This is a genomic window from Paenibacillus sp. HJGM_3, from assembly GCF_045062745.1.
Taxonomy (GTDB): domain Bacteria; phylum Bacillota; class Bacilli; order Paenibacillales; family NBRC-103111; genus Paenibacillus_AA.
The window spans coordinates 57,672-115,161 of the sequence record NZ_JBJGED010000025.1 but is presented as its reverse complement, the minus strand read 5'-3'; the positions used below and the strand labels follow the sequence as shown (position 1 = coordinate 115,161).

52 protein-coding genes and 1 pseudogene (2 of these 53 only partly in view) are annotated in these 57,490 nt (G+C 58.3%); 35 read left to right on the top strand and 18 right to left on the bottom strand.

All coding sequences use genetic code 11. The annotated features are described in order from the left end of the window. On the top strand, positions 1-1,055 hold the 3' portion of the coding sequence (locus tag ACI5FR_RS24645; RefSeq protein ID WP_405459320.1) for an ABC transporter substrate-binding protein. Its footprint begins 259 nt before the window's first position; 1,055 of the gene's 1,314 nt are visible here — the last part of the coding sequence; its start codon lies beyond the left edge, outside the window; it ends in the stop codon at positions 1,053-1,055. 13 nt (positions 1,056-1,068) lie between these two features. Beyond that, entirely contained in the window at positions 1,069-2,976 is a 1,908-nt protein-coding gene (locus ACI5FR_RS24640) for a right-handed parallel beta-helix repeat-containing protein (RefSeq protein ID WP_405459318.1), read from the top strand. Positions 2,977-2,994: 18 nt separating this feature from the next. On the opposite strand, the gene ACI5FR_RS24635 is transcribed toward ACI5FR_RS24640, so the two are convergent. After that, positions 2,995-3,918, bottom strand: a complete 924-nt coding sequence (locus ACI5FR_RS24635) for a helix-turn-helix domain-containing protein (RefSeq protein ID WP_405459315.1) — start codon at positions 3,916-3,918, stop codon at positions 2,995-2,997. Between the two features lie 82 nt (positions 3,919-4,000). Here ACI5FR_RS24635 and ACI5FR_RS24630 point away from each other — a divergent pair, with 82 nt between their 5' ends. Beyond that, the gene (locus ACI5FR_RS24630) at positions 4,001-6,091 is read left to right on the top strand and encodes a right-handed parallel beta-helix repeat-containing protein (protein WP_405459313.1); all 2,091 of its coding nucleotides are present in this window, start codon (positions 4,001-4,003) and stop codon (positions 6,089-6,091) included. Positions 6,092-6,158: 67 nt separating this feature from the next. Here the strand turns inward: ACI5FR_RS24630 and ACI5FR_RS24625 are convergent, their stop codons facing one another. The 5 genes from ACI5FR_RS24625 to ACI5FR_RS24605 form a co-directional block, all read right to left on the bottom strand. Further along, positions 6,159-7,931 (bottom strand): hypothetical protein, encoded by a 1,773-nt coding sequence (locus ACI5FR_RS24625; protein WP_405459311.1) that lies wholly within the window; start codon positions 7,929-7,931, stop codon positions 6,159-6,161. 4 nt (positions 7,932-7,935) lie between these two features. After that, entirely contained in the window at positions 7,936-9,534 is a 1,599-nt protein-coding gene (locus tag ACI5FR_RS24620) for an extracellular solute-binding protein (RefSeq protein ID WP_405459310.1), read from the bottom strand. Positions 9,535-9,638: 104 nt separating this feature from the next. Further along, on the bottom strand, positions 9,639-10,511 hold the full coding sequence (locus ACI5FR_RS24615; RefSeq protein WP_405459309.1) for a carbohydrate ABC transporter permease: 873 nt from the start codon (positions 10,509-10,511) through the stop codon (positions 9,639-9,641). Positions 10,512-10,542: 31 nt separating this feature from the next. Beyond that, a complete protein-coding gene (locus tag ACI5FR_RS24610; protein WP_405459341.1) occupies positions 10,543-11,409 on the bottom strand; it encodes an ABC transporter permease in 867 nt (288 codons plus the stop codon). A 917-nt stretch (positions 11,410-12,326) separates the two neighbouring features. Beyond that, on the bottom strand, positions 12,327-14,645 hold the full coding sequence (locus ACI5FR_RS24605) for a helix-turn-helix domain-containing protein (protein WP_405459308.1): 2,319 nt from the start codon (positions 14,643-14,645) through the stop codon (positions 12,327-12,329). A 266-nt stretch (positions 14,646-14,911) separates the two neighbouring features. Between ACI5FR_RS24605 and ACI5FR_RS24600 the strand changes: the two genes are divergently transcribed. The 7 genes and pseudogenes from ACI5FR_RS24600 to ACI5FR_RS24570 all read left to right on the top strand — a co-directional run. Then, positions 14,912-15,046 (top strand): cytochrome c oxidase subunit 2A, encoded by a 135-nt coding sequence (locus ACI5FR_RS24600; protein ID WP_405459305.1) that lies wholly within the window; start codon positions 14,912-14,914, stop codon positions 15,044-15,046. A 31-nt stretch (positions 15,047-15,077) separates the two neighbouring features. After that, positions 15,078-15,548 carry a cytochrome c oxidase subunit II gene (locus tag ACI5FR_RS24595; protein ID WP_405459303.1) on the top strand — a complete coding sequence of 157 codons (471 nt, stop codon included), beginning with the start codon at positions 15,078-15,080 and terminating at the stop codon, positions 15,546-15,548. 26 nt (positions 15,549-15,574) lie between these two features. Next, positions 15,575-17,230 carry a b(o/a)3-type cytochrome-c oxidase subunit 1 gene (locus tag ACI5FR_RS24590; RefSeq protein ID WP_405459302.1) on the top strand — a complete coding sequence of 552 codons (1,656 nt, stop codon included), beginning with the start codon at positions 15,575-15,577 and terminating at the stop codon, positions 17,228-17,230. Positions 17,231-17,386: 156 nt separating this feature from the next. Beyond that, on the top strand, positions 17,387-18,940 hold the full coding sequence (locus ACI5FR_RS24585; protein WP_405459300.1) for a spore germination protein: 1,554 nt from the start codon (positions 17,387-17,389) through the stop codon (positions 18,938-18,940). Positions 18,941-18,970: 30 nt separating this feature from the next. Further along, on the top strand, positions 18,971-20,158 hold the full coding sequence (locus ACI5FR_RS24580; RefSeq protein WP_405459298.1) for a Ger(x)C family spore germination protein: 1,188 nt from the start codon (positions 18,971-18,973) through the stop codon (positions 20,156-20,158). After that, the gene (locus ACI5FR_RS24575; RefSeq protein ID WP_405459295.1) at positions 20,155-20,379 is read left to right on the top strand and encodes a hypothetical protein; all 225 of its coding nucleotides are present in this window, start codon (positions 20,155-20,157) and stop codon (positions 20,377-20,379) included. The genes ACI5FR_RS24580 and ACI5FR_RS24575 overlap by 4 nt, the downstream gene beginning before the upstream one ends. A 31-nt stretch (positions 20,380-20,410) precedes the next feature. Then, positions 20,411-21,433, top strand: a pseudogene (locus tag ACI5FR_RS24570) (GerAB/ArcD/ProY family transporter); the annotation flags it as partial. 39 nt (positions 21,434-21,472) lie between these two features. Here the strand turns inward: ACI5FR_RS24570 and ACI5FR_RS24565 are convergent. Then, a complete protein-coding gene (locus ACI5FR_RS24565) occupies positions 21,473-22,660 on the bottom strand; it encodes an MFS transporter (protein ID WP_405459294.1) in 1,188 nt (395 codons plus the stop codon). Positions 22,661-22,883: 223 nt separating this feature from the next. Here ACI5FR_RS24565 and ACI5FR_RS24560 point away from each other — a divergent pair, with 223 nt between their 5' ends. From ACI5FR_RS24560 to ACI5FR_RS24485, 16 genes are all read left to right on the top strand, one after another. Further along, on the top strand, positions 22,884-24,302 hold the full coding sequence (locus ACI5FR_RS24560) for an NAD-dependent malic enzyme (RefSeq protein ID WP_405459291.1): 1,419 nt from the start codon (positions 22,884-22,886) through the stop codon (positions 24,300-24,302). A gap of 202 nt (positions 24,303-24,504) precedes the next feature. Further along, positions 24,505-25,575, top strand: a complete 1,071-nt coding sequence (locus tag ACI5FR_RS24555; RefSeq protein ID WP_405459290.1) for a Bug family tripartite tricarboxylate transporter substrate binding protein — start codon at positions 24,505-24,507, stop codon at positions 25,573-25,575. A gap of 66 nt (positions 25,576-25,641) precedes the next feature. Beyond that, positions 25,642-26,109: a tripartite tricarboxylate transporter TctB family protein gene (locus ACI5FR_RS24550; RefSeq protein WP_405459288.1), complete on the top strand. Its 468-nt coding sequence runs from the start codon at positions 25,642-25,644 to the stop codon at positions 26,107-26,109. A gap of 12 nt (positions 26,110-26,121) precedes the next feature. After that, entirely contained in the window at positions 26,122-27,648 is a 1,527-nt protein-coding gene (locus ACI5FR_RS24545; RefSeq protein ID WP_405459286.1) for a tripartite tricarboxylate transporter permease, read from the top strand. A 92-nt stretch (positions 27,649-27,740) separates the two neighbouring features. Further along, entirely contained in the window at positions 27,741-29,348 is a 1,608-nt protein-coding gene (locus tag ACI5FR_RS24540) for an ATP-binding protein (RefSeq protein ID WP_405459284.1), read from the top strand. Continuing rightward, entirely contained in the window at positions 29,326-30,015 is a 690-nt protein-coding gene (locus ACI5FR_RS24535) for a DUF977 family protein (protein WP_405459282.1), read from the top strand. Before ACI5FR_RS24540 ends, ACI5FR_RS24535 begins: the two co-directional genes overlap by 23 nt. A gap of 320 nt (positions 30,016-30,335) precedes the next feature. Next, positions 30,336-31,259: an NAD(P)/FAD-dependent oxidoreductase gene (locus ACI5FR_RS24530; RefSeq protein ID WP_405459280.1), complete on the top strand. Its 924-nt coding sequence runs from the start codon at positions 30,336-30,338 to the stop codon at positions 31,257-31,259. A gap of 20 nt (positions 31,260-31,279) precedes the next feature. Continuing rightward, the gene (locus ACI5FR_RS24525; protein ID WP_405459279.1) at positions 31,280-31,525 is read left to right on the top strand and encodes a glutaredoxin family protein; all 246 of its coding nucleotides are present in this window, start codon (positions 31,280-31,282) and stop codon (positions 31,523-31,525) included. 42 nt (positions 31,526-31,567) lie between these two features. Then, the gene (locus ACI5FR_RS24520) at positions 31,568-32,140 is read left to right on the top strand and encodes a peroxiredoxin (protein WP_405459277.1); all 573 of its coding nucleotides are present in this window, start codon (positions 31,568-31,570) and stop codon (positions 32,138-32,140) included. Positions 32,141-32,587: 447 nt separating this feature from the next. Beyond that, positions 32,588-33,112, top strand: coding sequence for a sigma-70 family RNA polymerase sigma factor (locus ACI5FR_RS24515; protein WP_405459275.1), 525 nt, complete (start codon positions 32,588-32,590; stop codon positions 33,110-33,112). Further along, positions 33,109-34,308, top strand: a complete 1,200-nt coding sequence (locus ACI5FR_RS24510) for a hypothetical protein (RefSeq protein ID WP_405459273.1) — start codon at positions 33,109-33,111, stop codon at positions 34,306-34,308. Before ACI5FR_RS24515 ends, ACI5FR_RS24510 begins: the two co-directional genes overlap by 4 nt. Next, positions 34,305-35,264 (top strand): ABC transporter ATP-binding protein, encoded by a 960-nt coding sequence (locus ACI5FR_RS24505; RefSeq protein ID WP_405459272.1) that lies wholly within the window; start codon positions 34,305-34,307, stop codon positions 35,262-35,264. Before ACI5FR_RS24510 ends, ACI5FR_RS24505 begins: the two co-directional genes overlap by 4 nt. Continuing rightward, positions 35,261-36,112 carry an ABC transporter permease subunit gene (locus tag ACI5FR_RS24500; RefSeq protein ID WP_405459271.1) on the top strand — a complete coding sequence of 284 codons (852 nt, stop codon included), beginning with the start codon at positions 35,261-35,263 and terminating at the stop codon, positions 36,110-36,112. Before ACI5FR_RS24505 ends, ACI5FR_RS24500 begins: the two co-directional genes overlap by 4 nt. 36 nt (positions 36,113-36,148) lie before the next feature. Beyond that, positions 36,149-37,069 (top strand): ABC transporter ATP-binding protein, encoded by a 921-nt coding sequence (locus ACI5FR_RS24495; protein ID WP_405459269.1) that lies wholly within the window; start codon positions 36,149-36,151, stop codon positions 37,067-37,069. Then, the gene (locus ACI5FR_RS24490) at positions 37,062-37,799 is read left to right on the top strand and encodes an ABC transporter permease (protein WP_405459268.1); all 738 of its coding nucleotides are present in this window, start codon (positions 37,062-37,064) and stop codon (positions 37,797-37,799) included. Before ACI5FR_RS24495 ends, ACI5FR_RS24490 begins: the two co-directional genes overlap by 8 nt. A 116-nt stretch (positions 37,800-37,915) precedes the next feature. Then, positions 37,916-38,296, top strand: coding sequence for a DUF423 domain-containing protein (locus ACI5FR_RS24485; RefSeq protein ID WP_405459267.1), 381 nt, complete (start codon positions 37,916-37,918; stop codon positions 38,294-38,296). 76 nt (positions 38,297-38,372) lie between these two features. On the opposite strand, the gene ACI5FR_RS24480 is transcribed toward ACI5FR_RS24485, so the two are convergent. Together ACI5FR_RS24480 and ACI5FR_RS24475 are read right to left on the bottom strand one after the other, a co-directional pair. After that, a complete protein-coding gene (locus ACI5FR_RS24480) occupies positions 38,373-38,729 on the bottom strand; it encodes a hypothetical protein (protein WP_405459265.1) in 357 nt (118 codons plus the stop codon). Positions 38,730-38,850: 121 nt separating this feature from the next. Then, positions 38,851-39,369 (bottom strand): hypothetical protein, encoded by a 519-nt coding sequence (locus ACI5FR_RS24475; protein ID WP_405459264.1) that lies wholly within the window; start codon positions 39,367-39,369, stop codon positions 38,851-38,853. A gap of 195 nt (positions 39,370-39,564) precedes the next feature. On the opposite strand from ACI5FR_RS24475, the gene ACI5FR_RS24470 reads away from it, so the two are divergent. Then, positions 39,565-39,867: a YunC family protein gene (locus ACI5FR_RS24470; RefSeq protein WP_405459263.1), complete on the top strand. Its 303-nt coding sequence runs from the start codon at positions 39,565-39,567 to the stop codon at positions 39,865-39,867. A gap of 95 nt (positions 39,868-39,962) precedes the next feature. Then, on the top strand, positions 39,963-40,805 hold the full coding sequence (locus tag ACI5FR_RS24465) for a glycosyltransferase family 2 protein (protein ID WP_405459261.1): 843 nt from the start codon (positions 39,963-39,965) through the stop codon (positions 40,803-40,805). Between the two features lie 10 nt (positions 40,806-40,815). On the opposite strand, the gene ACI5FR_RS24460 is transcribed toward ACI5FR_RS24465, so the two are convergent. From ACI5FR_RS24460 to mtnK, 3 genes are all read right to left on the bottom strand, one after another. Further along, positions 40,816-41,184 carry a helix-turn-helix domain-containing protein gene (locus ACI5FR_RS24460; protein ID WP_405459259.1) on the bottom strand — a complete coding sequence of 123 codons (369 nt, stop codon included), beginning with the start codon at positions 41,182-41,184 and terminating at the stop codon, positions 40,816-40,818. Between the two features lie 148 nt (positions 41,185-41,332). After that, the gene (mtnA, locus tag ACI5FR_RS24455) at positions 41,333-42,400 is read right to left on the bottom strand and encodes an S-methyl-5-thioribose-1-phosphate isomerase (RefSeq protein ID WP_405459339.1); all 1,068 of its coding nucleotides are present in this window, start codon (positions 42,398-42,400) and stop codon (positions 41,333-41,335) included. A gap of 92 nt (positions 42,401-42,492) precedes the next feature. Next, positions 42,493-43,698, bottom strand: a complete 1,206-nt coding sequence (gene mtnK / locus ACI5FR_RS24450; protein ID WP_405459258.1) for an S-methyl-5-thioribose kinase — start codon at positions 43,696-43,698, stop codon at positions 42,493-42,495. Positions 43,699-43,908: 210 nt separating this feature from the next. Here mtnK and ACI5FR_RS24445 point away from each other — a divergent pair, with 210 nt between their 5' ends. From ACI5FR_RS24445 to ACI5FR_RS24415, 7 genes are all read left to right on the top strand, one after another. Beyond that, a complete protein-coding gene (locus ACI5FR_RS24445) occupies positions 43,909-44,361 on the top strand; it encodes a Dps family protein (protein WP_405459256.1) in 453 nt (150 codons plus the stop codon). Between the two features lie 132 nt (positions 44,362-44,493). Further along, positions 44,494-45,084 (top strand): DUF1802 family protein, encoded by a 591-nt coding sequence (locus tag ACI5FR_RS24440; RefSeq protein WP_405459254.1) that lies wholly within the window; start codon positions 44,494-44,496, stop codon positions 45,082-45,084. Between the two features lie 136 nt (positions 45,085-45,220). Next, a complete protein-coding gene (gene sufC / locus ACI5FR_RS24435) occupies positions 45,221-46,009 on the top strand; it encodes a Fe-S cluster assembly ATPase SufC (protein WP_405459251.1) in 789 nt (262 codons plus the stop codon). Positions 46,010-46,069: 60 nt separating this feature from the next. Continuing rightward, positions 46,070-47,371 carry a Fe-S cluster assembly protein SufD gene (gene sufD, locus ACI5FR_RS24430; RefSeq protein WP_405459249.1) on the top strand — a complete coding sequence of 434 codons (1,302 nt, stop codon included), beginning with the start codon at positions 46,070-46,072 and terminating at the stop codon, positions 47,369-47,371. Continuing rightward, a complete protein-coding gene (locus ACI5FR_RS24425; protein ID WP_405459247.1) occupies positions 47,371-48,600 on the top strand; it encodes a cysteine desulfurase in 1,230 nt (409 codons plus the stop codon). Before sufD ends, ACI5FR_RS24425 begins: the two co-directional genes overlap by 1 nt. 36 nt (positions 48,601-48,636) lie before the next feature. Beyond that, positions 48,637-50,034 (top strand): Fe-S cluster assembly protein SufB, encoded by a 1,398-nt coding sequence (gene sufB / locus ACI5FR_RS24420; protein ID WP_405459246.1) that lies wholly within the window; start codon positions 48,637-48,639, stop codon positions 50,032-50,034. A 260-nt stretch (positions 50,035-50,294) separates the two neighbouring features. Next, entirely contained in the window at positions 50,295-50,891 is a 597-nt protein-coding gene (locus ACI5FR_RS24415; protein WP_405459244.1) for a DUF6241 domain-containing protein, read from the top strand. Positions 50,892-51,045: 154 nt separating this feature from the next. On the opposite strand, the gene ACI5FR_RS24410 is transcribed toward ACI5FR_RS24415, so the two are convergent. The 6 genes from ACI5FR_RS24410 to proS all read right to left on the bottom strand — a co-directional run. Further along, positions 51,046-51,819, bottom strand: coding sequence for a YheC/YheD family protein (locus tag ACI5FR_RS24410; RefSeq protein WP_405459241.1), 774 nt, complete (start codon positions 51,817-51,819; stop codon positions 51,046-51,048). Between the two features lie 14 nt (positions 51,820-51,833). After that, a complete protein-coding gene (locus ACI5FR_RS24405) occupies positions 51,834-52,562 on the bottom strand; it encodes a hypothetical protein (RefSeq protein WP_405459239.1) in 729 nt (242 codons plus the stop codon). 113 nt (positions 52,563-52,675) lie between these two features. Then, positions 52,676-53,824, bottom strand: coding sequence for a Ger(x)C family spore germination protein (locus ACI5FR_RS24400; RefSeq protein ID WP_405459237.1), 1,149 nt, complete (start codon positions 53,822-53,824; stop codon positions 52,676-52,678). Beyond that, positions 53,821-54,906, bottom strand: a complete 1,086-nt coding sequence (locus tag ACI5FR_RS24395; RefSeq protein WP_405459235.1) for a GerAB/ArcD/ProY family transporter — start codon at positions 54,904-54,906, stop codon at positions 53,821-53,823. The genes ACI5FR_RS24400 and ACI5FR_RS24395 overlap by 4 nt, the downstream gene beginning before the upstream one ends. Continuing rightward, positions 54,903-56,381, bottom strand: a complete 1,479-nt coding sequence (locus ACI5FR_RS24390) for a spore germination protein (protein ID WP_405459234.1) — start codon at positions 56,379-56,381, stop codon at positions 54,903-54,905. The genes ACI5FR_RS24395 and ACI5FR_RS24390 overlap by 4 nt, the downstream gene beginning before the upstream one ends. Positions 56,382-56,426: 45 nt before the next feature. After that, positions 56,427-57,490: the 3' portion of a proline--tRNA ligase gene (gene proS / locus ACI5FR_RS24385; RefSeq protein WP_405459233.1), read on the bottom strand. 211 nt of this gene lie beyond the right edge of the window; 1,064 of the gene's 1,275 nt are visible here — the last part of the coding sequence; the start codon falls outside the window, past its right edge; its stop codon occupies positions 56,427-56,429.

The following is a 57,490-nucleotide window of genomic DNA, read 5'->3' as shown; positions in this document are numbered from 1 at the left end:
TGCTCGCGCAAAATCAGCGCATCGACATCCTGTTCGCCTCCATGCCCAACTTCTTCGAGCTGGCGATGAATGCCGGGCTGCAGTTCGATATGACGGAGCTGGCCAAGAAACAGAAGGTCGATCTGGGCAAATTCGAGCCGACGCTGATCGACGGAGTGAAGCTGTCGAGCGATGGCAAGCTGTATGGACTGCCGGTTACCAACATGACCCAGGTTTTGTTCTACAATAAAACGCTCTTCGACAAGTTCGGCGTCCCTTACCCGAAGGACGGCATGACTTGGGACGATACGATAGAAATGGCCAAAAAGCTGAATCGGACGGAAGGCGGGAAGCGGTATTTGGGCTTTGCCGCGTCCCCGGCGCACATTCTGCGGTCCAACTCTCTATCCCAGCCCTATCTCGATCCGGACACGGATAAGCCGACCTTCGAACGGGACGAGTGGAAGAAGCTGATCCAGACGTTTTTCGTCGCACCGGCCGACGAGCAGGGCTACAAAACCCGCGTCTCCGAGCTCAAACGCATTCCTTACCGGACCGAATTTACGGATTCGCAGGAGCTCGCCATGTTCGTGTTCAATTCTCAATTCCCGTTCACGGTGCCGAAAGAAATCGAGAAGGTGAATTGGGATCTCGTGGCTCTGCCGACCTTCAAGGAGAAGCCGAAAGTGGGCTCGCAAGCCACCCCGTATTTGATGGGCATTACGTCCATGGCCCAAAACAAAGAGGCGGCCATGCTCGCCATCGATTATTTGACCTCGAAGGAAGTGCAGGAGGGCTACTCACGGGACGGGATCATGCCGGTGATCAACGATGCCGATGTGAAAAAAGCGTACGGGCAAAACTCGGCATTCAAGGATAAAAACTGGCAGGCGATCTTCTACAATACATTTGCTCCGATGACGAAAATATCCCCTTACCAGCTGACTGTGGAGAATGTGTTCAAGAACGTTCCATACGACGTGATCATGGGAACGGCGGATATAAACACGTCGCTGCGCACGGCGGCAGAAAAGGCGGACAAAGCGGTGGCCGACGCGAAGCGCGCAAGCAAATAAGAGGAGGCGGGTAATGATGGCGAACGAAGATCCGCATGAAGGCGAAGCGCGAGACAGATCCGGACAGACAGGAGCCATAAGCCGCAGAAAGCTGCTTCTCTCGCTTGGCATGGCCGGGGCCGCAACGGCCTTGTACAACTTGCCTCTGCTTCAAGCCAGCAGCGGGGGGCATGATTCGGTGTCGAAGGCGGTATATGGACCCGGGGGACAAGGCCCGTTTACGTTAGGGTCGTGCTGTGTCACGGCTACCATAGCCGAATTGCGGGCGAATACGGCAACGGACCCGGAAACGGTCTATTTCATCACCGACCCCGGTCAGCAGGGATGGTTTTATCGGGACGCGGTCGATCCGTCATCGGCGGACAATACGGGAACGATCCTGGTTACCGCCTCCGGCGCCCGGTTCAAGCGCCATTACGGCGAAGCGATTCACGCCCGATGGTTCGGGGCCAAGGGGGACGGTGCCGCGGACGATACGACCGCGATCCAGCATGCCCTGGACGCCGTTCCGGCGGCCGGCGGGTCGGTATATATCGAGGACGGTACGTATCGGGTCGATGCGGTTCGCGAGCTCCGGCCGGCTAGCAACACGACAGTGCTGATGTCTCCTGGCGCCGTCCTGACGGCGATTCCGAACGACAAGGAACGATTCGCGGTCATCAATATTATCAATAAGGAGAACGTCACGATCCAGGGCGGAACCATCATCGGCGAGCGGTATGGTCATCTAGGGACGACCGGCGAGTGGGGAATGGGCATTTCGATCCGCAGCAGCCGTAACGTCACGGTGCGCGATACGATCGTCCGAGATTGCTGGGGAGACGGCATCTATATAGGGACGGATGACAGCCAAAACCCGCGTATCGAATGCGAGCATGTGAAGATCCTGCATGTGACATGCGAAAACAACCGCAGGCAGGGGATGTCGGTGACCGCATGTATTGGCGGCATCGCGTTCGCGAGCCGGTTCAACAAGACGAACGGAACCGAGCCGCAGAGCGGAATCGACCTCGAGCCGAACAGCACGGTGGTCGTCACCGATTTCGCCGTAATCGGCTGCGAGTGCAACGACAACGCGGGAAGCGGGATCGGCATTTACGGGACGACGGATACGAACGCACGCCAAATCACCCTCGAATCGAACACTTGCTTGCGGAATATACGGGGCATTCAGATTCGAAGCGGCTCCCACAACAAAGTGCTGTTCAACACTTGCAGCGACAACAAGGATATGGGCATTCGCATCGCGATCAACACCCGTTCCATCCTGACCGAGCATAACGATGTCGTCGGGAACACGGTCAACCGCAACGGGGGCAAAGGGATTTCCATTGAAGGCACCGCAACGTCCAAAATACGCTATAATGCTTTCCGCGACAATGTGTGCATGAACAACGCTCAGGAAGGGATCGGCGCTACATATATCCAATATGCCAGGATCGCGGATAACCGCACGAACGGGAATTTGTACGGGATTCGACTGGTCGGCACGACGAGTCAATTCAACGAACTCTCGGGCAACCTCTGTACGGACAACGAGTACGGCATCCAGCTGTGGCAGGCGTCTTACAATAAAATCGAGCGCAACACGTGCAGCGGCAACAAGCAGGCGGGACTATGGCTGAGAAAAGAATCCCACCACAACGAGGTGCTGTCCAACACCTGCATCGGCAATAGTCAGACCGCCCACAATGCATATGCCAATATGCTGTTCATGGAGAACAGCGGGTCCAACAACGTGCAGATGAATACGGTCCGTAAGGGACTTGGGACCATTCGGGCTCAGTACGGGATCCGGATTCAAACATCGGATTGCACAGCGAATCTGGTCACGAACAATGATATGCTGGATGGGGGCGAGACGGCTTCGTTCCTGGACGGAGGAACGGGCACGTTGACGGCTTCGGCGAATCGCCTGTGAGCCTAGCTAGCATTCGGGCTAGGTGGACCTGAGCGGCAGCTCCAAATTGCCCCGGCCGAACTGGGCGGGCACCGTCCTGGCATATTCCGTCGGCTTCATGCCGGTTAACTGCTTGAACTGCTTGGAAAAGTACTGCACATTGTTGAAGTCGAGGATGGCGGCAATTTCGGTAATCGTTCGATTTTCTTCCCGAATGAGCCGCTTCGCCTCTTCGATCTTCAGCAGCTTGAAATATTCCATGATGCCGTAGCCTGTTTGGGCTTTGAAAGCGGCGTACAGCTGAGCTTTCCCGATCCCGAACGTTCTCCCGATTTCTTCGGTTGTTACTTGGCCGGACAATCGTTTTTTCATAAATTGCATGATTTCGGCGATCGTTCCGTTGTCCTTGGTCGACTTGACTGCCGATGACGGAGCGGCGGCGCGGCTTTGGGGGGCTGTACGTCTGACCAGCTGCACCAGAAGAAGCTCCAGGACGTTTTTGATCATTTGCTCGCCGCCGAAGGGAGGATTCAGGCTTCTGACGATTTCGCCGTCTTGCGTTTTCAGCTCGAACGCACGGTTTGCCTCCTGCAAAATAATGGAGAGCAGCCGCTTCTCGGAATCCGTCAAGGCGAGCGATTGGTTCCCTAAGCAGGCGATACCCGGCGAGTGGCACTCGAAAGAGACGATCATCACATTCGGCGCACTATGGTTGGACGATTTCACTTGATGCGGGGTGCCGGGCTTGAAGAGGGTCAATTCGCCCTGTCGGAGCAGCCGCTCCTCGCCTTCCAGGCCAATCCGCATTTCGCCATTGTCCATATAGCTCATGACCCAGAATTCGTACTGCTCGATCTCGGACATATATTGTTTGGGCAGCTCGAAATAGTAAAAGGTGTACAGGTCCGTCACATCGATTTCCGTTTGCAGCCGTAAACGTTTTCTTTGTTTGCCGTTCTGCATGAGCGAACCCCCCTTGAAGGTAGTCGTTATGTACATTATAGATAAATCTCGCAAACTTTTGAATCCGCTGGGAGGGATACAATTGAAGAAGGATACAACGAGTTCCCTTAGCCGCTTGTCCGGTTCGTCCAAGTGGACGATGGGTACGATCGAATCGGGGACGAGCCGCCTCGTACTGGATGAACCGATCGATTTCGAAGCCGGCCAAGGCATTCTGATTGCAGGAGCTGGCGAACCGTGCAGGGAAGTGCTCTCGCTCGTGATCGAGGAGGAGCCCAAAGCCGGCGGTGTAATCGAACTGAACCTTCCCGGGGAACCGGTCCGGACTATGGACATTGCGGTAATGGGCGAAACCGTGACGCTGCGCCTTGCCCGGGGTTGCTCGACTTCCGGCTACATAGCGATCGTTCTCGATACCGTGGAGTTTTTGATCCCTGTCAAAGCGGGGGAGAGTGCGGTGGAGATCGCGGACCGGATCCGCGACTGGTTTTTTGAAGGCTGGACGAACGGCGGCGCGGTTGGAACCGATACGGTGCAGCTCACGTCGGTGGAGCCGGGGCCTAGACGCAACTCGTATGCGTACAGTCAACGCACTGGCGTCGAAATCGAGCTGTCGATGAAGAAGGGAACTCGGACGAGCGCCAGGAGCATCGCGGCGAATTGGCGAGATCAAGCTTACGAGCATTGGATACCTGGCGGATATGCGAATTCGAACGTAGTGTTTTTCGTCGCCAAGCGGGAAGGAGCCGGGAAGGGGGAAACCGCCCGTTACGAATCCGCCGCTACCGGAGCGACAGGCAGGCTGGAGGTCGTCCAGTTCGGCAGCTCCTTACTCGCTGAGATCGCGGACGTAAGCGGCCGCACGATTACACTGGACCGTCCCGCTCCCCAAATGGCAGCAGGCGTGTATGTCGGACACGACGATTCGGCGGCTCTGCAGGCGGCGTTCGACCGGGCGGCAGGCAACGAGATGCATCTTCCTCCGGGCACCTATATGTGCGCCCAACCCTTGAAACCGGGAGCGGCCACGGTCATTCGAGGGGCGGGCAAAACGTCCACGGTGATCCAGTTCCAGGCGCTTGGCCCCGGCATCCAACTCACCTCCCGGGCGAACGATGTTTATATCGGGCACTTGCAAGTCAAAAACGTTTGCAGCCCCGACGTCTACTACGGGGAAGACTCGGAGGTTCACGGCATTCGCATCATCGGAGCGAAGCGATCGGTCATCGAGCATTGCTGGTTGGACAATTGCGACGATGCCGGAATTCGCGCGGAAACCAACTCATTCGGTACCAAGCTCCTGTACAACATCATCGTCAACACGGCGGAAGGCTCGGGCATCGAAATTATTCGCGGCGAGGAATGTCTCATTCAGGGCAACTTCATCAAGATGAGCTCCCAGCACGCCGTCCGCCTATGCGGCGCCAGGAAGCCGATCGCAGTCAGCAACGTGCTGGAAAACAACTTCGACGGGTTCTCCATCCAGGGCTTCGGCATGGGACGCGACGTCAATCAGCGCACCCAGGATTTCCTGGTCGAGGGCAATACGATCAAGGATCAGGTCCGCGCCGCCATCGTCATCTCCAATCAGACGAACAGCGGCTTGATCCAAGGGAATTGGCTGGAGGGACGCCAGGGTCAGATCGGCATCGAGCTGCGTACGAGCGTGATTCGAGGACGGATCAGCACCAATTTTGATCTGACGATTCAAGGTAACTTGATCAAAGGCTTTCAGCAGGCGGTCGTCGTCCGAGGCGATCAGCATGGCATGATCATCAAAGGGAATACGATCAAAGACTTCTCAGCCAATGAACCGAATGCGGCTTACGGGATCTGTTTGGATTGCGAGGATATCGGGGATTTGCGGAATGTTGAAATCTCGGCCAATACGTTCGTGTGCAAGGTGCATGACCAGTGGGGCATCCGGTTATTCCGGGCGAGCTCGGGTACGAGCGTACATGTGCACAACAATACATTCACGATGAGGCGATCCGATTCGGACCCGATCCCGATGGCCGAAAGGTGCATCCTTAACGAGGCTGCGCCCGGATATAACGAGACCGCCCTCATTTCCGTCAAAACCGGATCAAGCACGTTGCAGCTGCCGGATCATGGGAAGGTCACGGCCGTCACCATTCAGGACACGAATGGTTACTGCGAATTGCCGGTGTGATGCCAAAAAGCCGGCTTGTCGAACAGAACCGCTCTGTCGACAAGCCGGCTTTTTGTGCGGGCGGGTATTAAGGTAGCCTGCGCAGCGTCGTGCGCCAGGCGATGACGGCGAGCGGCTCGTTGCCGCCGGACGAGCCGTCGCATACAGCCCCGGCCGCCTCCGACGGCACGGTGAGCTCGATGCGCAGCTGCGCGGCGACGCCGGAGGGCGACAGGAGCGAGCGCTCGAGCCGCATGCCCATGCGGACGGCGGCATCGCACTCGAGCGCGTAGCGGTCGCCCGCCCAGGCGAGCGTCAGCCGCTGCGGGCTGTCTTCGCGCACGTGCAGGGCGTGCCGGCCGTCGTGCACGACGAGCGGCAGCACGTGCTCGCACGAGACGATCGGCTGCAGCAGCTCCAGCCGATAGTCCCAGGCGAAGCCGTCCGCGAGCAGGCGGATCGCCTTCGTGCAGCGGACGTGCGCGTCCTCGAGGACGAGGGTGAACCCGTCCTCGTCCTCCGTCGCCGACACGGCCGCGTTCCGCGTCGTGTCGGGATACGCCGCTCCGCCGTCCGCCCGGCGGAGCAAGTACCCTTCCCAGACGCCCTCGTCGAGGCGTCTGGCACTATCCGCCGCGCCGCCCGGCAGGCGCGGCTCGGCCAGGGGCAGCGCGCGTCCGCCCAATCGGAACTGGAACCCCTGCAGGGCAGGGGTGTAGCGCCGATTGTGCATCCGCAGCGTGCAGGCGAAGAAGGCGTCGCCGCGCCGGTAGAAGGCGTACCCGCTGGCGGCGTCGACATAGCGGTTCGCGGCGGGCAGCTCATGCGCCGTGCGGAAGCGGAGCCCGCGCTCCAACAGCCGCGCCGCCACAGCCAGACCGGTGAGCCCGAGCAGGTTGTACATGTTCAGATGCGTGTAGCTCTCGTACCCGGTCCGCAGCGAATGGGGCAGCACGTTGGGCGTGCAGCCGTAAGTACCGTCGGCATGCCGGTAGGGCAGCCAAGCCGCGACTGCCCGGTCCAGCAGGCCTTCATCTTCCAGCCCGGAACCGGCATATAGCGCGACGAACGCCCCCCATGTGAACGTCTGATGGCTGCTGCGTTCGACCATCGCGAACGTGCCGTCGGCCGAGATCGCCTGCTCGAGCCAGTCGAGGCCGCGGGACATGAGCAGCTCGGCCGCGACGCGCTCTCGCTCGTGCCGGCTCTTCCAGTCCGGCAGCAAGGCGAACGGGCCGGCCAACAGGAACAGCGTGAACGCATGATACGGGATCGGCATGCCGTCCAGCACCTCCCGCTCGTTCACTTCGTCATTGATGAAGCCGGACTCGAGCTGAGCCTGTTCGATAAACGCCAGCCTGCGGCTGAGATGGGGGAGAGACGCCTCCCGAATCCCGAGCGTATCGAGGAACAGCTCCGTGCCCCACTGCAGGGCGGCGCAGTTCGTATTCACGATCGCACAGTCGTCTTCATAGCCGGCCAGGAACGGCCCGTACCGCCGTACGGCTTCTTCGCGCTCCTCGTCCTCGAGCAGCAGCATCGCCATCAGGCTGTAGTGGATCAAGAACACACGGCAGAACGGGGCGACGCCCGCTTTGTCCCCGAGCAGCTCCACCGAGCGCCGCACCGCCGTATGAAAAAGCCGGAGGACGCTAGCGTCCTCCGTAGTCCGATACACCGCGGCGAACAGCACGGCGGCATTGGCCGGCGCGTAGTTCTCGCTGTACTCCGTCTCGTAAGGGTCGCGGAACGAGCCGCCCTCCTCGGACAGCCATCCGGCCGCGACCGGGACGTAGTCGGCGAGAATGGAGCGGATTCGGTCCGTCGCCGTAACGGGCTGGGAATGATTGATCGCCGCCATCGTCTTATTTCACCGTACCGTTCGCCTTCAGGCCGTCGTTAATCTCCTTGATGATTTGCGCGCCGCCGCGATCCTTCCATTCCTGCACCATCTTATCCCAGTCCGAGATCGGCCGTTGGCCGGAGATCATTTTCGTCTGCTCGCCGATGAGGTATTTGTCCAGCTCCGCACCCTTCTGCGCCTGGGTCTCCGAGATGACCGTGAACGAAGGATCGTTGAACGGATCCTTGTTGTACTTCTTCTCCATGTCCTCGATCGTGGCGATGAACGCCTGCATCTCCGGCGACGTGTAGGAAGCCTTGGAGAACTCGTTCGCTTCGTTGCTCGGCGCCCATGGCTTCCAGAACTCATGCCGCTGCAGCATGTATTGGATCGGCGTGCTCGATTCCTGCCCGGCCTTAGGCACCGCGGAGCCGTTCACCATATCGTAGCCGACGCCGACGCCGCCCATAATCCAGTTGTATTGCTCGTTCTGCGGGTTGCGGTCCTTGAGCGGAATGAACTTCCGGCCGTAGTCCATGATGTCGAGGATGCGCTTCACCTTGTCCGGCTCGCTCTTCAGCTTCGCCGACAGCGTCGACAGGCCGAAGAAACCGCGGCCGTTCGGATTGCCCTGCTTGCCGTCCGGCTGGATGAAGAACGGGATCGGGGCGACCTTCGCCGTCGGATTGACCTTCAGCAGCCCGGTGTAATATTCCTCCACCATCCCGGTCGGCGTGCCGATGAAGATGCCGGACTTCCCGGAGTAGAACTCCTTGTTCGTCTGCGCCCAGTTCAGCACGGCGAAGTCCTTCGTCACCGCGCCTTCTTTGTACGCATTCGCCAGCGTCTCGATCACTTCCTTGCGGCCCGGGCCGATCAAGCCGGGGATGTAGTTGCCCGCCGAGTCCTTGTGGTACCAGTTCGTCGACCACCAGGCGCCCATGTTGTGCGAAGGGGAAATGTTCTCGCCAAGCGTGAAGCCGTACGTGTCGTTTTTGCCGTTGCCGTCCGGATCATTCTTCGTGAAAGCGATGGCGACCTCGAGCAGCTCCTTGTAGTTCGTCGGCATTTTGAGCCCAAGCTTGTCAAGCCAGTCTTGGCGGATCGTGCCCGAGAACGTGTAGGTCGGGGCGTACATCGGGATGCTGTAGATTTTGCCGTTCACGCGGAACTGGTCGTAAATCGCCTTCGGCACGAGCTTGAACGATTCGTATTGGTTCAGGTAATCGTCGAGCGGCAGGAACGCGCCTTGCTTCGCCCATTTGAAATAGTTCGAGTCCATATCCTTGATCGCCACGACGTCGGGCATATCGCCGGACGCCATGATGACGTTGAGCTTTTCGTTATAGTCGGACTGCAGGATGAATTGCGATTTGATGTTGGCGTTGAACTTTTGCTTGATCGCTTCGACGCCCTTGCCGTTCGGATCGGGAAAAATGGTGTAAGCGAAGTTCAGGAAGCTGATGTCGTACGCTTTGTTCTCGGTCTTGGTCCCGGGTTCGCTCGCTTTCGGTTTGCCGGTGTCGGTCGGGGTAGAGCCGTCCTTCGAGCAGGCCGCGATGATCGCGCCCGTGAGCGCTATTGCCAGAGCTACATGGATCGTCTTCAAGCTTTTCTTCATTCGTTTCGCACCTCCAATGGTTTTGGGCAGATCTAACAGTCCCCGTTTGCCGCGAAACGGGCCCCCTTGATGCCATTCGTTGTACCATAAACGTTCGGCGGCGGTCACCCTTTTACGGAACCGATCATCACCCCCTTGGCGAAATGTTTTTGCAGAAACGGATATACGATCAAGATCGGGACGGTCGCCAGCAGAATCGCGGCCATCTGGATCGTTTCGGCCGGGGGCGGGTCGGTCAGCACTTGCTCGGTCACGCTGAGGGAGCTCGTGTCATTCACGACGACAATTTGGCGCAGCAGCACTTGGATCGGCCACAGCTTCGGGTTGCTAAGGTACAGGATGCCGGAAAAGTAGGCGTTCCAGTGCGATACGGCGTAGAACAGGCCGAAGGTGGCGAGCGCCGGCTTGGAGAGCGGCAGGATGATGCGCCAGAACACCGTGAACGGATTCGCGCCGTCGATGAGGGCGGCTTCGTTCAGCTCCTCCGGAATGCTTTTGAAAAACTGCGAGAACACGATCAGGTTCCAAGGGCTGATGAGCACCGGAATGATGAGCGCCCATACGGTGTTGAGCAGGCCGGTCGCTTTCACGATCAGGTACGTCGGGATGATGCCCGCGCTGAACAGGAACGTGAAGAGTACCATGAACAAGAACAGCTTTTGTCCATAAAATCGTCGCGACAGCCCATACGCCATCGTAGATGTGAACGCCAGGTTCAGCAAGGTGCCGAGGACGGTGATGTAGGCGGTGACGCCGACGGATTTGACGAACTTGTTGTTCGCGAGAATGTAGGAGTAGGCGCTCGTGACCCACCGCTCCGGCCATAGGATGAACGTGCGGCGCAGGTATTCTTCCATCGATGTGAACGACACCGAGAAAATGTACAGGAACGGGATAAACATGGCGATGGCGAACAGGGCGAGCACCAGGATGATGATGCCGTCCGCCAGCCGGTCGAGCCAAGTTCTGTGCAGCATCGGGTTGGCCTCCATTCCGCGTGGGGTATTGTTAGTAGATGCCTTCTTCGCCGAAACGCTTGGCGAGCCGGTTCGCGGTGACGACGAGCACGAGCCCGACAACCGACTTGAACAGGCCGACCGCGGTGGCGAAGCTGAAGTCCGACTGCAGGATGCCCTTGTAGTACACGTACGTGTCCAGCACGTTGCCGACTTCTTCGACGTACGGGTTCAGCATAAGGAAGATTTGCTCGAAGCCGTTGTCGAGCACCGTTCCCAGGCGCAGGATGAGCAGGATAACGATCGTGCTGCGGATGGCCGGCAGCGTGATGTGCCAGACGCGGCGCCAGCGGCCCGCGCCGTCGACGATGGCGGCTTCATACAGCTCCGGGTTCACGCCCGCCAGCGCGGCGAGGAAGACGATCGTGCCCCAGCCGGACTCCTTCCAGATGATCTCCAGCACGAGCAGCGGCTTGAACAGCCAGGGCAGCTGGAGGAACTGGACCGACTCCCAGCCGAATACCTGGGCGGTGAAGGCGTTCACGACCCCGTCGCTGCGCAGGAAGATCGTCACGATCCCGATGACGACGACCCACGACAGGAAGTGCGGGAGGTAGATGAACGATTGCAGGACGCGTTTGAACCATTCGCTGCGCACCTCATTGAGCAGAAGCGCGAGGACGATCGGCACCGGGAAAGCGAACGCGATCTGCAGCAAGGAAAGCGTGAGCGTGTTGATCAGCACCTGCACGACTTCCGGGTTTTCGAAGATGCGGCGGAAATGCGCGAACCCGATCCAATCGCTGTGCAGGAAGCCCTGGAACGGGCTGTAGTCTTGGAACGCGATGACCGAGCCGAGCAGCGGGATATATTTGTACAGGATGAAGAAGATCGTGCCCGGCAGGACGAAGGCGTACATGTACCGGCTGTTCCACAGCTTGCGGCCGATTGACTGGCTGCGGGGCCGCAGCGGCTTGTGCGATTGCGGCTGCCCGAGCGTCTGCGCGGGGTGCGGGTGTTGCTCGGCCGGATGCTTCGCCGCAGACGAGCCGCTGGCGTTTGTATGCGCTGAATGTGTAAGCGGTGTCATTATAGGGGCCCCCTCTGTGGTTTGGTGTACCGTAATCATATAGGGAGCGGGTTTTCCGGGTAAACAATCCATTTTTCCGGGTGGGTCTGCAAACGATGATCTTCCTCGGCAAATACGGATACAAGGGGGAGAAACGTTGATTTTACGCGTATTTGCGCGAGTTGGGGGTGAGGCGGATGGCGGTGCTATAGAGTAAAAAAGTTCCTTTGGAGCGTGGAAGTTAGGCGGTGGCCGTGCTGCAGAGTAGAAAAATTACTTTGGAGCGTGGGAAGAGGCGGCTGGCGATGCTGTAAAGTAGAAAAATTACTTTGGAGCATGGAAGTTGGGCGGTGGAGGTGCTGTAGAGTAGAAAAATTACCTTGGAGCGCGGGGAAAGGCCGATGGCGGTGATGTAAAGTAGAAAAATCACTTTGGAGCGCAGAAACTGGGTGGCGGGAATAAGGCGAAAAAATCGTGTTACTGGCCGGGAAGAGAGGTGGTTGGCGAGAATAAGGCGGAAAAATCGTGTTACTGATCGGAAACGAGGCGGACGGCTGGAATAAGGCGGAAAAATCGTGTTACTGGCCGGGAAGCGGGACGGTTGCGGGAATAAGCCGGAAAACCGGGGTTACTGGTAGGGAAGCAAGACCGAAGGCGGGATTAAGCCGGAAAAGTCGTGCTACTGGTCGGAACCGAGGCAGATGGCGGGATTAAGCCCGACCCCAAGTCGGCCGGGCCTACGCACTCCCAGCAGCGCCGCGCCCCCGCTACTGCGCATCATGCATCGCCGGCTCGATGGCCCCGCGGGACCAATCGCGGTACTGGCCCGGCGATTTGCCGGTGCACTGCTTGAACGCACGCGAGAAGTTCTGCGTGTTCGTATACTGCAGCCGCTCGGCGATATCCTTGATCGGCATGTCGGAATGCGCGAGCCATTCCTTCGCGCGCGACATCCGGTGCTCGATCACGTAGTCGATGAAGTTCAAGCCCATCGCCTCCTTGAACATCCGGCTGAGCTGGGACGGCGAGAGGCGGAACATCCGGGCCGCCTCCTGCAGGCTCAGCTCCTGCTCGGCCGACTCGTGGATGTAATCGAGCACCTGCTGCACGGTCTTCGTCTGAGGCGAGACGTGCAGCGACTCGAACCGGTTGCGGAACGCGGGGAAGAACTCGTTCAGGAACCAGTCCCGCACTTCGTCGAGCGACTCCGCCTCGTTGATGCGGGTGTACGCCTTCAGGCTGAGCAGATCGGACAAGTCTAGCCCGAGCGGCTCGAGGCCATGGTCGATCTCGGCCAGCAGGTTCGTGAACAGGCCGAGGACGGATTTGGCTGCCGGGGCGATCTGCGGCAGCTCCTGCAGCAGGCCGTGGAACTCGGCGATCGCCGAGTCGGTGCTGCCTTCGGCGAGCAGTTTCACGATAGCCTTCTGACGCTTCACCAGCGTTCGCGTCGATTGATGGACGGCGATCAGCTGCTCGGACGCCGCTGACGTCACGGTAATGTCGCGGCCAAGCAGCAGCCGGTAAGGCAGCAGATCGAGCGCCTCCTGGTACGCCTCGCGGATGCCGCTCAGCTGGTAGCAGGGGCGGCTCACGACCGCGGTCACGGTGAACGGGAACAGCTCCTTGATCTGGTGCCGGATCAGACCGCACAGATGCTTCGCCGTCTGCATGCCGGACTCGTCGCGCTCGGCGGACGACAAGAGCAGGACGGTCTGCCCCGTCCGCGGATTCACGGTCACGCACGAACTCACCGCGGGCGACTGGCCGCCGAGCTCGGCGATGAGCAGCGACATCGACACCATCATGAGCGAACGGTCCTTGTCCTCGGAGCGCTTCATGTAATGGGCGAGATGATCGATCTCGAACACGCACACCGTATATGCGGGACCGGGCAGCGAGAGGCCGTACCGCTTGCTCTGGTTCCCGAATTCCGCCTCGGTCACATCGCCGCGGAGCAGCTGCAGCAGCAAATTCTCGCGGAGCGCCGGCATCTTCTGCCTCAGCTCGTCGGCGAGCCGGTCATTCGCCTCGAGCATGTGCTGCATGAACTGATCGAGCTCGGCGAGGCCGCCCGCCGTAGGCTTCTGAAGCATCGGCAGCCGCTTCAGCAGCGTCTGGATCGGCACGTACAGCCGGTGCGAGGCGAACAGGGCGATGATCGCCCAGAGCAGCGCGACGCAAGCGGCCAGCAGCCACGTCAAATTGCGGATTTGCTGCGATTTCACGGTCAAGTTGGCGCTAGGCGTCAAGATCAAATACGACCAGTCGTTGAATGCAGACCGGTGCGATGACAGGTGTACGGACTCTTCGTCCAGTGTCAGCGTCGTCGTGTAGGGCGAGCCGGCGGTCTGCAGCCGCTTGGACAGGGTGACCGGCAGCGGCGTCCCGATCTCGGCCTCGTTCTGACTCAGGACGATCCGGCCATCGCTGTTCACGACCTGCACCTTGCTGCCGTTGCCCAGATCCACGCCCCGCAGCATCGTATAGACGCTGGACATGTCGACTTCCATCACAAGCGTGCCGTCGGTGCCCGATTGGCCGATCGGTCGGACGATCAGCAGGTTGCGTTGATTCGGATACGTATTCGGAGGAAGGATACGCGCACCCGTCGATTGAATCTTCCCTCCTTGCATCAAGCCTCCATAGGGAAACTCATTCGGCTTCAACAGCCCGAGCCGGTTCGAATAGACCATATCGTAGCGGTTGTACACGAGGAACACATGGAACAGTACATCCGAGTAGCTCCGGTATTTGGCGATCGTCTCCAGCATCTCGAGAGTAGCTTCCAGCGCGTTCAGCTGATCCATCGTAATGCCCAGCCGAACCGACTTCTCGATCGTCACGTCATTCGCAATCTGGATCGACAAGTACTCCATCCGCTTCAGGACGGAATCCACCTGGTCCGAGATTTGGCGAAGGGCAAGCTCATGCTTGGCGTTCACTTCAGACTGAATGCTCGTCGAGGCTAGGAAGGAGGCCGCGGAGCCTAGCAGCAGCACAGGAATCAGACTGAACAACAGCGAGAAGAGCATCAGCTTTTTTTTGAAAGAGAGTCGTTCCCACAAGGTCGGTCGTCGCAGCATGAATGCGTGCTCCTTTCTTCAGAACGAAATTGAAAACGCTTTCTTCTCTGAGAAAGAAATGCCTTATTAGTTCCACTATAACAGAAAAGCAGCGCCCGGGATATGAGGAGAAGGCCGGAAAGCCGGGTTGAGGCAAATCTGTGAATCCTGACCCATAACGCTGCCCGGGATACCGCAAGTGTGATTAATATCACAGCCCCTCCCATATGGCCGATGCTACGATGAAGCCATCCAAACGATGCAAGTCTAGAAGGGGAGGCAACGGTATGACCCGACAACATGAATCCGAGCAAGCGCCCGATAGCCAGCTGAGAGGAACCTTGGCGTCCGTCCTGCTGCTCGGCGCGGTGATCATCGCCATCTGGGGCGGCGTGTTCGCCATCTATGCGCTCCGCAGTTAATACGTTTCATCATCATGGGGAGGAATGAACGATGCATTTCCACAAGTACGAGAAAATATGGCTAACGTTCGGGATGACCATGCTCGTCGTCTTTTTGCTGGTGCTGGGGGTTGGCGCCTTCGCGATGGGGGCGGAGCCGCCGGGACATCACAGCGTACAGGTAGACCCGGAGAAGGTCGAGAAGATCGCGCCGTTCAACGAACCGGGGATTCGCCAGATCGGCAACCTCGAGTACGAGGCGATTATGGTCGGGAAAATCTTTTCCTATTTGCCTAACGAGATGAAGGTCCCGGTCGGAGCGACGGTGCATTTCTCGATCACGAGCCCCGATGTGGTACATGGCTTCCAGATCGTAGGCACAAACGTCAACGCGATGGTCGTCCCGGGCGAAGTCAACCATATTACGCATAAGTTCACGAAGCCGGGAACGTATTTGATTCTGTGCAACGAATATTGCGGCAGCGGCCACGAATTCATGGCGACCACGATCACCGTGGTGTGACCCTTTTCTAGCGGAGGCGGTAATGGATGGATACTCAAGTTAAGCTCGATCGCCGGGATTCGCTCCTGGCGCTGACTCATATTTTGTTCGCGTTCGGCGCGCTGGCGCTGGGCGGCTTTGCCGGACTGCTGCAAGGCATGGTGAAGGGCGGCAACTTCAAGCTCCCATGGGGCGTCGGTTACTACCAGCTGCTAACCGCACATGGGGTACTAATGGCGCTCGTATTCACAACGTTCTTCATCGTCGGATTCCTGTATGCGGGAGCGGCGTATACAACGGGAGGCGCGATGCGTCACGGCGTGCGAAAAGCCGGGTGGTGGGGCTTCGGCCTCATGGCCGGCGGCACGATACTCACCGTCATCATGATCTTGCTCGGCCAAGCGTCGGTGCTGTACACCTTTTACGCGCCGCTCAAGGCATCTCCGTTATTCTACATCGGCTTGACGCTCGTGGTCGTCGGCAGCTGGATCAGCGGCTTCGCCTTGTTCGCCCAATACCGCAGCTGGCGGCGGGCCAATCCGGGCAAGCTGTCCCCGCTGTTCCTATTCATGGCGATCGTCACGATGACGTTGTGGCTCATCGCGACACTCGGCGTCGCAGCGGAAGTGCTCCTGCTCCTGCTCCCCTGGTCGATGGGCTGGGTGCCGACGGTCAACGTCATGCTGTCGCGCTCGCTGTTCTGGTACTTCGGCCATCCGCTCGTTTACTTTTGGCTGCTGCCGACTTACATTTGCTGGTATGTCGTCATTCCGAAGCTCATCGGGGGCAAAGTGTTCAGCGATGCCCTGGCGCGACTGTCGTTCATCCTGCTCTTGCTATTCTCGATCCCGGTCGGCTTCCACCATCAGCTGACGGAGCCGGGCATCTCGTCGGCCTGGAAGTTCGTCCAAGTCGTACTCACGTTCATGGTTATCGTACCCTCGCTCATGACGGCGTTCTCGCTGTTCGCGATGCTCGAGCTGAGCGGCCGGGCCAAAGGCGCGAAGGGCATGTTTGGCTGGTTCCGCAAGCTGCCGTGGAAGGACGTCCGCTTCTTCGCCCCGTTCATGGGCATGGTCATCTTCATCCCGGCCGGCGCCGGCGGGGTCGTCAATGCGAGCAACCAGATGGACCAGGTCGTGCACAACACGCTGTGGGTGACCGGCCACTTCCATCTGACGGTAGCGTCGAGCGTGGCGCTCACGTTCTTCGGGCTCATCTACTGGCTCGTGCCGCTGCTCAGCGGGCGCAAGCTGACGGCGACGATCAACAAGCTCGGCATGGCGCAGACGTGGATCTGGGTTGCCGGCATGTTCCTCATGTCGGGTTCGATGCACATCGAAGGGCTGCTCGGAGCCCCGCGACGGACCGCGTTCGCGACTTATAACGATCATGCGACGGCGTTGTCGTGGATTCCGTTCAACCGGCTGCTCGGTATCGGCGGGGGCGTGCTGTTCGTCGGCATCCTGCTCATCCTGTACATCATTCTGGAGCTGGCGTTTTTCGCCGAGAAGGATGCATCGGGCGAGGAGCAGTTCCAGCTGGCGGAGGTGGCCGAGGATGCGCAGAAGACACCGGCGATCCTGGAAAACTGGAAAGTGTGGGTCGGCCTCGTCGTCGTGCTCATCCTGTTCGCTTACACGGTGCCGATCATCGAGATGCTGCGGGAGGTCCCGGGCTCGAAGCCTTGGATCACGTGGTAGAAAAAATAGAAAAGAACGCCACGTTTATCGACCTCTGAAGCAGAAGCTTCAGAGGTTTTCTTTATGTGGCCGCAACTGAATGGACGGTCCAAGTGTTGGTTAATCTAACCATAACCATACAAGCGATACGGCATGGTCGAGAAGGAAGGAACCCGCATGTTTTCTCGCAAGAAGCGGACTTTAACCCCATTTAGAGGCAGCGAGCAAAAGGCGGAGTTGAGTCATGTTCCGCTTTCTTCGGATTTGAACGAGAATGTCGATGCGCTTCGGGCGATCTACGCCAATTGCTCCGACGTCGTCTTCCGTCCTTTCTTCATCGGCGAAGAAAAGAAAGCGTTTCTCCTTTATATCGAAGGGCTATGCAATAAGGAAGAAGTGGACGCTAGCATCCTGACTCCCCTGATGGACGAGAGAGCGGCGAAATTCCAGACCGTGCTCGAGTTGGTGGAGAAGACTATAGCGGTAACCAAAGCGGATAAGGTTCAAGCCTTAGCGGATTGCATCACGCAGCTCTCCATCGGCAACCCGGTCATTCTGATCGAGAACGAGCCCATCGGCTATGCCTTCGGACTTTCCAAATGGGACAAGCGAGCCGTACAAGAGCCGTCCTCCGAGAACGTCGTCCGGGGATCGCGCGAGGGGTTTACGGAATCGCTGGGTGTGAATACTTCGATGCTGCGGAGAAAAATTCGAAGTCCCCAGTTGAAACTGATCCACATGAGCGTCGGCCGCTATACCCAAACGGATATGACGGTGGCCTACATGGAAGGAATTGCGGATCCGGTCTTGATCGAAGAACTGAGCAAACGATTGAAACGGATCGATATAGACGGAGTCCTGGAGAGCGGATATATCGAAGGGATGATTGAAGACAGCCCCTATTCCCCGTTTCCGCAGATTATGGATACCGAACGTCCGGATATCGCCGTTTCGAGTCTGTTGGAAGGCAAAGTGATCGTACTGGTCGACGGGACCCCCTTCGTCTTGATCGCGCCGACCACGTTTTTCTCCTTGCTTCAATCGAGCGAAGATTATTTTCAGCGCTTCCTGATCGGCACCGCCATCCGGTGGCTCCGTTATTTATTCGTGATGATCTCGCTGTTGCTTCCTTCGCTCTATGTGGCCATCTCGACGTTTCATCATGAGATGCTGCCGACCACCCTGCTGCTCAGCGTCGCTTCCTCCCGGGAGCACGTACCATTCCCGGCGCTGGTAGAGGCGCTGATTATGGAAATTACGTTCGAAGCGCTTAGGGAGGCCGGGATTCGGCTGCCTAAGCAGATCGGGGCCGCTGTGAGCATAGTCGGGGCACTCGTCATCGGCCAGGCGGCCGTTCAAGCGGGCATAGTGTCCGCTCCGATGGTCATGGTGGTCGCGATCACAGGGATCGCTTCCTTCACCATCCCCCGATATTCCGCGGGAATCGCGCTGCGGATGCTGCGTTTTCCCATCATCATGCTGGCAGGCTCGCTCGGCTTGATGGGCGTCATCCTGGGTATGATTTTTATCCTGATTCACCTATGCTCCTTGCGTTCCTTCGGCGTGCCTTATATGTCCCCGATGGCGCCGATGAAATTCAGGGATATGAAAGACATCATGGTGCGGGCTCCCTTATGGATGATGGATACTCGACCGCATCTGACCGGAGCTTCCAACCCGCATCGGCAGGCACCGGGTCAGAAGCCGAATCCGGCGAAGGGAGACGACTAATTCCTAGTGACAAGGGGGTTTGGCTATAGGATGAAAAAGCTGCTGCTCACCCTGCTGTTCGCAATGCAGAGCTCGGTTCTTGCCGGCTGTTGGGACCGCATTGAAATCAATGACGTAGCCCTCGTGACCGGACTCGGGATCGATCAAATCAACGAGAAGAACATCGAACTGACCGCGGAGATGCATATTCCTAGAGCGATAGGCGGAGCGGGCAATCCAGGCGGCGGCAGCAGCAGCGGCAATGCTCAAACGTTCATAAGGAGCGGGGTCGGAAGAACGATTGCCGACGCCATCTCGGATTTGCAGCAAAAAATTCCGCGCCGGGTATTCTGGGGGCAAACGAAAGTCGTTGTATTCGGGGAAGCGATGGCTAAAAACGGCATTCGGGAACAGCTCGATTTCTTGACCCGGCATTCTCAGCCCCGGTTGCGGTCCTACATGTTCGTGGCCAACGGCACGGCCAAGGATATCCTCGTGCTGCTGCCTCCGCTCGAGCGTGCCTCGTCCGAAGTGCTCCGGGAGATGGCCGTCTCGGAAGTGCTGAAGAGCGTAACCTTGAAGGAGCTGCTGCAGATGGTGAGCGGGGACGGCCAAGGGGCATCGATGCCGATGGTTAAGAAGCTTACTCCCGAGCCGGGTAAGAAGTGGAAAGAAACGATTGCCTATATCCACCAGACCGCGATTTTCAAAAAAGATAAAATGATCGGATCGATCAACGATAACTTGACCCGTGGGCTGCTATGGATCCGGGACGAGATTAAGGAAGCGAATATCACGATCGAGCCGGAAAAGGGAGAAGGGTATATCTCCAGCAGAATTCTTCGGGCCGATACCGAGCTCATCCCCAGGGTGGAGGACGGGAAATGGAAGGTGACCGTGAAAGCGTCAACGACTGCCGATGTGATCGTAAACGGAAGCGATCTGAACCTGATGAATCCGGAAATCGTGCTCAAGCTCCAAAAGAAGCTGGAGGAGGACATTGAACATTTGATGGCCCGAACGGTGCAATTGGTGCAGAAAGAAATGCACGCCGATATTTTCGGGTTCGCCGAGCAATTTCACCGCAAATACCCTCAGCCGTGGAAGTCGGTCAAACCGAATTGGGAGGAACGGTTCCCTGCAGTCGAAGTGGCGTTCGAGGTCAAAGCCAACATCCGCCGGCCGGGCTTATCCGGACCGCCGCAAGGGCTGCCGGAGGAGGAGGTGAAGCAGCGTTGAAAACGTTCGCCGTGCTAGGGGTTACGGTCGTTGCGGTCTTTATGATTTTGTTCGAATGGCCCAAGCTGAAGCGGGATCAGAAAAAGGAAAAAGCGGCGATGATCTGCCTAGCGGCCATAGGCTGGCTGCTCGCGGTGCTGCTGGTGTTTTTTCCGGAAATGCCCGGTCCTACCCAGCTGTTCGATACGATCTTCAAGCCGTTGGGAAAGAAGCTGGAATAAGGAATGAAAACGAGAAGGAAGGAGTTCCCCGATGATTGAAAAAGGTAAAATTTCGGCCACCCAAATGTCCTTTCTCGTCTATGCGAATATTGTGGCTACCGCGATCCTGATCATACCCGGCATTACGTACAAGCATGCCAAGCAGGATATGTGGCTGTCGCCGATCATTGGTTCGCTTACAGGGTTCCTTGTTGTTGCCGTCGTATATCGATTGCATAAGCTTTATCCCGCGGAGACGCTGTTTGAGTACAGCCAGCACATTTTGGGCAAAATTCCGGGCAAAGTGCTTGGCTTCTTCTATGTGTTTTACTTCCTCTTTGCGGCCGGACATACTGTCAGGCAGTACGCCGACTTCATGGTCGGGACGTTTCTCGGCAAGACGCCCATCCTCATGGTCATGGCGTGTCTCGCTCTGGCCAGCGCTTTCGTCGTAAGGGCGGGCTTGGAAGTATTGGGGAGACTGGGGGAGATGTTCGTCCCGGTCCTGTTCTTGCTCTGGCTCATCCTCGTCCTGCTGCTCATCCCGGAACTGGATGCGGGGAATATGCTTCCCTTCATGGAGAATGGAATCGGGCCCGTGCTTCGCGGCGCGGTCGGTCCGCTGAGTTGGAATTTGATCTTCATCCTCATATTCGCTTTGTTCCCCTATTTGAAAGACCGGAGGAAGGGCTTGAAGGGGGGCATGTTCTCCGTCGTCGCCGTGATGGTGACCTTGTTCATCACCAATCTGGCTACGCTTATGCTGTTCGGCAACATAACGGGCCATTTCGTATATCCGGTCATGAGCGCTTCCCGCTACATTTCCTACGCGGAATTTTTTGAAAATCTCGAGGCGATCGTCATGGTCATCTGGATGGGAGGGACGTTCATCAAATTGGGGTTGTACCACTACGTGATCGCGCTGGGTACGGCCCAATTGTTGAATTTGTCGGAATACAAACCGCTAGCCTTGCCATTTGGCTTCCTGATCACCTTGTTCGGGTTGTGGGCCGCCCCCAACCTGCCGAGCCAGGCGCATCACTTCGTGATCGCCAGTCCCTTCGAGACGCTTACGTTTTATCTTATCATCCCGGTTATTCTGCTCTGTATCGGATTACTTCGCAAGCGAAACGGCATCGTCCCCGCGTCCGGGCCGGGTCAGAATCGCCCCGCCGATCAGGAAGGTGCCGCTAATGTAGAAGACGGACGCGAGGCCCGCCCACGAGCCGACGAGTCCGAAGAATAGCGGCGCAATCATCTGTGACAGCCGATTCGTCGCCATGCGCAGACCGAGCACCTCGCCGGTGCGCGTGGAGGGCGACGCGTTGTACGTCGTCGTCATCGACAGCGGCTGGCCGAAGCCGAGCCCGGCACCCATCAGCGCGCTCAGCAGCCCGAGCGCCAGCTCTTGGCCGGTGAGCGGCACGAACAGGAAGGCGAGGCCCGCGAGCAGGATCGACAGCAGCAGGATGCGGCTGCGGCCGACGAGCGCCGTCAGACGGGACAGGAAGAAGCGAACGGACACCATCGCGATTCCCTGGATCGTAATGATCCAGCCGATCGCGGAGGCGGACAAGCCCAGCTGCAGCGCGAGCAACGGGAAGTACGCGACGAAGATGTCGCGGGAGTACAACACGAGCGCACTCGAAGCGAGCGCCTTGCGCAGCATCGGGATGCGCAGCAGCTGCAGCGGCGATTCGCGGCCGGCTGACGCGGACGCGCCGGACGTGTCGGACGTGCCAGCGGCTCCCGCAGTTGCCTTGCGCATGACGATGTTCGGAATCCGGAAGGCCAGCGCGATCGGCAGCAGCCCCACCGCCGCGGCGGCCATGAACACGAACGAATAGGAGAAGTGGTCCGCAAGATAACCGCCCGCCACGGGCCCTATCACCCCGCCTATCGCGACCGACATGCTCAGCATGCTGAAGTAATGGTCGCGGTTGTGCGGGGCGGCGGCGTTGCCGAGCACGTTCTGCAGCGAGATGTTGATGAAGATGTGGGAGATGCCCACGACCGCTTGCGAGACGAACAGCGCCCACATCGAGGGCAGTGCGAACGGCAGCGCTACTCCGACGGTCATCCCTATCGTCCCCAGCACGACCGGCAGCCGGTCGCCCACCCTGTCCGCGATTTTGCCGACATGGATGGCGAACAGAAGCGGCAGCAGGGCGTACGCCGCAGTCAGCATTCCGATCTCCATCGTACCGGCCCCGAGACCGGCGCCGAAGAGCGGAATGATCGGGCGGGTTAGATTCAGCATGATTTGGAATCCGAGCACAATGGCAATGACAATGTTTAGCAACCGGATCATCCCCTTCTCTCGCAGTCTAGCACTGGATGAGGGACATTATAGCACACGGAAGCCCGCCGACACGGGGAACCGCAGGCCGGGCGCCCGTGAAATTTATGAACGAAACGTACGCTTATCGAACTTATGGAACAAATGAACACAATGTAGCCGGCTGAAAACGCTTCCGGCTATACTTCTGAGGCAAGCTAACTAGAGCGCAAGGGGTGTAGCCACAATGAAAAATAGCATCGGCGGCAAAAGCATGATCGTCCGGCTGGAGCTGCAGGCGGAGCGAGTTCACTTCGGCCAGCTCATCACCGTCATTACCGAGAACGGCGGCGACGTAATCGCCATCGACGTCATTCAGACCGGACCGGAAGGGTCTGTCCGCGATATTACGGTGACCGCAGCCGAGCAGGCCCACACCGACTCCATTCTCCGCGCGATCCGTGAGGTGCCCGGAGTGAAGCTGCTCCATGCGTCGGACCGTACGTTCCTGCTTCACTTGGGGGGCAAGATCGAGATGAAGCCGAAGGTGCCGATCCAGAACCGCGACGACTTGTCCCGCGTGTACACGCCGGACGTCGCGAGGGTGTGCATGGCGATCCATGAGCATCCGGAGAATGCGTTCAAGCTGACGATCAAGCGCAATACGGTAGCGGTCGTCTCGGATGGCAGCGCGGTGCTGGGGCTCGGCAACATCGGGCCGGAAGCGGCCATGCCTGTTATGGAAGGCAAGGCGATGCTGTTCAAGCAGTTCGCCGAGGTGGACGCGTTCCCGATCTGCCTGAATACGCAGGACACGGACGCGATCGTGGAGACGATCAAGCATATGGCTCCCGCGTTCGGCGGCATCAACCTGGAGGACATTTCCTCGCCGCGCTGCTTCGAGATCGAGGACCGGCTGCGCCGGGAGCTCGACATCCCCGTCTTTCACGACGACCAGCACGGAACGGCGGTCGTGCTGTACGCGGGCCTGATCAATGCGCTCCGGGTGGTCGGGAAATCGATCGGTCAGGTCAAAGTGGTCGTGTGCGGCATCGGTGCGGCGGGAATCGCCTGTACGAAAATATTGCTGGCGGCCGGGGTGAAAGAAGTGATCGGCATAGACCGCGAAGGCGCGATCACGGCGGATCGCCAGTACGCCAATCCGATGTGGGACTGGTACGCCCGCCATACGAATCCGAATCGCTACGACGGTTCCTTGTCCGGCGCGCTCGCAGACGCGGACGTGTTCATCGGCCTCTCGGCCGGCGGCATCCTGAAGCGCGACGATGTCCTGCGCATGGCGGAGCGGCCGATCGTGTTCGTCATGGCCAATCCGACGCCGGAGATCCATCCCGACGAGATCGAGGACATTGCGGCTGTAATCGCCACCGGGCGTTCGGATTTTCCGAATCAGATCAACAACGTGCTCTGCTTCCCCGGCATGTTCCGGGCCGCTCTCGATTGCCAGGCTTCGACCATCAACGAAGAGATGAAACTGGCCGCTGCGCAAGCGATCGCTTCGGTCATCTCCGACGAGGAGCGCAACAAGCACTATGTGATCCCGAGCGTGTTCAACCAAGAGGTCGTGCGCCGCATCCGGCAGGCGGTCATTCAAGCCGCTTTGCGCACCGGGGTTGCGCGTAGAACGCCGCGCGAGTTTCGCTAAGTAAGTCCCGGGGGCCAGCCGTGAACAATATGAGCAAAATGCGCACAATGAGCTTATTGCACATTATTGCGTTAAGGATCGGAAATCGGAAAGCCCGTGGTATGATGTTCATGCGAAACAATAAAGCGCTTTCATAAAACGGTTTCACCCGGTCGAGTGATTGGGCAAAAAGGGACAACGAATCAATGGGGAGGGTATCTAGATGATGAAGAACATGGTAAAGCATAGTTGGAAAGCCGCGGTGGCCGGTCTCCTGGCGGCCAGTCTGGCGGCCTGCGCCAGCGGCGGCGGGAGCAAGCCTGCCGCGTCGGGGACAGCGGCGCCTAGCAAGGAACCGGCTGCGACGCAAGCGGCGTCCAAGTATCCGGAGAAGCCTCTCAGCATCGTCGCTCCGTCCGGAGCCGGCGGCGGTTGGGACTTGACCGCGCGGGCGATCGCCAAGACGCTTGGGGATACGAAGCTCGTCGACAAGCCGATCACGGTCGAGAATAAGCCGGGCGGCGGCGGAACGGTGTTCATGGCGGAGTACTCGACAAAGGACGTGAAGGACAATTACAAGCTGTTCGTCAGCTCGCCGCCGATTCTGATCAACAACCTGAAGAAGGAAGGCAACACGCCTTACGGCTACAAGGATACGACGCCGCTCGCGCAGCTGACCAAGGATTTCGGGGCGATCGCGGTACCGGCGAATTCCAAATACAATGACTTGAAGTCGCTGCTGAACGACCTGAAGGCCGATCCGACGAAGCTGACGATCGCAGGCGGCTCGGCACCGGGCTCGATGGACCACCTGGTCTCGATTCTCCCGGCGTTCAAGTTCGGCGTCGATCCGAAGAAAATCAAATACGTCTCCTACGACGGCGGCGGCGAAGCGATGACCGCGCTGCTCGGCGGCAATGCTGACGTACTTGGTACCGATGCGTCTTCGCTCGACCAATACTTGAAGGCCGGCAAGATCAAAGTGCTCGCGGTAGCGGCTCCCCAGCGGCTCGGCGGGTCCATGAAGGACGTGCCGACGATGAAGGAGCAGGGCGTCGATGCGGAATTCCTCATCTGGCGCGGCATCTTCGGACCTAAGGAAATGAGCGCGGACGCCAAGAAATATTGGGAGGATACGCTGAAGAAGCTGTCCGACAGCGATGCGTGGAAGAAAGAGCTGCAGGCGAACAATTGGGAGAGCGATTTCAAGAAAGGCGACGATTTCAAAACGTACCTGGGCCAGCAAGAAACGCTGATCAAAGACATGCTGACGGCGCTCGGCATGCAAAAATAAATCGTACGGCCGAAGGGGGAGAAGAGTCGTTCTTCTCCCTTCGTGCATCAAAAGGAGGGACCCGCTTTGAATAAAACGTTCGACCGTTACGCCGGCGTCGTGTTTCTGGCGGTCGGGGCGCTGTTCATGATCGAGAGCCGGAGCATCTCGTCCAGCGCGTACGGCAGCAACGTCGGCCCCAATATTTTTCCGTTCATCCTCGGCCTGTTCCTCACGCTGCTCAGCCTTCGCCTGATCTATGAGACGTTCCGCTACAAGCAGCCCGAGACCGGCAAGCCGAAAGAGAAGCTCGATTACAAGCGGTTCGGCATTATTTTCGCCGCGGCCGTGCTATATGCGTACTTCCTGGAGGAGATCGGCTATGTCATCTGTACGTTCTTGTTCCTGTTTATCGGGTTCCAGACGATGCAGCAGGGGAAAGTGTGGGTATCGCTCGTCATCTCCGGGGGATTCTCATTCGGGGTTTACTATCTATTCGTCCATGTCATGGACGGGACGCTGCCAAGCTTCCCCGCATGGCTCGGCTTATCGTAGGAGGGATATGCAATGGGCACAATCGATTACTTGCTGCATGGACTGGCCACTGCGGCCCAATGGCATAATATCGTGTTCGTCTTCCTAGGTGTGTTGATCGGCACGGTCGTAGGCGTGCTGCCGGGCATCGGCCCTATGAGCGGGGTTGCGCTGCTGATTCCGATTACCGCGACGATGACGTCCGGGCTCGGTCCGGAGGAAGCGGCGACCAGCTCGATCATCCTGCTCGCCGGCGTCTATTACGGCGCCATGTACGGCGGGTCGACGACTTCGATTCTGCTCAACACGCCGGGCGAATCCTCGTCCGTCGTGACGACGCTCGACGGCTACCAGATGGCGAAGCAGGGCAGAGCCGGGGCGGCGCTGTCGATCGCGGCCATCGGTTCGTTCGCGGCCGGCATCGTGGCGCTGCTCGGCCTGATCTTCCTCGCGACGCCGCTCTCGGCGGTCGCGATCAAATTCGGGCCGGCGGAATACTTCTCGCTTATGGTGCTCGGGCTGTTCGCGATCAGCGGACTCGCCGGGAAGTCGATGGTGAAGTCGCTGATCATGGTCGCGAGCGGGCTCTTGCTCGCCACCGTGGGCATCGACAACGTGTCGGGGGTCGCCCGGTTCACGTACGACATCCCGGAGCTGTACCAGGGCTTCGAGTTCCTGACCGTCGCCGTCGGGATGTTCGCGCTCGGCGAAGTGTTCAAGACGATTCTGGAGCGGGAGTCGAACGAAGGCGAGATTGCCAAGATCAGCCGCATTACGCCGACGAAGCAGGACTTGAAGGACAGCGCCGCCCCGATCGCGCGGGGATCCGTGCTCGGCTTCTTCATCGGGCTGCTCCCGGGCGCCGGCGCCATTCTGGCCTCGTTCTTCTCCTATATCATGGAGAAGAAGCTGAGCCGCAACCCCGAGAAGTTCGGCAAGGGCGCGATCGAAGGCGTCGCCGCGCCGGAGTCCGCGAACAACGCCGCCTCCGGCGGCGCTATGATCCCGCTGCTCACGCTCGGGATACCGTCCTCGGGCACGACGGCGATTATGATGGGCGCCTTCATCATGTACAACGTGCAGCCGGGTCCGCTCCTGTTCCAGGACCACCCGCAGCTCGCGTGGGGCGTCATCGCCAGCATGTTCGTCGGCAACCTGATGCTCTTGATTCTGAACATGCCGCTCGTGCGGTTGTTCGCCAAGGTCATCGAGACGCCGACCAAATATTTGATCCCGTTGATCGTCGCTTTCTCGGTCTTCGGGGTGTATGCCGTCCAGTTCTCGACGTTCGATCTGCTGCTCATGATGGGCTGCGGCGTAGCCGGCTACTTCCTATCCAAGAATGATTTCCCGCTTGCTCCGCTCGTGCTCGGGCTCATCCTCGGTCCGATGCTGGAAAACAACATGCGCCGCGCGCTCACGATCTCGAACGGCGATTTCATGATTTTCCTGCAGAAGCCGGTGTCGCTCGCGTTCCTGATCATCGGCCTGCTGTGGCTGACGATCCCTCTGTTGCTGAAGCTGCGGGGGAAGCGGGTGCTGGTGAACGAAGAAGCTTGACCTCTATGTTGAACGAGCCCATCTCCGGTTATACTGGAGGTGGGTTTTGGTGCACATTTAAGAATTATTTGTGGGGGAAAGGAGGGATCCGGATGCGGCTGCAAACGAAGCTGATCCTGCTCATCTGTTCGGTCTTGCTGTTCGTTACGGTCGTGCTCGCGTTCTCTTTTCAGCGAATGTGGGAAAACTCGCTGAAGGACCAGATCGGGACGACTGCGCTTAACATAGCCAAAGCGGTGGCGGTCATGCCGGTGATTCGGGACGCTTTCGACGACCCCGACCCCTCCAAGACGATCAATCCGCTCGTAGAGACGATCCGACAGCAGACCGGGGCCGAGTTCATCGTGGTCGGCAACCGGAACGGCATCCGCTACTCCCACCCGAACCCCGAGCGAATCGGCCAGGATATGGTCGGCGGGGACAACGGGCCGGTGTTCGAGGGCAAGTCGATCGTGTCGGAGGCGGTCGGGACGCTCGGCTTGTCGCTTCGCGGCAAGACTCCGATCTATGACGACCAGGAGCGGATTATCGGCGTCGTCTCCGTAGGTTTCCTCATCGAGGACATTAACGAGACGGCCGTCCACTACCGGAATTCGATTGTGCTCTTGGCGACGATCACGCTGCTCGTCGGAGCGGGGGCTGCTACGCTGATCGCACGGAATGTGAAGAAGTCCATCCACGGCCTGGAGCCGGAAGAGATCGGCCACTTGTACGGAGAGAGCCGGGCGATTCTGGAGTCGGTCCGCGAAGGTATCCTGGCGGTCGACCGGAGCGGCCGGGTGACGGTCATCAATATGACCGCCCAGCATATGCTCGGTTATCCGAGCGACGCTGCGTTGGTCGGCCGGCACATCCTGGACGTGCTGCCAACCTCCCGGCTCATGGAAGTGCTCCGGACCGGGGAGGCGGAATTCGATAAGGAAATGCTCATTAACGAGGTGTCGATCCTCGTCAACCGGCTGCCGGTAACGGATGAGCACGGGCATGTAATCGGGGCGGTGTCCAGCTTCCGGAACAAGGACGAGCTGTACCGGCTGAGCGAGGAGCTGTCCCAGGTGAAGCAATATGCCGAAGGCTTGCGCGCCCAGACGCACGAGTTCTCGAACAAGCTGTACACGATCTCGGGCTTGATCCAGCTCGAGTCGTATCAGGAGGCGCTGCACCTGATCGCGCACGAGACGGACGTGCACCAGGATCTGATCCGCTTCATCATGCGGGAAATTCCGGATCCGATGATCGGCGGAGTGCTGATCGGGAAGTTCAATCGGGCCAAGGAGCTGAAGGTCGTCTTCGAGGTGGATCGGGAGAGCTCGTTCCGCGACGTCCCGGCTTCGATTCCGCGAGGCCCTCTAGTGACCATTATCGGCAATTTGATCGACAACGCGATGGATGCCGTGCTCGCGGTCGACAGGCCGTCCCGGTGGGTCTCGATTCTGCTTACCGATCTGGGCGACGACCTGATCATCGAAGTGGAGGACAACGGCTGCGGGGTCCCGGACGAGCTCACACAGCGCATCTTCGAGACCGGCTTCTCCACGAAGGACGAGAACCGGGGCTTCGGATTGCCGCTCGTCAAGCAGGCGGTTGAGCAGTTGAAAGGGAACCTTACGTTCGCCCGCGGGGAGTTCGGCGGCACCGTGTTTACGGTCGCGCTGCCTAAGGAGAGGAGAGATTCGCATGCTGCAGGTACTCATTATTGAAGACGATATTCGGATCGCACAGATCAACCGGCGGTTCGTGGAGAAGGTGCCCGGATTCCGCGTCATCGGCATCGCGACGGACGAATCTCAGGCGATGGAGCACTTGGAGATTTTCCTGCCGGACTTGATCCTGCTTGACTTGTACTTCCCGGACATGCATGGGCTGCAGCTCCTGAAGACGATCCGCGAGCGGTACCCCGCGTCCGACGTCATCATCATTACTGCGGCGAAGGAGCTGGAGACGGTGCGGGAAGCGATGCGCGGCGGCGTGTTCGATTTCATCATCAAGCCGGTTATCTTCGAGCGGTTCCAGGAGAAGCTGCTGCAATACAGCCGGTTTCGTCAAAAGCTGAAGTCGCTCGAGGGGGCGAGCCAGGTCGAGCAGCAGGAGATCGACGAGCTGCTGCGCGGCAGCGGGGCCGGGCCTTCCAGGGAGACGTATTTGCCCAAAGGCATCGACAAGCTGACGCTGGAGAAGATGTCGGGGCTCATCCGCGACAATAGCGGAGGCTTGACCGCCGAGGAAGTGGGCCGTCGGATCGGAGTCAGCCGCTCGACCGCCCGGCGTTACCTCGAGTACTTCGTGGCGCAGGGCGAGATGGTCGCCGATCTCTCATACGGTACGGTCGGCCGGCCGGAGCGGGTGTACAAGAGCCTGAAGTCTTGACCCGGAAGAGCAGCGAGGCGCGGAATATTGGAGTCGCCCGCTGCATCCGGCCCTTCCGACGGATCCAATCGACCGAGAACGCTCACTTCCTCCGGCTTGAGCCCTTTCTACCGGCCATCCGCCTCTATAAAACAACCTCTTAGTGTTTCTTCCCATGCGACCGACGCTCTTGTTACGAACGTCATCCCGCCCCTCATTTTTGACCCCTCCTTGCCGCTTGATTAGAATTATTATAAAAAAGTATTGACTATAATCTGAGTTAAATTATAATAATTATCATGAAGGAATCAAGAGAGACCCAACGGGAAAGGAGCAGGTCCATGTACGATGTGATCATTATTGGCGGTGGACCGGCCGGCTCGTCGGCGGCCATGTATACCGCTCGAGGCGGGCTTAAGACGCTCGTCATCGACAAAGCGCCGAATGCGGGAGCCCTGGCGCTCACGCACAAAATCGCTAACTATCCCGGCGTCGAGGGCGAATCGACCGGCAAGGAGCTGCTCGACCGGTTCCGGCGGCAAGCCCAGTCGTTCGGGGCTGAGTACCTGCATACGACGCTGACTGCCGTCGATGTGGAGGAGGACGTCAAGTCGGTGTTCACCTCCGACGGGATCTTCGAAGCGAAGGCGGTTATCGTCGCTACCGGCTCCAAAGGCCGCAACCGGATGCTGCCGGGCGAGGAAGTGCTGCTGGGCCGGGGCGTGAGCACGTGCGCCACATGCGACGGTGCATTCTTCGCCGGGAAGAAGGTCGCCGTCATCGGCGATTCGGAGGAAGCGGTCGACGAGGTGCTGGCGCTCGCCAAGTTCGGGATGGAGATCGACTTCTACATTCCGCGGGCCGAGCTTCAGGGCGACACGCACATGCCGGATGTGCCGAACACCCGGGTGCACTTTCGCACCCGGCCGCTCGAGATTCTGGGCGACCGGCGGGTAGAGGGCGTGCGGATCCGCCGCCCTTCCGGCGAGGAGGAAGTTGTCGGGGCCGACGGCGTGTTCGTCTTCCTGTCCGGCAGCAAGCCGGGCACGGATTTCCTGCAGGGGCAAGTGCCCCTGGACGACGAGGGCTTCATGGTGCTCGACTCCCTCATGCAGTCGCCGGTCCCTGGCGTCTTCGGTGCCGGCGAGGTGCGACGGACGCCGGTGAAGCAGGCGGTTGTAGCCGCCGCCGACGGAGCGATCGCCGCCATGGCGGTCGACAAGTACATCAACAAGCGGTCGCAAGTGCTGCCGCAATACAAATAATAGAGGGAGCGTGATCTAGCATGTCCCAAAGTGCCAACGCCATTGTATATTCCAGCACGAACTGCCATTACTGCGCCCAGCTGAAGCAATATTTGACCGATCAGGGCGTCGCCTATGAAGAGCGCAACATCGACACGAACGAGGAGCATGCGATGCAGCTTCAGGGGCTCGGCATGATGTCGGTTCCGGTCACCGTGATCGGCGGGATGACGATACTCGGGCTGAATCCGAGCCGGATCAAGAAGGCCTTGGCCGCGATTTCTTAAGTTACCGCATCTCTAACTCAAATCCATAAGGAGGACTACCCTATGACCCCAGCTGCCTTAACGACACCGACTCTGTACCCCGCCCCCAAGATGGGCTTGCCTGCACCGGAATTCTCCCTGCTCTCGACCAAAAACTTGGAGACGTTGGAGGAAAAAGTGAGTTTGGCCGATTTTAAAGGAAAATGGCTGCTGCTTTTCTTCTGGCCGTTCGACTTCACGTTCGTCTGCCCGACGGAGATTATCGCCTTCAGCGACCGCTACGACGAGTTCCTGGACCTCGACTGCGAGATCGTCGGCGCCTCCGTCGACAGCGTTTATACGCACCGCGCCTGGATGAACACATCCCGCGACGCGAACGGCATCGGGCCGATCCGCTACCCGATGGGCGGCGATGTGACGAAGGAAGCCGCCCGCGCGTACGGCGTGCTCGACGAGGAATCGGGCTCGGCGCACCGGGGCTTGTTCATCATCGATCCGGATGGCATCCTGCGCTATCAGGTCGTGACGGACATGAACGTGGGCCGCAGCGTGGACGAGACGCTTCGCGTGCTTCAGGCGCTCCAGGCGGGCGGCCTGTGCCCGGCGAACTGGAAGCCCGGCCAAGCTACGTTGTAAGCTGGACGACCATACACCTTCTAGCCAGCATAATGCACGGTCAACCCGATCCCTTACCCAGGGGTCGGGTTTTTGTTTTCGAGTCTTTTCACCGTTCATGCAACTACCCGTAACTCGGAGCGTGGGAGGAGGGGGATGGCGATGCTGTAGAGTAGAAAAATTACTTTGGGGCGTGGGGAGAGGCGGGTGGCGATGCTGTAGAGTAGAAAAATTACTTTGGAGCGCAGAAAATGGGTGGAAGTGATGCTGTAAGTAGAAAATTAGTTTGGAGCGTGGGAAGAGACTGGTAGTGATGCTGTAGAGTAGAAATATTACTTTGGAGCGTCATGCCACCATAGAGCGATATTCCGGTTTTTCTACCCCATAGGGTACAATGAAAAAAGTAATGATCCCCCTGCTATAAATGGACGGAGCCGTTCGTCTTACATACAGAAAGGAGCGGAAGGCATGCACGAGAGCGAAATGATCCCCGATAAGTTCAAAGCGCTGTTCATGGAGCATTACCCGTCCGTGTTGCGGAAGCTGTCCGCGCTGGTGGCCGATCGTGCGGTGGCGGAGGATCTGGCGCAAGAGACGTTCCTGCGGCTGTACCGGACGCCGCCCGACGAGCTCGACAAAGTCGGTGCGTGGCTCCACCGCGTGCTGACCCGCCTCGCGTACGATTATCTGCGCCAGGCCGGTCGGCGGGAGCAGGTGCAGGCACGCGAGCAGGCGCGGTTCGTCTCGGAAGAGCAGGCGGAGCCCGGCAGCGAGCAGCTCGTCATCCAGAACTGGGAGCGCGACGTCGTGAAGTCGGTGCTGGCCAAGCTGTCGCAGCGCGACCGGGAAGCGCTGCTTATGCGCGAGAACGGTTATAGCTACGCGGAGATCGCCGAGCGGCTGCAAGTGAATCCGAAGATCGTAGGTTCGCTCATCATGAGAGCGACCGCGAGATTCCGCAAAAATTATCCCACGGAGGCGGTGGACGAATGAACAAGGATAAAGAACAAAGAGGGAAGCGGGTACACGCCGTAGACGGCTTCCCGATGAAGCCGGACATAGTCGACATACCGGAGGTGACGGATACCGCGAACGCAACGGATCTGACTATCACCGAAGCCGATACGAACAAAGCTTGGGAGGCGTTCCAGCGCAAGGTGCGGCTCGAGCCGGTGCCGGACATATGGCGGCGTCCGGACCCGAAGCCGACGGCTATGCCGCGTATCGCGGCGGATGAACCTGCTGCGGGGAGTCTGACACAACCTGAAGTTAAGCCGCACGGGACCGGCATGAGCGCCGGCCCACACCATTCGCGGACGACTATGCTGCGCCCTCGCCGCCGGGCACTTCGTCGATGGGTATCGGCGGTGGCGGCGGTCGCCATCACGGGGACGATCCTGTTCACCCCGCTCGGAGCGGACGCCCTTGCCTCCCTGTACCAGACTTTCCGGCTCCAGCATCTGAACGCGGTCACGATCACCATGGACGACTTGGAGCGGCTGAGCAATTCGCTCGCCAAGGGCAGCGTGGACATGGCGAATTTCGATCTGAACCAATTCGGCCAGCTGTCCCAGCAAGGCGGAGGTCCTAACCGGACGGTGACGGCTGCGGAAGCGGCTCAGGCCGCCGGCTACCCCCTGAAGACGCTGCCGGGCATGACCGCCGCCGACACGTCGGCCAAGTACGAAGTGCAGCCGTCGCTCAAGCTCGGCTTCCAGCTCCACACCGCGCCGATCAACAAGCTGATCGGGCAGCTGGGCGGCAAGTCGAAGCTGCCGGCCTCCGTGGACAATGCGCCGATCACGATCGAACTCCCGACGATCGTGAATATGAAGCAAGGCAGCAAGAGCTTGGTCCAACTGCAAGCTCCGACGATCGTCGTACCGGAGGGCGTGGACATCGCCCAGGTGCGCAAGGCGGTACTGGACTTGCCGATCTTGCCGGAGGAGCTGCGCGACAAGCTCGAGGGCATCGAGGACTGGCGCACCACGCTGCCGTTGCCGGCGGTGGAGGGCAGCTCCACAGCGACGACCGTAGCAGGTAGAGAAGCGGTACTTTACCATTCCGGCTCGCTCCGGGCTTTGGCTTGGCTCGACAACGGGCGGATCTACCAGCTGAACGGCTCTACGGCGGACTATCCGACCGACGCCGCCATCCTGGCGGAAGCGAAGGAGATTATAGGTTCATGATGATTCGTACGATGCACCTGACCAAGCATTACGACGACCGGATCGGCTGCAGCGACATTACGCTCTCGATCGAGCCGGGAACGTGCTTCGGCCTGCTCGGCCCGAATGGGGCGGGGAAGAGCACGTTCGTGAAAATGCTGGTCGGCTTGCTGCGCCCGACCGCGGGGGAAGCTTACATCCACGGCTTCCCCGCCGGGGAGGTGGAGGCGAGACGCGCTCTCGGTTACTTGCCGGAGCTGTTCCGCTACCCGGACTGGCTCACGGCTACCGAGGTGCTCCGGTTTCATGCCCGCCTGAGCGGCATCGGGGCCAGGGAATCCCGTTCCGCTCGCATGACGGCTCGGATCCGGGAAGTGCTGAACGTGGTCGGGCTGGAAGGACGGGCGCACGAACGGATCAAGCAATTTTCCAAAGGGATGCAGCAGCGGCTCGGGATTGCGAACGCCATTCTCATGGACCCGGACCTCGTCCTGCTCGACGAGCCTTCCTCCGCGCTCGATCCGATCGGGCGCTATGAAGTCCGAACGATCGTCAGGAAGCTGCGCGAAGCGGGCAAAACGATCTTCCTCAATACCCACCTGCTCGAGGACGTGGAGTCGGTCTGTGACCAGGTCGCCCTTCTGTACAACGGGGAGTTGAAGGCGACCGGACCGCTGGACGCCTTCCTCCGCGCGCAGGACAGCTGGGAGCTGCACGTGGGCGGCATAGACGAGACGCTGCTGGACACGGTCACATCGTCGGCGAGATTCCCGGGCTTCGGCGCGAAGCTCATCCGGGCCGCTGCGGATGGCAGCGCCATCCTGCACGTGACGGCCGGGAGCCGGGAGCAGATCGGCTGGCTGAACGGCCGCCTGGTGGAGGCGGGAGCGACGCTATACGAGGTGCGGCCGCTGAACGGCCGGCTGGAGGATTGGTTCCTCGCCATGGTCGACCGCAAGAAGGAGGCGGAAGTATGAGCGCCTATATCGGACTGACCGGCAAGGAGCTCGCCCGCAAGCGGCTGCTGCTCGTAGCGGTGCTCGTCACCGTTCTGTTCCTTGCCTTTTATTGCTACGGCTTGACGAAAACCGCGGAAGCTTCGGATTTCGCCTCGGCCAGTTTGATCGAACGGTATGCAACGGTGATGCCGGTCTTGTTGATCGGGTTGTTTTTCGCCCAGATGCTTACGGCCTTTTTCGTCCTCTTCGCTTCGATCGGCTCCATCTCGGCCGAGATCGAGAGCGGGCAGATGCTGGCCGTGCTGTCGAGGCCGATTCCGCGCTGGCAAGTCTACATGGGCAAATGGCTCGGCTTCGGCGTGTGGAATTTGCTGTACAGCGCCTGCCTGTTCTGGGCCATCATTTTGGCCAATCACTATATTTTCGATTTCCCGCTGCATGCGGCGACTCTGACGAAGGCGTTCCTGCTGTTCGAATGGGTCCCGCTCTTGCTCGGCACCGTCTCGCTGCTCGGGTCCAGCTATTTGCCGATAATCGGCAACGGGATTCTATGCGCGCTGCTGTACGGCATGAGTATGTTCGCCGGTTTCCTGGAGGCGGTCACGGGTACGAAGGTCTACAACACAGGCATGGAAAAGTTCAGCCTGTTCACGAGCCTGATTATGCCCTCGGACGCGGTGTTCCGCCGGATGGTGTTCGAGCTGTTCGGGGGCAGCAGCCTGCCGATCGTAGGCGGCATGGATCAGCTGGGGCCGTTCTCGCCCTCCGCTTTGCCCAACAATACGTATCTCGTCTACACGGTGTTCTTCTTGCTGGCCGGGTTGACATGGGGCTGCATGCGATTTACAAAGCGGGACATCTCGTAGCACAGTAGGATAACCGTTAGAAAGGATAGAACTTAGATGGAAACGATTATGCAAGTCCACGGGTTGACCAAAAATTATAAGCAATTCAAAGCGGTGCACGAGCTGAACATGACGATCCGAAAAGGGGACATCTACGGCTTCCTCGGGCAAAACGGGGCCGGCAAAACGACGACGATCCGCATGATGATGGGGCTCATCCACCCAAGCGCAGGCTCGATCGAGCTGTTCGGAGAACGCGTGCGCCCCGGGGCGAACCACCTGTATCGGCGAATCGGCTCGATCATCGAATTTCCGGGCTTTTACCCGAATTTGACCGCGGTGGAGAATCTGGAGATGTTCCGACGCTTGGAAGGCGTCAAGGACCGAAGCTGCCTCGAGGATGCTCTGCATACGGTCGGCCTGTGGGACGCGCGCAACCGGCACGCCGGGCAATTCTCGCTCGGGATGAAGCAGCGCCTCGGCATCGCAAGGGCGATTCTCCACCGGCCGGAGTTCCTGATTCTCGACGAGCCGACTAACGGCCTCGACCCGATGGGCATCAAGGAAATTCGCCAGCTTATTCAGGACTTGGCGCGCAAGCGCGACATGACGATTCTGATCTCGAGCCACATCCTGAGCGAAGTGGAGCAGCTCGCCACCCGGATCGGGATCGTCCACAAAGGCGTCATGCTGGAAGAGACGACGCTCGCGGAGCTGACGGACCGGAACCGCCAATATGTCGAGCTGCAGGTGGATGCGATCGACCGGGCGAGCGACGTGCTCGAGCGGGAGCTGCAGATCCGGGATATGCACCTGCAGGAGGGGGGCGTGATCCGCGTTTACGAGAAGCTGACCGAGGCGGCCCGCATGAACCGGGCGCTCATTCAGGACGGCGTAGAAGTCCGCTCGCTTATGCATCGCCAAGATTCGCTGGAAGACTATTTCGTCCGATTGATTGGAGGGAGTGCGATTGCTTAGCATTATCTATGGGGAAGCGCTCAAGCTGAAGCGGTCCAAAATGCTGTGGCTGATCGTCCTGGGGGCGCTTTTGCCGGTCGTGCTGAATTATTTCGTCGCGCGTCATCAAATCGGCGATGCCAAGTCGATCGTCTGGCAGCAGCTTTTCCAAGAAAACCTGATGCTGCTCGTCGCGCTGATGGGACCGGCCTTATTCGCTTTGTTCACTGGCTACATCTTCGCCAGAGAGTATACCGAGCGGACGATCAACAGCTTCTTGACCGTGCCGCGTTCCAGGGTGCTGCTCCTGCTCGGCAAGTACGTGATCATGTTGCCGGTCATCGTAGCGACGATAGCGCTCTCGTTCGGTCTCACCCTGGTGTCGGGCTTCATCTTGAGACATGAACCGCTGACAGTCGACGCGCTTCAAGACGCGGGACTCCGCTATCTCATTCTGATCGCAACCCAATATGCGCTCATCTCGGTAGCGGCTACGGTCAGTCTGTTCGGCAAAAGCTACATTCCCGCCATGGGACTCGGGGTGTTCGCCGTCATCTCGGAGCTCACGATCATGCAGTCGAAGTACATTATGTATTACCCATGGAGCGCGCCGCTCAACTTGGTGATGGAGAACTTCTCGCCGACGTTCAACAACACCGCGTTAGGGGTTACGGTGCTCGCCATCGCGTTCTTCCTGCCGCTTCTCTTCAATATCGCCTATTACCGCCGGGCGGACGTGCACAGCGGGTGACCCCGTTCACCAAACCGACAACGAAACCCGTGCAATGCGCTGGAAAACGCATTGCCATTTCGCTATGATGAGGCTATTGCACAATCTCATGATAGCGAAAGCGATGGTGGTGTACGATGTTTCGCACTTATGGAGCGTTAGGCAGCGTGCTGGCCTTGCTCGCGGTCGCCTTGGGCGCGTTCGGCGCCCATGGGCTGGACGGCAAGATCGACGACGAGCTGCTCGCGGCGTTCAAGACCGGCGTGCAGTACCACATGTTCCACGCCTTGGGGCTGCTCGCGATTGCCGTCGCGGCAGAGAAGCTGGGCGAGTCGGGCGCCCTGCGGTGGGCCGCCAGGCTGCTCGTCGCCGGCATCGTGCTGTTCGCCGGCAGCCTGTACGTCATGGCCGTGACGGACATCCGGCCGCTCGGCATCATTACGCCGTTCGGCGGAGTCGCGTTCCTCGCGGGATGGGCTTGCTTGGCGGCGGCCTTCCTCAAGAGCCGCAAGTCGTAATACGAAGAAACCGGATCTCCTTCAGGGGATCCGGTTTCTTCGTGCAGCCGTGCCTCAAGCGTTAGGGTTAACCGAATTAAAAGAGGCCGAAGCCTTTCCCGAATCCGCGGCCAAATCCTTTCCCGAACCCTCCGCCCAAACCACCCAAACCGCCCAAACCGCCAAGGCCGCCAAAGCCGCCCACACCGCCGCAGCCGCCAAAGCCACAGCCACCGAAGGGCCTCGTGGCGATCACCAGCAGATCGAACAAGACGAGCGGAAGAATGAATCCTTTCGTGCTCGCTTTATTTTTGTCGCGCGGCAGCTCCACGAGCAGCCGGTTGCCGCGGATGCCGCGCAGGATGCCGGAGACACGGGCCCCGTCCTTCTTGATCGCGTAGATCCGCTTGCCGATGAGCTTGCGAGCTTCGGCCTTCGTAACCGAACCCTTCATGCCAATCCCTCCTTCCTCCTACCCTCCCAGTCTATTCTTGCAAACTAGCGGATGCTTGGACACCTATCCCCGGCAATCAAAAAATAAGAGGGTCTGCCCTGGCAGGCAGCCCTCTTGTACGTCAAGGAGTATGAGCTTCGATATCGTCAATCTCGTTTAACTTGAAAGAATACACTTTCTTCTCATCCACATGATAGATCGTCAGTCGCTGGTCGGACAGATCGAAGTTCAGAATACGGCAGGGCATGCTCAGCTTTATCCCCTTGCCCTTCACGACGGTTAGGCGGACCAAGGTGCCGCGCTCCTTGTACTCTTCGAGCAGCTCGAGCCTCAGCTGCTGCCTGTCGTCCGCTTTGGGCTTCGATTGGGCGCTCGACGGGGCCGCTCCCGGTTCAATGGGGGTGGTAGGCTTCGAGATCGGGAAGGAGGCGGTAATCGGTGCAGCGGTTGATTGGAGCAGCGCTTCGTCGATCAGCTTCCCAAGCTCCATGCCGCCGGTGATGCGGAAATCCTTCACTTTGGGGTGGTGAAGCAGCTGCATCAGGGAGGCTATGGCCAAGGCGTGCGAGGAATCCTCAAGGAGAACTTCTACTTGAAGCAAGTGGCGTTTGGCATTGGTAGTCGGCTTGTCGGTTCCCATTCGTTCACCCCGCGTTAAGTTCCATCAGTAATAGTTCTACTATACATAATTCGGCGTCCCTTGAGTACCGGAAAAAGGAGAAAACGCGAAACAAATTATTGTAAAGCGCGGATGCGGAAGCGTAGCGGGCGCATACACTGTAGAAGGGATGCGACACATCGCAGCGCCAATCGCTCTGGGAGGGATCAGCGTACAATGATCAATGCCAAGCCAATACAAATCGGCGATCGTACGGTAATGGGGATTACCGTGGAGCTCCCCAAAACGACGCTCGTGATTGTAACGACGGACAAAGGGTATATTATGTGCGGAGCGCTGGACGTAGCGCTCTTGAACGAAAGATTGCGGGCGCGCAACATTATTGCCGGCCGGGCGACCGGGGTGAGAACGCTGGAGGATCTGCTCGAGGCGCCGCTGGAATCGGTGACGCATACGGCGGAGGAGATGGGCATCGTGCCGGGGATGAAGGGCAGCGACGCGATAGTAAGAATGCTGTAACGGAACGAGACCTGCTCTCGTTCTTTTTTCATGCGGAAGGCGGACATGTAGTATAATCGTTATCAAAACAATGTGCTGAGGAGAGGAAAGGCCGCATGGAGACAATTCCACAATCCGCAACGGGGGAGCCGCTCGTATCCGTCGTCATCCCTACATATAACCGCCTGCATGGGCTGGCCGAGCTGCTGGAATCGCTCGTCCGGCAGACATTCACGGACTTCGAAGTGATCGTGGTCAACGATTGCGGCGAATCGGTGACGTCCGTAATCGCCATGTACCCGGAGCTAAGCGTCCGCCTGATCGATCTCCCGGACAACCGCAAGCATGTGCATGCCCGGAACGAGGGAGTCAAACAAGCGGCCGGCGAGCTCATTCTTCTGTGCGACGACGACGATTTGCTCCTGCCGAGCCATCTGGCTCGTATGGTGCGGGAGCTCGAAGGATACGACTTGGTCTACTCCGACGTGGAGATTTTCGATTATCGGCTGGAGGGGCGTACGCGTATCCCGACTAGCCGCCGGTTGTTCGCTTACCGTTACGACCCGGAAGCGATGAGGAAATTTTCGACGTTCGTGCCGTCCGGCATCCTGTACCGCAAGTCGATCCACGAAACGCTTGGACCGTTCGACCCGGACGTTTACCATTACTGGGACTGGGACTTTTATTTGCGGGCGGCGGCCGAGTTCCGGGTGAAGCGGGTGCCGGCGGCTACGGTGTTGTATGCATTTTCGCAGCAAGGGGGCAATATGTCGAGCGATTTGAACGGCATGCGGCATTACTTGGACAAGTTGTCGGTCAAGCACAACCTCGGGGCGCTGCCGACCAAAAATTTCTTCCTCCTGCTGGAGGAGCCGGACGTACGGAGCCGTCAGGCGGACAGCGAGCGCGAGTGGGACGGATTGCCCATCATTTCCCGCTATGCGCTTCATGAAGATTAAACTTGGAAGATTACCGGGACTGAACGGGGGCGTTCCGCTCCAGACGGACGCTCGTGATCAGCCGGTCCACCTGTTCCCGCGTGAGCGGCTCGCCATCGACCATCAGCGGCCGTGAATCGGATACGCCTGCGCTTAGCTCGACCGGAGCGGCGCCCGGCTCCTGCCGAAGTGCCGGTTCATCCGTCCGGCACATAATATAATCCAACGACACTTGATAATAGTCTGCGATCGTGCACAGCGTCATGTAATCCGGCTCTCTCCGGTTTGTTTCGTAATGGGACAGGGCGGCTCTGGATATGCCGAGCTTGCCCGCCAGCTCCTCTTGGGTGAGGCCGAGCTTAACGCGCAAGGCTGCCATACGTTCTCCGCATCGTATCATCGGTCACTCCTCCTGTTATGCCTAGATTGGATAGTTTGCCTATACCATTCGTAGCGGGTCGGCGAATTGTGGGGGGAGGGGTTCGCTAAAACGCACAACAACCGTCCGGGATCGGACGGTTGTTGTGCGTCTAGGGGACGGCGGACGGTCAGGACTCGTCGAACAGAACCCGGAGATTGTCCGTATAAGGGGCGCGAACGATGCCCTTTTCGGTAATGATCGCCGTGACATACTCGTGCGGGGTGACGTCGAAGGCCGGATTGAACACCTTGATCCCGACCGGAGCGGTCCGTTTGCCGAAGCCCTGCGTGATCTCGTCTTCGTGACGCTCCTCGATCGGAATCTCCGCCCCGGTCGGCGTGTTCAGGTCGATCGTCGACATCGGGCACGCTACATAGAACGGGATGCCGTGCGCCTTCGCCAGGACGGCGACGCTGTACGTGCCGATCTTGTTGGCCACGTCGCCGTTCGCGGCCACGCGGTCGGTGCCTACGATGACCGCCTGCACCCAGCCCTTCGACATGACCATGCCGGCCATGTTGTCGCAGATGAGCGTCACGTCGATGCCGGCCTGCTGCAGCTCGAACGCCGTCAGCCGGGCGCCCTGCAGCACCGGCCGCGTCTCGTCGGCGAACACGCGCAGCGCGATGCCGCGCTCGTGCGCCAAGTACATCGGCGCAAGCGCCGTCCCATACTTCGCCGTCGCGAGCCCGCCGGCGTTGCAGTGCGTGAGGACGCCCATGCCGTCCTCGAACAGCGTGAGCGCGTGCTCGCCGATCAGGCGGCACGTCTCCTCGTCCTCGGCCTGGATCTGCCTCGCCTCGTCGAGCAGGGCCGCCTTCAGCCGGTCGAGACCGGTTTCCCGCTCCACGCGCACAAGCGTCTCCGCCCGCCGCTTCAGCCGGTCGAGCGCCCAGAACAGATTGACCGCCGTGGGCCGCGACGTGGCCAAGTAATCGGCCTGCCGCTCCACTTCGGTCAAGAAGCGGGCTGCGGCGTCACCGCCGTCAGCGACGCCGCGCACGCCGAGATACACCCCATACGCCGCCGCGATGCCGATGGCGGGCGCGCCCCGCACCTTCAGGTGGCGGATCGCGTCCCACACGTCCTCGGCGCTCGTCAGCCGCAGGTAGACGATCTCCTCGGGCAACAGCCGCTGATCGAGCAGATCGAGATGGTCGCCGGCCCAGCGGACGGACTGCAGCGCGCCTTCCATGGCACGGGTCGCTTCAGATGCGGCGGGTTGAGGCGATGATATTCCTTCAGGCTTCATACGTATGAACCTCCTCCTCTTCCGGCTGTTGCCGGTCATCTCACGGCCGTCTCCGCGACATGCAGCATCTCTTCGATCGAGGTCACGAGCCGGTGGCGCCGAATGAGCGTCTTGCCGATGGCGAGCGCGATGCGCTGCGCCCTCTCCCGGCTGGCGGCATCGGCGATCTTGTCGATGTCCGCGACGTGGGCCAAGCCTACGACGCGGCGCACCATCTTGCAGCCGGCGTAGCCGAACGTGTCCTGCAGCAGCTCCTGCATGTACGCGTCCTGGAAGCCGGGCGTGCCCGAGATGCGGTCGACGCCGTGCTCGTCCCACAGCGCCCGGAAATCGCGCTCGAACCGCGTCCACACATCGCGCGCCGTATCGAGCAAATAGCGGCGGTAGTCCGCCCGCTCGGCCTCGGTGGCGCTCAGCCCTTCGCGCGCCGCGTAGTTCAACAGCAGGTTCGCGAGCACCGCGCCGATATCGAAGCCCATCGGGCCGTAGTACGCGAACTCCGGATCGATGACCTTGGTCGACTCCGGGGTAATGAAGATGCTGCCGGTGTGCAGATCGCCGTGCAGCAGCGCCTGAGCCTTCGTCAGGAAGCCGTGGCGCAGCCGGGCGACCTCCAGGTGCAGTTCGGTGTCCGACCAGAGCGCCTCCGCCTCATCCCGGATCGCTTCCTCGAAGCTGTTGTTCGGAGAGTCGGTGTACGGATCGTCGAAGATCAAGTCTTCCGTTATTTTGCACAATTCCGGGTTGATGAACTGCTTCACTTGCATTTTTTTACTCTGCTGATTCATTCCGAGGTCGGATGTGTAAAAGAGAGTATGGGCCAGAAACGTCCCGATATGTCCGGCGAACAGCGGGTACCGGTTGCCTTCCATCAGCCCCCGGCGCATGATGACATGATCGCTCAAGTCTTCCATGACGGTCAGGGCGAGCTCCGGCACGTAGGCGTATACCTTCGGGACGAGATTCGGGCACAGGTTCCCTTGAATCTGCAGCGCTTCGCTCTCGATCCGGGCCCGATCGAGCGTAAGCGGCCACGATTCGCCGACGACCTTCGCATACGGAAGAGCTTGCTTCAGGATGACGCTCGCGGAGGAACCGCGGTCCTGGATATGGAACACCAAGTTCAGGTTGCCGTCGCCGATCTCGCGGCAGGTCAAGTCCGCATCGGAGCGGAACAAATCCGGAATCGTCCGGGCAAAGGCGATCGCCTCATGTTCAGTCAAAGGATGGTATTGGGACAAATGGAGCACCTCCAAAAAATCGCTGAAATCTGGGGTTCCCGTACAACGCCGCTGCCCTCGCAGGTTTACGTCGCATGACGGGTACTTTCCCTAGTATAAGCGATTCGGAAACTCGTGCAAATAGCGCGCACATAATCCGGGTCAATCGGTGCTACCCTACAGGATATCCCACGAATAAGCATTCAACTAACCTTAAGGAGGCGCGGGCACATGTCCCCAACAACTGCCACAATGTCGATCGTAGACGTACTGAACAAGCAGGTCGCGAACTGGAGCGTCCTGTATATGAAGCTGCACCATTTTCACTGGTATGTGAAAGGCGCCGACTTCTTCACGCTGCATGCGAAGTTCGAGGAGCTGTACACGGAGGCGGGCAGCACGATGGACCTCCTGGCCGAGCGCATTCTGGCGCTGAAGGGCAAACCCGCCTCGATGCTGAAGGATCAGCTGTCGCTCGCTTCCGTCAAGGAAGCGAAGGGCGGCGAGTCGGCCGATCAGATGGTGAAGGCGACGATCGCGGATTTCGAGACGATGATCGGGGAGCTGGAGAAGGGCGTGGAAGCCGCCGAGAAGGAAGGCGACTCGAGCACAGCCGACATGCTGACCGGGATTCGGACGAGTCTCGAGAAGCACGTGTGGATGCTTCAAGCCTTCAGCGGCTGACGTCCGTTCCTGCCGATTCTGCACGAGACAGCCCATCCTTTGGGGGCTGTCTTTGTCGTTTTTTCCCGGCAATCCGTTTGCAATGACTTCCTCAGGAGCGCTATAATCGATTGGATGGAGGTGGCAAAGTTCATGAGGATTTCGGAGCAGCGCGCGGCCCTCAAAGAATGGGCTTCCGCCGTTCACGCGCTGGCGAGCGGGCGTCAAATCCTGATTATGCGCAAAGGCGGCATCGTCGAGGAGACTCGGCATTTCGAGCTGCGCGAGACCGGCTTCTTCTTATATCCGACGTACGAGCACCAAAAGAAGCATCTGCTCAAGGACGCCTGCCAGGAGCTTATCGACCGGACCACCGCAGACTGGCAGCCGGATCAACCGACCGTGAAGATCGAGACGTACGCGGAAGCGGTCCGGGATCTCGAGGTCACGAGCCAGGAGGAGCTGGATCGGCTGCGCGACTACCATATCTGGACGGATGAATTTGCTTCCGAACGGCTAAAATGGAAGAAGACACAGCCGCTGCACGTCATACTACTAAGAGTTTATAAGCTCGCGGTCCCCTTGGAAGCGCCGATTCTCCCCGAGTACAACGGATGCAAATCGTGGATCGAGCTGAAGCTTCCGGAGCATTTGCCCATGGAGGGCGTTGCAGCTCCCGTGATGACGGACAAGCAATTCGAAGCGGAGCGGCAAGCCATCTTGAAGCAGCTTGGACGGGGCTAGCGTCACGTGCGGGGTCGGCCGGAGGGGCTTAGGCTTCTCTTGTTCGACAAGATCGGTTATAATAAAGTTATTATTGAGAATCAATGAGAATCATTTAAGAATGATTCCAAATTACGCCTCGGAGGGAACAGTACAAATGGCTAATTCACCACAATTCGTCATAGACGGCTTGCGAGCTTCTATTGAAGACAAGGAAATTCTGAAAGGCATCGAGCTGAAAATTAACGGGGGCGAAGTGCACGCGATCATGGGTCCGAACGGAACCGGGAAAAGTACGCTCGCTTCCGCGCTTATGGGGCATCCCAAATATGAAGTGACGGACGGCCGCGTTACGCTGGACGGAGAAGATGTGCTGGAGATGGCGGTAGACGAGCGCGCCCGCGCCGGTCTGTTCCTGGCGATGCAGTATCCGAGCGAGATCGCCGGCGTGACGAACTCCGACTTCCTGCGCAGCGCGATCAATGCCCGCCGCGAGGAAGGCAACGAGATTTCCCTCATCAAGTTCATCCGCCAGATGGAGGGCAAGATGAAGCAGCTGGAGATGAACCCGGAGTTTGCCCATCGTTATCTGAACGAAGGCTTCTCCGGCGGGGAGAAGAAGCGGAACGAGATTCTGCAGATGATGCTGCTCGAGCCGAAGATCGTCATTCTCGACGAGATCGACTCCGGCCTCGACATCGACGCGCTGCGGATCGTGGCGGAAGGCGTCAATGCGATGCGCAGCGAGGATCGCGCCTTCCTGATCATTACCCACTATCAGCGCCTGCTGAACTACGTGAAGCCGGACTTCGTGCATGTGATGATGCAAGGCCGCATCGTGAAATCGGGCGGTCCGGAGCTCGCCGAGCGTCTGGAGGCGGAAGGCTACGATTGGATTAAGGAAGAACTGGGCATTGTGGATGAAACCGTTGGTCAAGAAGCATAAAAGGTCCTTAGCCCATCCGTGTGAGGCGTTAAGGCTTAAACGATCAGGAGGAAATGGAAAATGAGCTTAAATACCGTTCTTCCAATCGACCGCGATTCCATCGCTCAATTGTCCGCTCGCAAGCAAGAACCGCAATGGATGCAGGATTTGCGTGTGCAAGCATTGGAATCGGCCGGTTCGTTGGAACTGCCCAAATTGGAGAAGACCCGGATTGACCGCTGGAAGCTGGACGCTTTCGGTTCCTATAAAGAAACGGCCCTGTGGACGGACGTGAATCAGCTGCCGCAGCAGGTGAGGGATTTGCTGCAAGAAGACGGCGACGCCGCGAGTGTGCTCGTGCAGCGCAATTCCGGCCTGGCGTTCAAGCATGTGAGCGATCGACTCGCCGCCCAAGGCGTCGTGTTCACGGACCTCGAGTCCGCGCTGCAGACCCATTGCGATCTCGTGCGCAAGCACTTCCTGTCGGTCGTGAAGGCTGACGAGAACCGGCTGACCGCGCTGCATGCCGCCATGTGGAACGGCGGGGTGTTCCTGTACGTGCCGCGCGGCGTGCAGGTGGACTTGCCGCTGCAGGCGCTGTTCTACGCCGACGACGCGGATGCCGCGATCGCGCCGCACGTGCTGATCGTCGCCGAGGCGAACAGCTCGGTGACCTACGTGGACAATTACTTCTCCGCGGACGGCCTGGAGCTCGTGCATAACGGTGTGGTAGAAGTGATCGCCAAGCCGGGCGCTCAAGTCACATTCGCCTCGATTCACAACTTCGGCGCCGGAGCGACCGATATTACGTACCGTCGCGCGGTGCTCGAGAACGACAGCAAGATCGAATGGATCATCGGCGAGCTGAACAGCGGGAATGCGATGGCGGACACGACCTCCATCCTGAAGGGCAACGGCTCCGACTCGGATGCGAAGGTCATCAGCGTCGGCCGCGGCGAGCAGAAGCTGAACCAGACGACCCGTGCGGTTCACTATGGCAAGGCAACCCCGAGCCAGATGATCACACGCGCCGTCATGAAGGAAGAAGCGACCGCGATCATCAACGGCATCACGAAGATCGAGAAGGGCGCCACCGGCGCGAACGGGCAGCAAACCGAGCGCGTGCTCATGCTGAGCCCGAGAGCCCGCGGCGACGCCAACCCGATCCTGCTCATCGACGAAGACGATGTGAAGGCGGGTCACGCGGCGAGCGTAGGCCAGATCAATCCGGAGCAAATTTACTATCTGATGTCCCGCGGCGTGCCGAGAGTCGAAGCCGAACGGCTCGTCATCTACGGCTTCCTCGCCCCGGTCATCTCCGAAGTGCCTCTAGAGAGCGTGCGCAAGCAGCTCGAGGCACTGGTAGAAAGGAAGCTGGGATAATGCTGAACAGCGCCGAGCTTAGGGAACTGTTTCCGATTCTCCATCAGGAAGTGAACGGCCATCCGCTCGTTTACTTGGACAGCGCGGCGACGTCGCAGAAGCCGCGTCCGGTGATCGAAGCGGTGAGCCGCTATTACGAGCTGGACAATTCCAACGTTCACCGCGGCGTGCATACGCTCGGTTCCCGGGCCACGGACGCTTACGAAGGAGCCCGCGACAAGGTGGCGGCGTTCTTGAACGCCCGGTCGCGCGAGGAGATCATCTTCACGCGCGGCACGACGACGGCGCTCAATCTCGTGGCGACGAGCTACGCGCGGGAAGTGTGCCGGGAAGGCGACGAGATCGTCATCACGCCGATGGAGCACCACAGCAATCTAATTCCGTGGCAGCAGGTCGCTCGGAAGACCGGAGCCACGCTGAAATATATTCCTCTGCAAGAGGATGGTTCGATCTCGCTCGCGGACGTCGAAGCGACGATTACGGACCGGACGAAGATCGTCGCGGTCGTGTACGTCTCCAACGTGCTCGGCGTGACGAATCCGGTCAAGGAGATCGCCGCGATCGCACACCGTCACGGCGCCAAGATGGTCGTCGACGGGGCCCAGAGCACGCCGCACATGAAGGTCGACGTGCAGGATCTGGATTGCGACTTCTACGGCTTCTCGGGGCACAAGATGTGCGGGCCTACCGGCATCGGCGCCCTGTACGGCAAGAAGGAGCTGCTCGAGCGGATGGAGCCGATCGAGTTCGGCGGCGAGATGATTGACCGCGTCGACTTGTACGACTCCACGTTCAAGGACTTGCCGTGGAAGTTCGAGGGCGGCACGCCGATCATCGCCGGCGCCGTCGGCTTGGGAGCCGCGATCGATTTCCTGCAGGAGATCGGTCTCGACCGCATCCTGGAGCATGACCGGGCGCTCGCCGCTTATGCCGTGGAGCGTCTGTCCCAGATCGACGAGCTGACGATCTACGGTCCGCGCGAAGGCCGCACCGGGCTCGTCACCTTCAATCTCGCCGACATTCATGCCCATGACGTGGCAACGGTGATCGACGCGGAGGGCATCGCGATCCGCGCCGGCCATCATTGCTGCCAGCCGCTGATGCGGTGGCTGAATGTGAATGCCACCGCTAGAGCAAGCTTTTATTTGTATAACACCGAGCAGGACATCGACCGGCTGGTCGACGGGCTTGTGAAGACGAAGCAATTTTTCGCCTCGATCGGGGATTAACCACTTTACCACTACACAATCAGGGAGGGATTACGAATGGCCAAGCAAATGCCGGAAATGGAAGATTACAAGTATGGCTTTCGCGACGAGCATCAGAACATTTTCCGTTCGGAAAAAGGGCTGACGGCGGAGATCGTAGCGGAAATTTCCAGAATGAAGAACGAGCCGCAATGGATGCTGGACTTCCGTCTGAAGTCGCTGGAGATCTTCAACAACACGCCGATGCCTCGCTGGGGCGGCAACATGGACGATCTCGATTTCAACGACATTACGTACTACGTGAAGCCATCGGAGAAGCAAGGCAAGACGTGGGAAGAAGTGCCGGAGGAGATCAAGAACACGTTCGACAAGCTGGGGATTCCGGAAGCCGAGCAAAAGTTCCTGGCCGGGGTGTCCGCCCAATACGAATCTGAGGTCGTCTACCACAGCATGCAGGAAGACCTGGAGAAGCAGGGCGTGATCTTCACCGATACGGATACCGCGCTTCGCGAGCATCCGGAGATTTTCAAGGAGTATTTCGGAACCGTCGTTCCGCCTAGCGACAACAAGTTCGCCGCGCTGAACAGCGCCGTGTGGTCCGGCGGCAGCTTCATCTACGTGCCGAAGGGCGTGAAGTGCGAAATTCCGCTGCAGGCCTACTTCCGGATCAACTCCGAGAACATGGGCCAATTCGAGCGGACGCTCATCATCACGGACGAAGACAGCTTCGTGCACTATGTCGAAGGCTGCACCGCGCCGATCTACAGCACCAACTCGCTGCACAGCGCGGTCGTGGAGATCATCTGCAAGAAGAACTCCCGCGCGCGCTACACGACGATCCAGAACTGGGCGCCGAACATCTACAACCTCGTGACGAAGCGTGCGGTGGCTGAAGAGAACGCGACGATGGAGTGGGTCGACGGCAACATCGGCTCCAAGCTGACGATGAAGTACCCGGCGGTCGTCCTGAAGGGCCGCGGTGCGAAAGGCATGGTCTTGTCCATCGCCGTCGCCGGCAAGGGCCAGCACCAAGACGCCGGCGCGAAGATGATTCACCTGGCGCCGGACACGACGTCGACGATCGTGTCGAAGTCGATCAGCAAGCACGGCGGCAAGGTGACGTACCGTGGCCTCGCCTCCTTCGGGCGCAACTCCCAGGGGTCGAAGGCGAACGTCAAGTGCGACACGCTCATTCTGGATAACCAGTCGACGTCCGACACGATCCCGTACAACGAGATCATGAACGACAACATTACGCTGGAGCACGAAGCTACGGTGTCCAAGGTATCCGAGGATCAGCTGTTCTACCTGATGAGCCGCGGCCTGACCGAAGCGGAAGCGACGCAGATGATCGTCATGGGCTTCATCGAGCCGTTCACGAAGGAGCTGCCGATGGAGTATGCGGTGGAGATGAACCGTCTCATCAAGTTCGAGATGGAAGGCTCAATCGGTTAAGATATAGAAACATGTAGAGACGTGTCCTATGCGACTTTCACGCTTGCGTGCCTAGTCGCTCGGACACGTTTTTATTTTTTCCGGCTTCAACATATTCACTTTCATTCGCGGGTTTGTTGGTAGGTTTCCATCAATCTCCATACCCTTCTATCATCACCTTTGTTAGGATTATCTCTAGTGATGCATATCTGTTTATTTTCCCGATACAGTTTGAGACTTTACTGTGCATCCTGAAAAAACGCACAGGGAGGGAACATCATATGTGGTCCAAAACGACTAAAATCATTTTCTCAATCGTCGCGTTCGCAGCTGTTGTCATAGTAGCCGGAGTCATTTATGTCGCGATCACAGATCACGCCGACCGAACAACGGCCGACGCCGTTGCTCCGACTCCTGTACCTACAGGTGAACCAACTGCGACGAACGACCCGACGGGGCTGGGAAAAGTAGATACTCATGTTGCACTCGGAAGGATAAGCACATCGGAGAACAAGAAAGTCGAGAATTTGCTCGAAACGGCCCTCAAGCCGGAGATGGAAGTCTATGAGGAAGACGTCATCAATCTGATGCACCACATGACCCATCAAAAAGTCAAAGCATCGGACAAATGGACGAGCATCCAAATGACATCAAACCGAGTCCGACTCATCGGGGAACTCATCGAGCAGAAAGGCCAGACATGGAAAAACCGCGACCAGCTCCTAAAAATAACGAAGAAATGGGAAGCCGGTGATTTCTCGAAGATAGACGACGATCACAACTATCTATGGAGCCTCGAAGACGGCTCGATCGGAAAAGCGACCGGAATCCTCTCCGCCGAAGAAGAACAAGCCTTTATCGTGAAGACATTCAATTAACCTACCTCGGCCTTATGCTTCGGGGCAGAGGCAGTATCGGATAATCGGAAATAAAACGAAGAAAGGGACTCGTGACGAGCCCCTTTTTTGCGTGAACTAAAGTGTTCCTTCCTCGGCACGGACTCATTGGGTACCCTCGGCTTCATCAGGTCGTTCACGAAGGTTTCCGTCTGTATCGATAGGCTGTCAAGCGCTTCATTTTCCTGTAAACCGATTTATCACGCAACTTGGCAAAAAGCGAATGAGCGGGTCCCGTGTTTTCTTCGATCATCCAGATGCGTCCTTGTTTATCAACCGCCAAATCTAAACCGATTTGCCAGTATCGCTTATAATCGTCAAACCTTCGGCACGATCTATATCCCAGCCGAATCATCTCATGCTTAAGCTTCTTTAGTTTTGGCCCGCGAAACCCGACGGATCGTCGGATTGCCTTATCCGCTTCCAAGGCATACCCTCTCCCGCGGCCCAAATTCGTAATCACACTGCCTTTACCCGCCACTTTAGCCATCATGCCAACATATTCCCAGTTCCCTGTTGCATTTCTCATCATCATTAACCGGATGTCAAATGGTCTCCCCGAAACTTCGGCAAGACGGATGGCCCTTTGAACGATATGGTTGCGTTTGGGGCTTTGCCGTCTAATGGTCCGATACATTTGTTCCGCGGATGCACAGATGATTTTACGACCCTTTTCTTTAACGAAAATATAACGGTTGCCCTTTTTCCACGCTTTAATAACCCCTTTGCCTTGCTGGCCGCCGCAAGGTTTGATGTACACCGTCCTGAACCTTTGTAAAAACACTCGAAGCGTCTTTGTGGAAAGCAGACTAGTCGGAGGCAAATAGCGGCGAATACGTTGATTTTTAGCGAAAAATTTCCAAAGCCTCCATTTGCCCATCTCTGGGCGGCTTTTGATGATTTTGGCCAAGAGTTGCACCTCCTTTAGCCGACATTGGGACCGATAACTTCTCCGCTGAAGTGGATCTCAAGGGCGACCGGAGGGTTGAAATCGGTAATCGGACTTGGCCCGGTATCCATACCTACACCGAATCCGGATACTTGGCCGGCGGCTCCGGTTAGAAAATAGTTGGCATTCGGTCCCGGAACCCCCGTATCCGTCACCTCGAAGGTGGTGGTGAAAGTTCCATTCACGGATGTAACATCCGTCCCCTCTAAATTTATCTGTGTCAAGCTGCCTGTATCCGTCACGGTCCCGACAAGTTCACCGGTTACAGGGGCATTGCGAAAAATACTGAAGCGCATCGTTTGACTCGAAACCGTCAATTCCGGGGAGGAACCGCTTAAGAACGTATAGCGCCAAACGATCGTGGCACGCAAGGCGATACGGCTGGCTGGTGTAATGGTGCTCAGGGCTACGAATTGTGGGCTGATGGGCGTCTCGTCCCCAAACGTCCCGGGCGCCGCGGGCAGGGGAAATGCGACAATTCCGGGTTCGGTAGGGACCATCGGATTCGGGATTTCAATGAAATTATAGTTCGTGAGGAGACCGACTCCGGACGGTCCAGGCACCCCGGCAGGACCTTGCGGCCCAGGAGGACCTTGCGGTCCGGGGACAGAACGGCGAACTAGCCGGCTGCGGCGGATGATTTTTTTAGCGTGTTTCTTAGTGCATCTGAGGATCTTCTTCTTGTGAGGAGCGGGACAACTCATCAATTGCACCTCCTGTTATAGATGCCTTATAGTATGATGTTCATCCCGCACGGTGCTAGACACATAACTAGATTTATAGACGTCCACCTATAGAGGAGAAGGAGAATTTGACGTCAGTGGAGAATGCCCGTGCTTGTGAGATGGACTTGTACCTCCGGTTTGATTTTGACCTCCCTATATTTCGTTTTCCAGTCGATAGTTTCCCACAGCTTATGTTGGCTTGCACCCACTCTTCTGCCGATCCCAAGCGCGTCACAATTCGCTTTTTGCAATTTGGCTGCGACCGATGCCGCCTCCTTATTTAGAACTTCGGACAAATCCTGATTTAACCGCCCGCGGTCAATTTCCCGGCCTAAGTTTCCCGGGTAGCTCACAAGCTCCGCATATAGATCCAGCTTGATAGAGCATAGGATTTCTCCGCTGTCGGGATCAACAGAGACATGCAATTTTCTTTTTTGTTTTTGCACTTCGATGGTGACGACATTCGTGTCGGTTTCTTTCCCATCACCCGATCCCTGTCCGGCCGGAATGTTAAGATAAGCCAGCTTGCTTAACCTGTCTTTGAGCAAAAGAAGCATAACACTTTCTTCGCGAGGCAAGGTGATTCCGGTATAGCGGTCTCCGTCTAATAAAGCGATGCTGTCTAGAATCAGCGTTTTCTCACTGGTTTTGTAAATATAGGGAACAATGTTGTCTTCGCCGGGTTCGTCGAATTGCGTCCATAAGGAATACATCGTTAGTTTCGGAATGTTCGTTACTCGCTCCGCTCCTCGAACCATCTGCAACACATCAAACGCTGCGGGCGTATTTTCTCTTTGTTTAACCGAGATGATTTCTGAAGCCGATCCCTCGCTGATTAGAACGCTGCCGTTCAAAAACCCTTTATGGCTTCGGTATACCGGCTCTAACGGGGACATAATGCCCTTCTTCGCAAGCTCTTGGCCGATGACAATGACTTGAGATTTACTGGCTTCAATGGTGCCTGGAAGCATACTGTCGATTCGCATGCCGAGCGATTGAATCGAATCACCGGTCGCTTGAACCAGTTCATCGCTTACGTCGAATTGCCCGCCTCCCTTGGCCTTCAAGATGATCGCTCTTGCCGTCCCGGCGATTCGGCCATCCTCGGCAGCATCAAACCCGAGTCCGTTAAGCATCTTTTTGTTGGTTAAATAGTTGGCGTCCCAACATCCGGCAAGGGCAAGGGCCAAGACAATGACAAGGAATCCAAGACAGATCGGCGATACATGCTTTTTTCTCATGCGGTCCCTCTTCTATCGTCGTTTTTGATCAGGAAGGAGATCAACCACATCAGGAGCGGCAATGCGGCAATCATAAACAGGTATTCATATTCCATCCACTTCCCGAACACGTCCAAATTTTCTAGAGTGGAGAGAAAGGCGCCTAATGCAAAGACAAGGGCCCCGCTGATCCAGACCATCCGCCGATAGGCGCTTTGACTTTTCGTCACACTTTTCCCAGCCAAACATAGGTAAGCCACGATGGTGGTGGTCATCGGAATCGACCAGATCGTCAAAAAGATCAAATCCAACCGGTCAAACAGGGGATTGGGCAACCCTTTAAACAAAAAGATAACCGGTTCATTCACCTGTTCGATCGCGATAGAGCTAAACCCGATCAGGCAAATGAAGACGAAATAAGCGTTAAACAAAGTAACAAATCCGTTAGACAACGTGACGATTTTCAGCAAACCGGCGGGGTTCCCTTCTACTTGTGCGAAAAAATAAAGGATCACCTCAAACCCAAGCATCGTAAAAAACGTATTCTCGCTGCCTCTAAAAATTTGCCCGACCCCGGAATGACCGACCGGGAGAATGTTGGAAATATGCGGTCCATGGGCGAATGTAGCGAGACTGAGCAGGATCAACAGGCCCAGCAACACTGAAGATAGTACAAAAAATCGGGCGATGACCCGCAAATTATCGAGCGCCAGGTATACGCTGGTCGAAAGGAAGAGCAGAAGCAGCACCCAACCGGGTGTCAACGGAAGCAGCCAATTCTGAATTAAATGAATAAAAAGGGCGCTCGCGTAGCCCGCTACGGCGATAAAAGAACCATAATAGAGGAGATTCACCGCTTTTCCCGGAAAGCTGCCAAAGATCCGGATTGTCATTTGACGCAAATTGTGATTCGGAAATCGCTTATTAAGATGCCAATAGACCAGCAGCAACAGCTGAATGACGGCTCCAGCCACAAGAACCGAAATCCAGGCGTCTCCTTTCGCGGTACTCTGAGTTTTGGAAGGCAACGACAATAGGCCGATTCCAATTTGCGTTTTGACGATCAAAAAGAACAATTGGGATCTGGTGATCGTAATGTTCAAGTGCGCTTCCACCTCTTGAAAAACGATTGCGGTTTGGGATCCGTGTTCCAGATAGGGAGTCTAAGAAAAATATCTTTGATCCCCTGCTTGTCGGGAAACGGGCCAAAAGGATTGAAATAGGGCACTCCCATGGACTCGATTTTACAAAGATGGATGAAGATGAGCATTAGCATGATCGCAATCCCGAAGAAGCCGAACAGGGAGGCGGCGATCATCGTGGGAAAGCCGAGAATTCTTAAGCTCGTTCCGAATTCGTTGATCGGCGTCGCGAATGAGGCGATAGCGGTCAAACCAATGACGACAATCATCGTGTGAGAGACGAGATGGGCCTCTACAACCGCCGTACCGATTACGAGACCGCCGACAATACCGATGGTCTGCGCAATCGGAGAAGGCAATCGGATCGCCGCTTCCTTCAGCAGTTCCAGGATGAGCTGCATCGATATGGCCTCCATGATGGGCGGGAACGGGACATAGGTTAAAGAAACTTTGACGGAGTACAAAATTCCGATTGGCAGCACCTCGGAATGGTACGTTACGATGGCAATATAGATGGCCGGCAAGCTGATCGCCAGAATAAAGCTGATAAAACGAATCAGCCGAAAAAACGATCCCGTGATCCAGCGATGGTTGTAGTCGTCCGAAGATTGATAAAACGAAAAAAATGTGATGGGAAGGATTAGTGCCAACGGGCTGCCGTCTACGAAAAGATTGATTTTCCCTTCCATCAAATAAGAAACCGCCCGATCGGGTCTTCCGCTCTGCAGCGTCTGAGGAAACGGAGAAAACGGATGCTCCTCGATCATTTCATCCAAGTTCGCGACAGAATACAAATAGTCAAAATCAATCGCCGCTAACCTTCGTTCGCATTCTTCAATGAGATTCGGGTCGACATAGCCGTCCACATAGACCATGGCGACTTTCGTGTTCGTTACCCGGCCCAATGTAAAATATTTCACTTTTAATCGGGGGCTCTTGATTCGATTGCGGAGCAAATACAAATTTGTATTGAGGCTTTCTACAAAGCCGTCGTGAGCGCCTTTGATGATTTGTTCGTCTTTCGGTTCTCCGATGGAACGGCCTTGCGACTCAGCCGCTGCCATCAGGAAAGCGGTCGAACCGTGCTCGGCGATGGCCACGCAAAAGCCATCCAGCAAAGCTTTGCCTATATGGTGAACATTGGACGATTGCTTAACTTCGATAGAGGACACGATGTTTTCGAAATCCGTTGAATCGGCTTCTAGGAGGGGCTTGAGGATATGGGACTGAACGAGCTGCTGCTTGATCAGCGACTCCATATACAGGAAAACCACCGATTGGCCGCCAAGGAACAATCTTTGGAACTTCAGATCGTCCGTATGGGATAAATACTGCTGAATCTGCGCGAGCTTCGGTTCGATCTCACCGGGAACCAGTTCCATGGCAGGAACGTCGGATTGTGTGTAAGGCTTCGTTCGTTTTCGTAGAAATCTCATGACCGCACCCCGCGCTTCACATAGATTTCAATTATTTTGCTCCATTCAGCCTAAATTATCCAATCGGCGGATGACTTCATCGATGGATAGCTCCATTGTTTCGGCATCGGCGCGTGCCTTCCATTCGACGCGCCCGTCGGCGGCGCCTCGGCCTATGACGATGCGAACCGGGAGTCCGATCAGATCGGCATCCTTCAGCTTGACCCCCGGGCGTTCCTCCCGGTCGTCCAATAGCACCTCTACGCCGGCGGCCTGCAGCCGTTCGTAGAGCGTGTGTGCCAGCTCCCAGGCGTCAGCGCCCGGCTTCGTCTGCAGCGGCACGAGATGGACGTGGTATGGGGCCACGCCCGCAGGCCATACGATGCCGTCCGCGTCGTGGTGCTGCTCGACGATCGTAGCGAGAAGGCGCGAGACACCGATGCCGTAGCAGCCCATGAGATGAGGTCGCTCTACGCCGCTCGCATCGGCGACGCGGGCTTGCAGCGGCTCGCTGTATCGGGTACCGAGTTTGAATACGTGGGCGATCTCGATGCCGTTCGAGAACTGCAAGCGGCCGGTGCAGCGCGGGCATGGATCTCCCGCTTGAACGTCGCGCTCCTGCTCCATCGCCAGCTTCTCCAGATTCGCCGCATAATCGCACTCGCTGCACGTCACGACCGTGTCCTCGCCGATGTCGGCCAGCGCCACGAATTCATGCGAGCCGCCTTCGCCGCCGATCGCTCCGTTATCGGCTTCGATCGCTCGGAAGCGCAATCCGACCCGGGTGAAGATCGAGCCGTAGGCTTGTCGTACATGTTCGTAAGTCTCATGCAGCGTATCCGCTTCGGCGTGGAACGAGTAGGCATCCTTCATGAGGAACTCTCTTCCGCGCAGTAAGCCGAACCGGGGCCGCGGCTCATCGCGGAATTTGGTCTGGATCTGATAGACGAGGAGCGGCAGCCGGCGATACGAGCGAAGCTCGGCCCCGGCGAGGGCCGTGACGATCTCCTCATGCGTCGGCCCCAGCGCGAACGCCCGGCCGTGCCGGTCCTGCAGCCGGATCAGCTCCGGGCCATAAAGCTCGAGCCTGCCGGACTGCTCCCATAGCTCGGCGGGCTGCAGGGCCGGCA

Excerpts from the sequence above, each read along its gene's own strand:
- ACI5FR_RS24580 (WP_405459298.1), top strand. The coding sequence starts at position 18,971 with ATGAAAAAGCTGCTGCTCACCCTGCTGTTCGCAATGCAGAGCTCGGTT.
- ACI5FR_RS24555 (WP_405459290.1), top strand. The coding sequence starts at position 24,505 with ATGATGAAGAACATGGTAAAGCATAGTTGGAAAGCCGCGGTGGCCGGT.
- ACI5FR_RS24425 (WP_405459247.1), top strand. The coding sequence starts at position 47,371 with ATGCTGAACAGCGCCGAGCTTAGGGAACTGTTTCCGATTCTCCATCAG.
- ACI5FR_RS24465 (WP_405459261.1), top strand. The coding sequence starts at position 39,963 with ATGGAGACAATTCCACAATCCGCAACGGGGGAGCCGCTCGTATCCGTC.
- ACI5FR_RS24625 (WP_405459311.1), bottom strand. The coding sequence starts at position 7,931 with ATGGCGGCGATCAATCATTCCCAGCCCGTTACGGCGACGGACCGAATC.
- ACI5FR_RS24415 (WP_405459244.1), top strand. The coding sequence starts at position 50,295 with ATGTGGTCCAAAACGACTAAAATCATTTTCTCAATCGTCGCGTTCGCA.
- ACI5FR_RS24405 (WP_405459239.1), bottom strand. The coding sequence starts at position 52,562 with ATGAGTTGTCCCGCTCCTCACAAGAAGAAGATCCTCAGATGCACTAAG.
- sufD (WP_405459249.1), top strand. The coding sequence starts at position 46,070 with ATGAGCTTAAATACCGTTCTTCCAATCGACCGCGATTCCATCGCTCAA.
- ACI5FR_RS24495 (WP_405459269.1), top strand. The coding sequence starts at position 36,149 with ATGGAAACGATTATGCAAGTCCACGGGTTGACCAAAAATTATAAGCAA.
- ACI5FR_RS24470 (WP_405459263.1), top strand. The coding sequence starts at position 39,565 with ATGATCAATGCCAAGCCAATACAAATCGGCGATCGTACGGTAATGGGG.
- sufB (WP_405459246.1), top strand. The coding sequence starts at position 48,637 with ATGGCCAAGCAAATGCCGGAAATGGAAGATTACAAGTATGGCTTTCGC.
- ACI5FR_RS24520 (WP_405459277.1), top strand. The coding sequence starts at position 31,568 with ATGACCCCAGCTGCCTTAACGACACCGACTCTGTACCCCGCCCCCAAG.
- ACI5FR_RS24640 (WP_405459318.1), top strand. The coding sequence starts at position 1,069 with ATGATGGCGAACGAAGATCCGCATGAAGGCGAAGCGCGAGACAGATCC.
- ACI5FR_RS24445 (WP_405459256.1), top strand. The coding sequence starts at position 43,909 with ATGTCCCCAACAACTGCCACAATGTCGATCGTAGACGTACTGAACAAG.
- ACI5FR_RS24525 (WP_405459279.1), top strand. The coding sequence starts at position 31,280 with ATGTCCCAAAGTGCCAACGCCATTGTATATTCCAGCACGAACTGCCAT.
- ACI5FR_RS24480 (WP_405459265.1), bottom strand. The coding sequence starts at position 38,729 with ATGAAGGGTTCGGTTACGAAGGCCGAAGCTCGCAAGCTCATCGGCAAG.
- ACI5FR_RS24500 (WP_405459271.1), top strand. The coding sequence starts at position 35,261 with ATGAGCGCCTATATCGGACTGACCGGCAAGGAGCTCGCCCGCAAGCGG.
- ACI5FR_RS24530 (WP_405459280.1), top strand. The coding sequence starts at position 30,336 with ATGTACGATGTGATCATTATTGGCGGTGGACCGGCCGGCTCGTCGGCG.
- ACI5FR_RS24475 (WP_405459264.1), bottom strand. The coding sequence starts at position 39,369 with ATGGGAACCGACAAGCCGACTACCAATGCCAAACGCCACTTGCTTCAA.
- ACI5FR_RS24540 (WP_405459284.1), top strand. The coding sequence starts at position 27,741 with ATGCGGCTGCAAACGAAGCTGATCCTGCTCATCTGTTCGGTCTTGCTG.
- ACI5FR_RS24620 (WP_405459310.1), bottom strand. The coding sequence starts at position 9,534 with ATGAAGAAAAGCTTGAAGACGATCCATGTAGCTCTGGCAATAGCGCTC.
- ACI5FR_RS24600 (WP_405459305.1), top strand. The coding sequence starts at position 14,912 with ATGACCCGACAACATGAATCCGAGCAAGCGCCCGATAGCCAGCTGAGA.
- ACI5FR_RS24390 (WP_405459234.1), bottom strand. The coding sequence starts at position 56,381 with ATGAGATTTCTACGAAAACGAACGAAGCCTTACACACAATCCGACGTT.
- ACI5FR_RS24460 (WP_405459259.1), bottom strand. The coding sequence starts at position 41,184 with ATGATACGATGCGGAGAACGTATGGCAGCCTTGCGCGTTAAGCTCGGC.
- ACI5FR_RS24400 (WP_405459237.1), bottom strand. The coding sequence starts at position 53,824 with ATGAGAAAAAAGCATGTATCGCCGATCTGTCTTGGATTCCTTGTCATT.
- ACI5FR_RS24505 (WP_405459272.1), top strand. The coding sequence starts at position 34,305 with ATGATGATTCGTACGATGCACCTGACCAAGCATTACGACGACCGGATC.
- ACI5FR_RS24560 (WP_405459291.1), top strand. The coding sequence starts at position 22,884 with ATGAAAAATAGCATCGGCGGCAAAAGCATGATCGTCCGGCTGGAGCTG.
- ACI5FR_RS24615 (WP_405459309.1), bottom strand. The coding sequence starts at position 10,511 with ATGCTGCACAGAACTTGGCTCGACCGGCTGGCGGACGGCATCATCATC.
- ACI5FR_RS24545 (WP_405459286.1), top strand. The coding sequence starts at position 26,122 with ATGGGCACAATCGATTACTTGCTGCATGGACTGGCCACTGCGGCCCAA.
- ACI5FR_RS24585 (WP_405459300.1), top strand. The coding sequence starts at position 17,387 with ATGTTTTCTCGCAAGAAGCGGACTTTAACCCCATTTAGAGGCAGCGAG.
- ACI5FR_RS24590 (WP_405459302.1), top strand. The coding sequence starts at position 15,575 with ATGGATACTCAAGTTAAGCTCGATCGCCGGGATTCGCTCCTGGCGCTG.
- ACI5FR_RS24510 (WP_405459273.1), top strand. The coding sequence starts at position 33,109 with ATGAACAAGGATAAAGAACAAAGAGGGAAGCGGGTACACGCCGTAGAC.
- ACI5FR_RS24485 (WP_405459267.1), top strand. The coding sequence starts at position 37,916 with ATGTTTCGCACTTATGGAGCGTTAGGCAGCGTGCTGGCCTTGCTCGCG.
- ACI5FR_RS24535 (WP_405459282.1), top strand. The coding sequence starts at position 29,326 with ATGCTGCAGGTACTCATTATTGAAGACGATATTCGGATCGCACAGATC.
- ACI5FR_RS24440 (WP_405459254.1), top strand. The coding sequence starts at position 44,494 with ATGAGGATTTCGGAGCAGCGCGCGGCCCTCAAAGAATGGGCTTCCGCC.
- ACI5FR_RS24610 (WP_405459341.1), bottom strand. The coding sequence starts at position 11,409 with ATGTACGCCTTCGTCCTGCCGGGCACGATCTTCTTCATCCTGTACAAA.
- sufC (WP_405459251.1), top strand. The coding sequence starts at position 45,221 with ATGGCTAATTCACCACAATTCGTCATAGACGGCTTGCGAGCTTCTATT.
- ACI5FR_RS24635 (WP_405459315.1), bottom strand. The coding sequence starts at position 3,918 with ATGCAGAACGGCAAACAAAGAAAACGTTTACGGCTGCAAACGGAAATC.
- mtnA (WP_405459339.1), bottom strand. The coding sequence starts at position 42,400 with ATGGAAGGCGCGCTGCAGTCCGTCCGCTGGGCCGGCGACCATCTCGAT.
- ACI5FR_RS24605 (WP_405459308.1), bottom strand. The coding sequence starts at position 14,645 with ATGCTGCGACGACCGACCTTGTGGGAACGACTCTCTTTCAAAAAAAAG.
- ACI5FR_RS24515 (WP_405459275.1), top strand. The coding sequence starts at position 32,588 with ATGCACGAGAGCGAAATGATCCCCGATAAGTTCAAAGCGCTGTTCATG.
- ACI5FR_RS24595 (WP_405459303.1), top strand. The coding sequence starts at position 15,078 with ATGCATTTCCACAAGTACGAGAAAATATGGCTAACGTTCGGGATGACC.